We start from the raw sequence: 57,671 nt of genomic DNA on the forward strand, positions 1-57,671 counted from the left end.
TGTGGCTCCGGCCATGTGAGAGTAGGTCATCGTCAGCTCTCTATTCTAAAAGTAAAACCCCCTTCGCGAAAGCGAAGGGGGTTTTCTTTTGGCTGAAGGCTGGGGATTTTAAATAACAGGCGTTAATAAGGTATTTTATTGCTATAAAAAACACTATCTCTTATATTAAATATATTATTTTTTGTTCACCTAAAATGATTTGACTTATATCATTATAGCTGCTAATTTTAAGAGGTGTTTCAACTTTAGTTAATTAAAAGCATATATGGAGTCTATACGGAATTTGACCCTATAATCAACTTTTCAGTAAAAACTCACACCCTATCCATGGTTATCAAAAGGAATTGATAATGAAGTTAGCTCCTCTCTTTTCAATAGGTGCCTTAGCAGCTATTAGCCTTCTTGGTTGTTCTAATCAAACTTCTGATAGTACTGATGCTTCCGCAGCCACTTCTCAAGAAACAACAACATTACGTTTTTCCCATTTTTGGCCAGCAACGTCATCTATTAGCACAGAGGTCTTTGAACCTTGGGCTAAGCAAATAGAAGCGGATTCTAACGGCCGCTTAAAAGTAGAGTTATATCCTTCAGCGGGTCTTGCTAAAGCAGACGTTACTTATGAATCTGCGGCTAAAGGTACGATAGATATTGGTTCACAAGCACATGGCTATACTAGTGGGCGCTTTCCTTTAACTCAGATTACGGAACTTCCAGGCTTATCAAACTCAGCCACTCAGATGGGTTGTATGCTTCAAACTCTATATGAGGATGGTACTTTAGCTAGTGAATATGAAGATACGCATATGTTATTTATGTATGGTGCTGGACCGGGTGCATTACATACAACAAACAAATTAATTCGCACGCCTGAAGATATGAAGGGTATGCGTATTCGTCGTCCTTCTGCGGTTGCTGGTGACATTATTGAAAGTGCTGGGGCCTCACCAGTAGGATTGCCTGCCAATGATATGTATACCTCTTTACAACGCGGCGTTGTTGATGGTTTGAGTTTTCCTTGGGAAGCTGTTACTGCCTTTAAAATCGACGAAATCACTAAATACCATACCAATATTCCTTTTTATAGTTCAGCGCTTATGGTGACTATGAATAAAGAAAAATATGAGAGTTTACCGGATGATTTGAAAAAGGTACTGGATAAGAACTCAGGTATGGCGCTTGCCAATAAGATTGGTGAAGTATTTGATAAACATGATGATATGGCCATAGAAGCAGCTAGGAAAAAAGGTGATGAAATCGTTGAAATCCCTGATCCATTGAATGATCCTAACTGGAAAGGACCGCTTGAGAAAGGTACCAATAAATATCTTGCTGATGTTAAAGCCCTAGGTCTAGATGCAGATGGCGTTTATGCTAAGGCAAAAGCCGTTAGTGCAGCCTGTAAGGTCTAACCTAAAGGAGTTGTCGCATGGCGTTTTTAGTTAAACTGAGCATCCTTATCTCCAGATTATGTCAGTTCATTGGTGGTATCAGTCTGATTATTATTGTACTGACCACCATGCTGGATGTGATTGCCCGCTATGTATTCAAGCTAACTGGTGGTGAGTTTGGATTTACAGTCAAAGGCAGCGTCGAGATCGTCTCTTACTTTATGCTCTTTGCTTTACTCGGCGCTTTTGCCGCTTTTGTCGAGCGCTCACAAATCATCGTCGATGTATTCACCCAAAAGATGTCAAAAGCCCTTAAAGGTTACATGATGGGCACCTTTATGATGGGCTTCTTTATCATCGGTATTGTATTTGCTTGGGGTCTATATGAGAGTGCTTTTGATGCGATAGAGTATGGAAAAGTCACGCAAGACCTTCGAATATCTATGATGCCAATTTATGCTATCAGTGCCTTCTTAAGTGTCTTACTTGCCATTCGGTCATTGATCGAATCCATCAATATTTTTAAAACAGGCGAGTTCTTTGACGCTGAGGAGACAGGCGCATGAGTCCAGAAATTATTGGTGCCATTGGTTTGTTATGTATGATTGCGATGGTCATGCTGCGTGTCCCTGTTGCACTTGCTATGTTAGGCGTTGGTCTGGTTGGCTTTGGTGCTGTGACTGCACCGATTGGTGCTGTACAGATGCTCAAGGACTTGCCAGTTGATGTCTTAGCGAAATATGATTTTAGTGCTATTCCATTGTTCATACTTATGGGTGTCTTTGCTTCTCATTCTGGTATGGCAGGAAAGCTGTTTGACGCGACGCGAACTATCTTTGGTGGCGTAAGGGGCAGTTTAGGTATTGCTGGTATTGGTTCGTCCGGTATTTTTGCTTCCATCTCAGGGTCATCATTGGCGACTGCGTCTACCATGACTAAAGTAGCACTGCCACAAATGGAAAAGTATGGTTATCAACCAGGCTTTGCCTGCGGTATTTTAGCCGCTGGTGGTACTTTGGGCATCATGATTCCGCCTAGTATCGCGCTACTGGTCTATGCCATCTTAACCCAGCAGTCAGTCGGTGATATGTTTATCGCTGGTTTCTTGCCAGGCATGCTTGGCATGGTGATGTATTCGATTACTGTCATGATTATGGTGCGCTGGAAGCCACATTTAGCGCAACGCGGGGAGCCTACTTCTTGGAAACAAAAGCTAATCTCTTTGACAGGTCTTATTCCATTTAGCTTTATCTTCATCGTAATTATCGCGGGTATTTTCTTTGGGCTATTTACTCCAACAGAAGGCGCTGCAGTTGGAGCGTTTGTATCGTGGGCTTATGCTTTTGCCAAAGGCATGCGCATGACGGGGCTTAAGCAATCATTGATTGAGACCCTAGCTCTCTCTGCGGTGGTCTTCTTTATGCTACTTGGTGCGGAAGCATTGGGCTACTTTATCTCAGTATCGCGCTTGTCTTATAGTTTGGCAACGTGGATTGGTACATTGGCGGTCAGCCCAATGATAGTACTTATCTGCATCTTGATTATGTATTTCCTGTTAGGGCTATTTATGGATGCCCTAGCGATGTTAGTGATTACGATTCCAGTGGTCTTTCCAATTATTGTCGCGTTAGGCTATGATCCGGTTTGGTTTGGTATCATTGCAGTATTGACGGTGGAGCTTGGATTGATTACGCCGCCGATGGGTATGAATATCTTTGTGATTAAAGCGATGGCACCGCATATTAAGCTGTCCGATATGTTCAAGGGGGTGATGCCCTTTATTGTCTCTGACTTGATTCGCTTAGTGATTTTAGTAGCGTTCCCAGCAATATCTTTGGTGTTGTTAAGTTAACCACAGCATAGATAGAAAATCTAAACTAGGATTGTCTTAGTTAGAAAATAAAAATAGTAGTTTGATTTTATAGCCATATTATCATGATGATAATATGGCTTTTTTTTGTGAATTAATATTTTAAGATTGTTGTTGCAAATTATTCAAAGACTCTATTTTATTTTAAAATAATTATATGAGAGTATGCAGATAATGACGTTAACATAACGCGTCTCGTTATTAGTGGTAGCTATAGTAAAATTCATTCTATTCATTTCGATTCCTAAAAAAACATTAAGCAGAAAGACCATGGCCATTGATCTTACCAATACCTTGATAGTTGCTATATCGGCAACCGCTTTATTTGATTTGTCAGAGTCTGAGAATCATCTTATATCGCTTTTACAGCAGCGTCCCCGCGATGCCGTTAAAGAGTTCCGCAACTATATGGCTGAGCGTGAAAATGATCCGTTGACCATTGGTGCAGGTTACCCGCTGATTAAAGCGCTATTGAATTTAAATCATTATTGTCATGACTGTGATAATAAGGATAACGGTGTCGATGCGCCTTTGGTAGAAGTGGTCATTGTCTCAAAAAGCAGCCCAGATACAGGTATTCAAGTCCTTAATGCAATACGTGAACATGGGTTAAACATTTCGCGTTCAGCCTTTATATCTGGCAGCCCTATCGCACCTTATATCAAAGATTTTAATGTAGATTTGTTTTTGACGACCAATCTTGAAGATGCGCAGCAGGTTGCAGATGCTGATATCTGCGCCTGTGCGATATTAGATGCCACGCCAGTCAATACTTATGAGCTGGATACCAAGCAGTTGCGTATTGCCTTCGATGGTGATGCAGTACTATTTGATGATTCAGGCGAGCTGCTTTATAAGCAAAAAGGGTTGCAAGCTTTTCATGACCGTGAAGCCAAAATGCGTGATTTACCGATAGAAAAAGGTCCGTATGCAGAATTATTGATTAAGCTATCAAAAATGCAAGAACGTTTGCCTGCAAGCCTGCATTCTTGTCCGATGAAAATAGCCTTGGTGACGGCTCGTAATGCCCCAGCTGACTTACGAGCGATAAAAACATTGCGTGATTGGGGCGTAGATATTGATATGGCGTTTTTTTTGGGAGGGCTTGAGAAGACTTCGGTACTGAAAACATTTGCCCCTCATATTTTCTTTGACGATTCAGTTAAACATATCGATGCTGCTCGTAGCTTTGTACCAACGGCGCTAGTGCCTTATCATTCAACCTCGCTATTACACGCCAGTAGTATATTAACTGCCAATAAAGATGCGTCATCGCTATCTTTTAAACCTGTAGAAACGACGATTTTGTCTGCCAGTCATTAACACGTGTTTAATAAGATAAAAAGGATATAAGAATAGATGAAGTGGCAGCAATTGACGACGCTTGTAATCGTACGCATTAAGCAAGTATTTGGTCTATATGCTTTTGTACTGATACCAATGTGGGTGATGTTTTTTCTTAATGACACTGTGTTTTTCGGTCTATGGAATATTTTTGGTATTGTGCCGCGAGCATTGGATATTGGCAGTATGATAGGAGTGTTTGCCTCATGGACGATGCATGGTAATTTCTCACATCTAGTGGGAAACTCGCTGACATTGATACAGGTTTTATTCTTATTTGGATTATTTGAGAATAATGCCTATCGTACCGTCATTAAGCTGATTGTTGCCGCAGGACTTGTGACATGGGTGATTGGTTCACCATTATCGATACATATAGGTGCCTCTGGGCTTTGTTTTGCGATGCTCGGTTATATGATAGGTGGGGCAGTATTTGCAAGGCGCTGGGGCTATTTATTGGCTTGTATTGTGATGGGCACTGGTTATTGGCTTACTATTAAACAAGGTTTGATACCGCAGCAAGGTATCTCATTTGCGGCGCATTTTGGTGGGCTATGCGCCGGCTTACTGTTAGGCGCTAACTCTAAGCATGCTTATGCGAAAGTGAATAATCGTTATTAACCTTACTTTTCGGCAAATACATTCAAAGAGCCTGTTCAATAAGATATAGAGATATTCATAAATCAGCTTTTAGAGGTCTCAATAGCTGAGTTATTTTTTATTAATGCAAACATTGATATATAGCGGATCACTTTTTTCTAAAGGTCGCCAAGCAGTCGTTTGTTTCACATGCTCATCAATACTCAGCTTACTGCCTTTTTCTTGTAGCACATAATCTGCACGGGCAGGAGCAGCACAGTCAATCACTTGTGGTACTTGCTGCACACTTCTACGTCTTTCAAACAAATACAAATTAACCAAATAAATATCTGGGTTATCGGCGTTAGCACGAGCGTGTCCACTATCAGCTGCTATAAAGCGTAAGGTTTGAGGTTTAACGTACGACCATGGGCGAAACCACGTACCTTCTTCAACTTTTTTGACAACATGGACACCTTCAGGGAGCTGTGCAACCTGTTGACCAAACCAGCTATATTCTTGGCTTATTTGAAAGCCAAAGATACCGATGGCACCAAATAATGGAATAAGCCATCTTGGTGCTTTTTTACCGGCAAGTTTACTCAGGTGAGTTATAACCAATGCTATCCCAGCCAAACCAAACCCAGCTGCTATAGTTGCGATAAACTCAAAAAGCATAGGACTTTTCCTTAACGCCATTAGCGCATTTCATATCAATTATTAAAAACAAACCTACCATTACAAGTATTTTAAGCGCATTTATTATGTCACTTATGAATATGTTTCTCATCATTTTTACTTTTAAGAGTGATAGATAAAAAAATCACTCACAAGCAGCTGCTGCCTGTGAGTGATATATTATCGTAAAAAAACATCTATCATTTGCACTTCATTTGCTAGCTTATATCGACGATTAATGATCGATTGCAGCACCGGCGCCGCGTGGCGAACGTACACTTTCAACCAACTCTTGGATATGTGCTGGTGGTGGCGCAGTCGCATAAGAAACGGCAAAGGCGACGATAAAGTTCAATAGGGCACCAACCGCACCAAATGATAATGGTGAGATACCAAATAACCAATACTCTTCCGTATCAGGGAAGTTTGCCGTACCGGTAATGAAGAACCAACCTTTGAAGACAAAGATATAAACCAAGATACTAATTAAACCCGTGAGCATACCAGCAATGGCGCCCAAGTTATTAATACGCTTCGAGAAAATACCCATCATCAATGCAGGGAACAGTGATGCACCTGCAATACCAAAGGCTAATGCAACGACCTGTGCCGCAAATCCTGGTGGATTAATACCGAGCCATGTCGCAACCACAATCGCGATAGCCATCGTGATACGTGCTACTTTTAGCTCGCCTGCATCACTAATGTTTGGATTAAGGTTACGCTTGATCAAGTCATGACTGATCGCTGATGAGATTGCGAGTAGTAGACCAGCTGCTGTAGATAGCGCTGCTGCCAAACCACCTGCGGCGATAAGACCAATAACCCACCCTGGTAGCTGTGCGATTTCTGGATTTGCCAATACCAGGATATCAGCGTTTACGTCAAGCTCGTTACCTGCCCAACCTCTATCAACAAACACACCGTCACGCTCTAAAGCATGCTCCGCTTTTGCTTCTTCAACAGCAGCCGTTGTAGCAGCGACATCACCGCCTTCAGTTGTTGCGGCAGCTAATGCTAGCTCTGCTGCACCAAGTCCACTATCGGCATATAACTGGATGCGTCCATCGTTATTTAGATCATTGTACTTAATAAGGCCTGTATCTTCCCATGTCTTCATCCAGTCTGGACGTTGATCATATTCGATAGCAGGGGCATCAACACCTTGTGGATAAATGGTGTCGATTAGATTTAAACGTGCCATCGCACCTACTGCTGGAGCAGTAAAGTATAGTAGCGAGATAAATACCAATGTCCAACCAGCTGTCCAACGTGCGTCAGCAACTTTAGGAACGGTAAAGAAGCGAATGATAACGTGAGGTAGACCCGCGGTACCAATCATCAGTGATAACGTAAATAACACCATGTTTAGCTTGTTCGGTACGTCAGCAGTATAAGCGGTAAAGCCTAAGTCGACGACGATTTGGTCAAGCTTGGTTAGGATAGGAATGCCTGCTTCAATATGGTTTGAGAACAAACCAAGACCTGGAATCGGGTTGCCCGTCAGCTCAAGTGAGATAAATACAGCAGGAATCGTATAGGCAATCATTAGAACCACATACTGCGCAACCTGCGTGTAGGTAATCCCTTTCATACCACCAAGTACGGCGTAGAAGAATACAACAACTGCCGCAATAATCAAACCGGTTGTATTATCAACTTCTAAGAAGCGTGAGAATGCCACACCAGCACCGGTCATCTGGCCGATAACGTAAGTGGTTGATGCGATAATCAAACAAACAACGGCAATCATAGCCGCGGTTTTAGAATAAAAGCGGTCACCGATAAAATCAGGAACCGTGAATTTACCAAATTTACGTAGGTAAGGTGCTAGGAGCATGGCCAGTAGTACATAACCACCTGTCCAGCCCATCAAATATGTTGAAGCAGCATAACCACCAGTGGCAATAATACCTGCCATTGAGATAAATGACGCTGCACTCATCCAGTCAGCAGCCGTTGCCATACCATTCATTACTGGATGCACGCCGCCGCCAGCAACATAAAACTCACTAGTAGAACCTGCACGTGCCCACCATGCAATACCGAAGTATAGAGCGAAGGATAGACCTACAAAAATAATATTAATCGTAAATTGACTCATAGGGCTATTCCTCGTCTACACCATATTGTTTATCTAGTTTATTCATGCGCCATGCATAAAAGAAGATTAAGGCGATAAATACGATAAGAGCCCCTTGTTGTGCAAACCAAAAGCTTAGATCGGTACCGCCTACCTTAATACCTGACAGTAATGGACGTAGCAAGATACCAAAACCATAAGAGACTAAGGCCCAAATGACGAGGCTAACTTTAATGAGACGGAGATTGGCACGCCAATAACCTGATGAATCGTTGTGGTTCTCCATAGGACAACTCCTTTTGTCTAACATAAAAACAAGGTCACTGATTTGAGTCTGACAAGTCATTTTGCTTTAGTGTTTGTGCTACTACAAAAAGCAGTGTGACACTCAGTCCATCTTACAACCATAAAAACGGTAGACGAACGGCTAAAGCAGAATGATCAATCAGGATAAGTAACCCAAAATTATCAACATATGAGCAAATTTTTTTCAATGATAGTGATACATACACTGATGTTAAGTTGCTCGGTACTGCAGCATAAAATTTGCAGGATAAAGTCAATATTAACCGTTTAAAAATTTATTCTTTCGTTATCTATTAACAGAGATGAAGAAGTTTTTATTGAATTAAGCGGATATAAATAGGAAGGTCGGTATTGGCTGACAATCCTCTGTCTTATCATTCATATCATCTTCCCGATAATATGGCTTCAATGCTTCAAAATTATTCATTCCAGTAAGTATTGCAAGCATTTTTTATAAACTTATTAGGAATATATACAATATTGACTTAATTAACAATAAATAAATTTTATTTACTTTATGTAACTAAATATTTGTTCCATAGAAACTATAGTATAACTTATGTTAGTAAAAGTTAATAAATCTCCAGTCTTTAATGGAATAGCCTACTAACACCTTATTAACGTTAAGGATTTGTTCTTATGGCTATATTAATGGCTATAAGTTAAAAATAGCATTTATTTTAAAAATAAGAATCAAGAACTCATAAGTAAACGTTATATTGCCAAGTTTTTTTATAATAAATAAGCGTTAGATAAAGATAGTCATACTTTCATCACTATTAACCAGTCTTAAAAGTTTTTCATTATTGTTTATTTATAACAATAGATTTTTTTATTTAAAGCATTCTACTCGTCAAAAGTTTAGAGATATTAAAAGTTCTAAATAAAGGATTGAAATAGTTAAATAATCACCAGTCAGTTAAAATACGCCAACATGATATGGGTGATTTTATTGCCACTTTATCGCTTAGCTTTCTAGTACTGTTAGAGAGGTCTGGAGAGAACAAAGCGTCATAAGAGGGTAGGCAGTCACATTGATTAATAACATATGTTAAAAATATAGAAAGTCAGTCAGGGAAATATAGTATGAACGAAAGCATAGCAGGTTGGTTTAATAGCGCCGTTAATTACGGTGTTAGTATTATTTGGGGTAATAATGATTGGTTAATCGCCAGCAATCCATGGTATGGCTTGCTGATGTTTGTTTTGATTGGCGCCGGTCTTTATTTTACCGTTGCTACGCGTTTTATTCAATTTCGCCACTTCGGTCATATGTGGCAATTATTACGAGTGTCAAATCAAGGCCGTAAAGATGGGGGTATCAGCTCGTTTGAGGCATTGATGACCTCACTGGCGGCGCGCGTCGGTACGGGTAATCTGGCAGGGGTAGCCATTGCTATCTATCTTGGTGGACCAGGTGCCGTATTTTGGATGTGGATGACGGCGATAGTGGGGATGTCGACCAGTTTTATTGAGTCAACCTTAGCACAAGCTTATAAAGTGCCGCATAATGACAATGTCTACCGCGGTGGACCAGCTTATTATATTGAAAAAGGTTTGGGTAAACGCTGGCTTGCGATATTCTTCTCGCTTTGTTTGTTGGTTGCTTTTGGTTTGGCATTCAATGGCGTGCAGTCAAATACGATTGCACAAGCGACCAATGAAGCCTTTGGTATACCAACGTGGATGACAGGTTTGATATTGGTGGTGCTGGTTGCGCCAGTGGTATTTGGTGGTTTGCGTTCGGTTGCGCGTATTGCGGGTAAAATCGTGCCTGTTATGGCGATTCTTTATATCTTATTGGCGCTTTATATTATTATCACCAATTTTAGTGAGTTCCCAGCAGCGATTGCTTTGATTGTAAAATCAGCCTTTGGTTTTGAGCAAGCGGCGGGCGGTGTGATTGGTTATGGTATTGCGCAGGCAATGATTAATGGTATCAAGCGCGGTCTATTTTCTAACGAAGCAGGTATGGGCTCAGCGCCTAATGCAGCTGCGACAGCAAAAAGTCATCCTGATCATCCAGCCGTGCAAGGTTTTATGCAAATGCTGGGTGTATTTATGGATACACTAGTTATCTGTACAGCAACCGCTGCCATTATTATTCTCTCTGGCGTCGTTGACCCGAATGTCGAGCAAGAAGGTATCCAGTTAACTCAGTTAGCATTGTCGCAGTATGTGGGTGATATGGGCGTGATTTTCGTCGCGATTGCTATTTTCTTCTTCTCATTTACCTCTATCATCGCCAACTACAGTTATGGTGAGTCCAATCTTGAGTTTATCTCTGGCGAGAAAAATGCCAAGGTAATGATCATGATTTTCCGCTTTATGGTATTGGGCATGGTATTCGTCGGCGCAATTGCTAGCTTACCTGCTATTTGGAACTTCGCTGACTTATCAATGGGTCTGATGGCATTGGTCAATTTAGTGGCTATTTTAATCTTATCACCAGTTGCACTCAGAATATTGCGCGATTATGAAAAACAAATCAAAGAAGGTAAAACGGGCGATCAAATCAAGTTTGATCCTGATGATTTTGTGAAATTAAAAGATGAAGCCAATCGTGATGCGTGGACTGACTAGCCTTTATCAGTAAATTAAGAAATTGAGCCATTAAACATACAAGCATTAAAAAACCGCCCTTATCATTAAGAGCGGTTTTTTTATTGAGCTATATTTATCTCAGACATGGTTTACATGTTTGGATAGTTAGGACCACCGCCGCCTTCTGGTGTGACCCACGTGATGTTCTGTGACGGGTCTTTGATGTCGCAGGTTTTACAATGGACGCAATTTTGCGCATTAATCACAAACTTAGCACCTTCCGCATCTTTTACCACTTCATAAACGCCAGCTGGGCAATACAGACGCGCAGGCTCAGCATATAGTGGTAAGTTGACTGAAATAGGCACCGTTGGATCAGTCAATTTCAAATGCGTTGGCTGATCTTCAGCGTGGTTGGTGTTCGAGATAAATACTGACGATAATTTATCAAATATCAATTTGCCATCTGGCTTAGGATAGGTTGGCTGGTAGGCATGAGCCGCACGTTCTAGCTGATCGTAGTCAGGAAGATTGTCATGTAGAGTAAATGGCATTTTACCTTTCAACAAGTTGTGCTCAATAAAGGTAAACGCGCCGCCCATAAACAGACCCATGCGATGTATCGCAGGCGAGAAGTTACGCGACTCGTAGTTGTCTTGATATAACCAAGATTCTTTATACATGGTGCTATAAGCGACCACGTCATCATGCTCACGACCAGCTTGTAATGCTTCGAAAATTGCTTCAGCAGCTAGCATGCCTGACTTCATAGAAGTATGCGTACCTTTAATCTTGGCAGGGTTTAAGAATCCAGCATCATCACCGACCAACACGCCACCTGGGAAGGTGAATTTTGGTAATGAGTTTAAGCCGCCTTTGGTCAACGCACGTGCGCCGTAAGAAATGCGCTTACCGCCTTCTAATACGTTTTTGATGACAGGGTGGGTTTTTAAACGCTGCATCTCATCGAATGGCGACATATATGGGTTATGGTAAGACAAATCAGCGACAAGACCAAAGCTTACTTGGTTGTTTTCATCGAAATATAACCACCAACCACCAGTAGAACCTGTCTCGGTCAATGGCCAGCCAAGACCGTGCATGACCACGCCTTGCTCGTGTTTCTCAGGTGCAACTTCCCACAGCTCTTTTAAACCAATACCGTAATGCTGGGGGTCAGAGTCTTTATCAAGACCGAAACGACTGATTAAGCGTTTGCCCAAATGACCGCGGCTACCTTCAGCGAAAATAGTGTACTTTGCAAGTAGCTCATAACCAGGCTCAAAGCTAGCCTTGGCTTCGCCACTAGCAGCCACACCCATATCGCCAGTCAAGATACCACGTACTGAACCGTCATCATTATATAGAATATCAGCAGCAGGGAAACCTGGGAACATCATGACCTCAAGCTCTTCGGCCTGTACAGCCAACCAACGAACGACATTGCCTAATGAAACAATATAGTTGCCATTATTGTGCATTGGGGCTGGAATAAGAGAATCGGGAACCTTGGTTGAACGAGTGGCTGAGTTCAAGTAGTAGAAGCGATCTTCAGTTGCTGGCACATTTAATGGTGCGCCTTTTTCTTTCCAGTCTGGTATCAGCTCGTTTAAAGCACGTGGCTCGATGACAGCGCCAGATAAGGTATGCGCCCCGAACTCAGAGCCTTTTTCGACCACGCAAACCATAAACTCATCGTTACCAGCTGCTATAGCGAGCTGACGCAAACGAATGGCGGCAGACAAACCTGCTGGTCCACCACCGACGATAATGGCGTCAAATTCCATCGACTCACGTTCGATTTCAGGCTCTGCGGCGACTGGTTCTACGACAGGCTCAGGTGTTTCTTCTAACACAGGAGCGTCTACCACAGAAGCAGCAGCTTCTGTCGCTTCAACTTCAGCGGCTTCTTCAGTCGTGGCGACTTCTTTAGCTTCTACAGTTGCCGTTTCTGCTACTGGTGTATCAGTATTTACGGTATCGCTACTTACGATGTCACTATCAACGACTGGCGTTTGATTGTCTTGCTCTTGCATACCTACTCCTAAACTTGTAGTGGCTTATCTCAGGGCATCATTAGCTTAACAATTGAATAATAAGGCTTGCGGCGCTAACGTTACTCAGACATATGGCTGCCCGATAAAAACAGTCTTTGCGGCATCAATTGACGACGTTAAGATTAAAAATATCTGATATAAAAATATCAACCTACAACGTAAAATGTGTCATTAATACAACACCCACTGAATCATTTTAAATAAAAAATCGTTACTCATTATAAAAGAAAAGTCCTACAAACACGATACGCATTTCTGAATATCAATGTTAAGGTAAGATTGAATAAGTAGGGGGATAATGACGAGAGGCTTTCATCATACCCGAAACTAAAATTTATAGTAATAACAGATTTGCCAAACTTTGATTACTAAATAAAGGATTGTATGATGAATGATAATAATAAAAGTGTGGACACCCTTAATAAAAATACCCTGCAAGCCCCAAATGACATAGGTTCCGAGCTAAATAGTATGGCTGCGCTTAGCCAGTATTTTAAGTCGACAGCCGGCATACGTGAAGGACGCGCCCTACCGCCTCTTGAGAATTGGCATCCTGAGCAAGTAGAGGATATGGATTTGACTATCAAAGCCAATGGCGAATGGTGGCACGAAGGCGTGCACATGACCCGGCAGTCATTAGTCAATTTATTTGCCACTATCTTATGGAAAGAGGAAAATGCTGGCAAGTTTAAGTACTTTTTAAAGACACCGGTGCAAAAGCTGCGTATTCAAGTAGAAGATGCACCATTATTGATTAATGATGTCGGTATCGTTGATGAAGACGATAAGCGCTGGCTGGAATTTACCACCACCACGGGCGATGTGGTACGTTTAGATGATGAGCATACTATTAGTCTGCGTGCTTATATCCCTGAAGACTATAGCAGTAATATTAATGCTAGTAATGTTGATGCTAGCAGAATTTATGATAACGAAGAAAATGGGCGCTCAGAAAGCGATACTCAAGTTCGCCCTTATATGATGGTGCGAAATAACTTGCACGCGCTTATTGGGCGTAATGCCTTTTATCATTTAACGGAAATTGGAGAATTGACAGAGCGTGATGGTGAGACGATACTAACCCTGCAAAGTGGTGGTAAGTCCTATGCATTATCGATGCCATCTAGCTAAAAACAGTTATCAATTAAACGATAATGGCAGCACGTAATAATTAAGCATTAGCCTCTTTGCTGTTATCAATATCCATGCTAGTTATTGATGTACTTAACTTTGCCTTAATGAATTTTATAAAGCGTATTCACATCACAACCTATCTATGCAAACGGTATCTCTATGAAAGCGGCGGTAAAATAAAAATGAACATTGCCGTAAATGTAGCTCCTCTTAAGTTTATTAGTGAAACTACCACTAATGAGTCTGATACACGCTCCCTATCAAATAATAGCGTGATAAATGATGTGATTAAGAAAGATCGCAGCGCGCCAATCGGCTTGTTTGATTCGGGTGTTGGAGGATTGTCGGTTTATCTACACTTGGCTCAGCAATTACCGCATGAGCGTTACGTTTATTATGCCGATACCTTGCATGTACCTTATGGCAATCGTGATAGTGACGATATTAAAGCGTTGACGCTAACAGCGGTAGAATGGTTATATCAACAAGGCTGCAAGCTTATCGTTATTGCCTGTAATAGCGCCTCGGCTTATGCATTAGAGACCGCCAGACGCTGTTATCCGCAGTTGCCTATTGTTGGTTTGGTACCTGCTTTAAAACCTGCGGTCTTAGCCAGTAAAACTGGTCATGTTGCGGTATTGGCAACAAAAGCGACTTTAAATGGGGCGTTACTTAACGATGTCATTACTAACGTCGCCAGCCCCAATGCCACCAAAGTAACCAAATATTTTGACCCAGAACTGGTCCCTTGGGTCGAATCAGGCATGTCAAAAGACAGCAAAACTGCTCAGGATTTACGCCAGCAATTACAGCTGTTTACCCAAGATGGCATAGACCAGTTAGTATTAGGCTGTACCCATTATCCATTTTTTAAAGCGTTTTTACGCCAAGAAATTGCAGAGCAGCAATTAGCGATACAAATTGTCGACTCAGGGCAAGCAATTGCTGAGCGCGTTAAGCAACTGTTATTGGTAAATCAGTTGTTGGCTTTGCCTGCTGAGTTTTCGGCTGCTGAGATGCTTAATGATACGGGCACAAGGGTAGATATATCGCCGCCATTGACTTTTTATGCGACCAAATATGATGAGAAATTAGGTGTGGTGATACAGCATTTATTAGGTCAGGAAACTGATATACAGTATTATCTGTCGCCTTAAGCGGCTTTGTTTTATCCTAATAAACGTTTTTTATCTGCTCAATAACTAGGTAGCTGTTATAATTCCGCAATATATTAATGGAATTAGTAATAAACTAAACGCATCTCAGTAATATTGTGCTAGGCTAGTATTTGCCAAACAGAATATTCGGGATTACGCTGATTTCATTAGCAATTGATATGGCTATTGTTTATATGACTACCATTTATATGACTACCTAAGCTTAGAGGTGATTGTGCCAAACCGTCGCTATCATATTCACGTCATATGCGCTGACAACGACCAACTGTTGGTTTTAGACAGTGTGGCGATGTTTTTTCAAGCCCGCGCATTTTTAACTTATGACGTTTCTAGCAAATTACCGAAAGCGTCATTATATGGGCGCCAGTGTATCGATGCCTGTGATTATGCGCTGATGATTATCGGTGATAGCTATGGCACGGCGCAAAATACCGGCGTCAGTCAAATGCATTTAAGCTATCTCAATGCCAAAGCCAAGCTCAAACCCTTGTTGATATTGGTCAAGACACACCATAACGAAGCTAATATCAGTCGGCAGTTGCAAGAATTCACCAATATGGTCACTAAAAAAGCCGATAAGATTTATTATTATGAGACAGAAAACGATATCGAGCAGCTGCTTATTCAAGCCTATTATAAAATGGTTGCCAATCATGAGGTAGGGGATGGCTGGGTAAGAGTCAGTGACGAGCTGATGAAAGCAAATAAATCGGCACTTACTGAAGAGGTGTCTGCTAGCTTTTCGACCAATAGAGTGTCTAAGCACGCTCAAGAACATCCAGTTACTATCAATCATCTTGCCGCTGATAGTGTTAGTAAACCCATCATGCTGACCGAAACCTTTGAGGTTCAATATAAAGCGCAAGCCTATGAAGGGGGTAATTTAAGCGATGTGACCCGACCTATGATTTTGTCATGGCAAGAGGTGTTAGTTACCTTAATGAAAATACCCGCGACCTTTTCAAGCTATGGTTTGCAGAGCGCCATCAATCGCTTAATCGCTACTAGAGCTGAGGCAGATATTAAAAAAGACATGCCAAATGTTCACGCTGTGGCGCGTTGTCAGATTTCTCAGGATGATTTAAACCAATTGCAGCGTCAGTTGGTCGCGGCTAATTGGATACAATTAACCACTTATGGCACGCGGGTGACCCAAGAGCTATGGAAACTTACCTACCATGCAAAAAGTCTACTGGCCGATAAAAAGCCAAAAACAGACAATCAGCCGTCTCTGCCTCTAAATTAACTCTACGTATCACTCTTATTAATAAATATCTTATTCAATTTATACCTAGCTAGGCTCATCTAAAAAAGCCTTATTGATGGCTATGCCTTATGTTTAACAATTACATTTTACGCTTTGAATAGAGTTTAGGATGGTCATGGCTACGTTTTGTAATACAAAGCATACGTCGCAATGGTTGTGAAGCTAGGCAATACCCGTAATAATGAAGGTGATAAGCACATGACAATATTGAACAACTAGGGAGAATACATAATGAGCAACTCTAAAAAAGATGCATTAAACACTGAATTAACCAGCTTGGAAGAGAAAATGCATGAAGCAAATCAGTTTCATACCTTAGAAGAGCAAGTAGCCGATATGAAGCGTCGCGGTATTGATCCAACTCAAGCCTATAAAGATTTGGATAGAAAAGAAGAAGATGCGGATTGGGGTGATGCTACGTGGAAAGAAAATGGTAAATGGGAGCCAAAAACGCCTGCTGATTTAGATGATAAAGCACGCGAGAACTGGGATGGCGATAATGGTAAACCAACCCCGCCACCGATTGTTTAGTAGTAGTTATTTGTAGAGATTATTTACTAACGACTGTTTATTCCTAAAGCATTAAATATATCTTATAAAAAAAGCCACGCTAATTTGCGTGGCTTTTTCGTTAGAGGGTTAAAGCTAGTAAATAATGATCGTAACTTTAACCGTTTATTTTAATATCTAACTACGAACCTTCATCCACACGGACAAGTTTCACTGTGCCATCAGGACTGGTAACACGGCGATAGCGCGTATTGCTTGATGACGATGTTGATGGCTGTACGGAGTAAGTGTTAGAAGTGGATTTAGGGCTAGTTTGTTGTTGAATCAATTGTCCCATACGGTCGGCAGGGGCAGGATTTAAAGGACGACTGTTTGCTGGCTGTCCATATTGATTGCCAGTAGCAGCGGCACTACCAATGATTGCGCGATAAAACTTCTGTCCTGCGCGTCCATCGGCTGGGAAGATACCATGGCTCGATTGATACTGTTGAATTGCAGTGCGCGTATTATCACCGATGATACCGTCGACTTCTCCAATATCGTAGCCGGCATTTAATAACGCTTGCTGAATTGCTCTGGATTCTTGGCGACCAATACCAGGGTCATCAGTTGGCCAAGCGGTGATAAAGTCGGTTTTACTGCTATCCTCGCGAGTAATGAGATCTGATAAATGTGCAATCGCCAGTGCATAGCTTTCTGAGGCATTATACGAATAAAAGGTATCGAAGTTTTTACCAACTAAGAAAGCTGGACCGTCAGGACCTGCAGGCAATAGTAAACCGGCACTATTCAAATCAGACGGCAGCGGGCTACCGTTCGCTAATGTCAGCCCTTGATTACGCCAATGGCTGATAGATTTTTTGTCTTTACGGTTCGATGCGCCCCAAAATCCACTCGGAAGTTTGACTTCATAACCCCATGGCTCACCTGAGCGGTAGCCACGTTTATCGAGGAAATTGGCAGTAGAGGCAAGCGCATCAGGAACACTGTTGACCAAGTCGCGACGACCATCGCCATCAAAATCAACAGCCAATTCTAAAAAGGTACTTGGCATAAACTGTGTCTGTCCAAACGCGCCAGCCCAAGAACCGGTCATATCGCTGGGTGCTATATCGCCGTTTTGCACAATTTTTAGCGCATTGGCGTATTCGCCTTGGAAATAGCTCTGACGACGATCAAAACAAGACAGCGTCGCTAAAGATTCAAATAAGGGTTTTTTACCCAATGTCTGACCAAAGTTAGACTCTACACCCCAAACCCCTAATACGTGCTCGGCTTTGACACCGTAGCGCGATTCGATGCGGCGCAGTGTGTCTGCCCACTGGCGTTTGGCGCGGATACCATCTTCTACTCGTTCCGTATCGACAAGTGACGACAGATAATCCCAGACGTCCTTTTGAAATTCGGGTTGATAGTTTAATGACTGAATGACGCTAGGGTCAGGCTGACTTGGACGATAGTTATTAAAGGTAAAGCTATCGACGCCGCGGAATTTGCTAGAGTTCTTTAGACCATCTAAGCATTGTTGAAACTCGTTATTAGATAGATCTGGCGCTGGTGGTCTAGCGGCCTGAGCAGTGCTGGCAAGGCTGAGACCAACCGCGATGCTAAGCAGCGATAAAGTGGAGAATGGAGTCAAGCGCATGAGAATATCCTATAAACGTCAAAATTACCATTTAGAATTGGAGCAAGGCTAATAAAACTAGTATTGACTTAGAGTAACCAATCTCAATAGTAAAGAAAAGGTATCGAAGCACTCAGTTACTATAAATTGACGGTGGCGTGAGGTTAGGAGAGGTTTTAAGATAAATATAGTATTACACGATTTTAGAGAAATCTCTTATTTCAATGCGGATAAGCGGTTTTGACAGCCATTTGGTAAATCCTACTTTGCCAAAATCCCATCCAACTCCTCAATAAATTCATGAATACGCTCGGTATTTTTACCCAAATCGCTACCGCCAATCCGTGATTTACTGCGGATATCGACCAGGCGCTTGCTACCGTTATCAGTGATACGTACGATGACATCATCTTTAAAGCCAAACCACATCGTCCTATCTGTCGCTTCGATAATTCCTTGGTCAGCATCAATATTTACCAGCTGCCAACCTAAATGATCGACGGCTTGTTTGGTTGCCTCAACCAGTTCAGATTGCGCTCGATCATAGCTTAATGTTTGTAGTTCAGGGTAGGCGGCGCGCTGTTGGGTTGCTGCTTCTACACCTGCATACTCAACTGGGTTTGGTGCATCAGCACGTAGTGGGGCAATAGCTACAAATTCAGGCGGATTGACCAAATCGGTCGAAATATCATGAATAGGCGGCACACTTCTACCCTTATTCAGCATGCTAAGTGGTATTGCTATAGCAATAGTAGATAGTAGTAGCGCTATTATCGTACTACCAAGCGTCACTGTTTTGCGTTTAAATATGATTTGTAACACCAGCAAGATAAGAGCCGCGATGCCCGCAAATACACCAAACTTAAACCCCGTAAACGCTGTACCTAAGTTGACGACACCATACTTATAGAGCGGACCGGGTAAAGCCACCAGTAACAAAGCGCTTAAACTGACAAGGCTCACTAAGGCTTTCATCGGCTCTCTCCGTTATTATTTAGTCGCTGCTTATTTTATGCTTACTTGCTGTGCTAATTAATCTTATCTTTTACTCAATAGCCAAACATGCTCAGTTACCGATAGTTCAGATGCAGAATTAAGGATTGATGACTGGTTTTCAAGCTCAATAATTTCATAATTAGCATCATAATAGTGCTTTAGTTGTTCCTGACTAATCGAAAAAGGCGGGCCGTCTTTTTTACTTTGCTCGTAGTTCAGGGTAATTAATAGCTGTGGCGCGTTATTACTAAGCTTATATATTTGCTCACTATAATCAGGGCGCACGTCTGCTGGCAAGGCTATTAATGCCGCTCTATCATAAACAGCAGCGATATCACCAATAGCTGTAGAACTCAGCGCAAAAATATCTGCTACCCATAAGCTGATGGTTTGACCAGCAAGCTGACCTTGATAGCGCTTTAAAGTGGATTCGTCAAAATTGCTAGTAAATTCGGTAATGATAGGAGTGATATTCTGCTCATCAAAAAAAGCTTGTACGGCTGATTCGACCAGCTCAATACCTATTACGTCGTAACCTGCGCGAGCCAGCCATACCATATCAACCGATTTACCGCATAAAGGTACCAGCACTCGGCTACCGATGGGCAACGCCAATGTAGAAAAGTATTTGATGAGTTGAAGGTTGACATCGGATTGATGAAAGCCAATACGCCCTTCTTGCCAACGCTGTTGCCAAAATTTAGAATTCATACCATTATTCCTAGCCTATCAAGCTTCAAAGGTTTGACATTATCATACCGCTAAACCCAATAAAAAAGCCAAGCGTATCAACCCTTGGCTTTTATAGCGTATCAACCCTTGGCTTTTATAGCGTATAAAAATTACGGTAATCGTTTAGCTCACCATATACTGACTAAATTCTTTGCGCAGTTTGGCAAGTTTTGGTGGTATGGCAAAGTTACAGTAAGCTTGCCCCGGATTGCGATTAAAAAAATCTTGATGGGTTTCTTCGGCTTTATAAAACTCAACAGCAGGATGTACTTCTGTGACCACGTTAAGACCCATATCACGCAGTTTATTAATCGTACGGTCGACCGTTGGTTTTTGCGCCTCATCGGTATAGAAAACCACGCTGCGATATTGGCTGCCGACATCGTTGCCTTGGCGGTCCATGGTGGTAGGATCATGGGTGGCAAAAAACACATCGAGTACCACTTCTAAGGGTACAATAGACTCATCAAATTCCACTTTAATTACTTCAACGTGGCCTGTATCACCACCGCAGACCGCTTCGTAGTTGGCAGACACAGCATCACCGCCCATATAACCTGAAACGACAGATTGCACGCCTTTTACCGATAAAAATACCGATTCGGTGCACCAAAAACAGCCACCGCCTAATATAATGGTTTGCATAATTGTTCCTATTATTCTAACGATAAAATATGAGCTAAATAGTATCTTTAACAAATCGCTCTTACTTTAAAGGCATTTGATTAGCAAATTCTCTATTTATTAATATGCATTTAGCTTAGCAGGGCAGTTGCCCGCGATAAGTAACAAACAGTAATGTTATAATGGGCTTTTGCTATCTAAAAATGTCTTAAGAGCCATTAGCGCTATACTCTCTAATTACAGTTCTGTTATCAAAAACTAAAGTTACACTATCAAAAAAAGAGCCATCTCATGAGCCAAACCAAGCCAACTACCCCTACTAATGATACTGTTACTAATAATACTGTTAAAAACGACATCATTAAGCATGACACCTTATTTACCACACCACTCGATAAAGCGGCGCGTTTTTCTTTTGATGAGCAAGTGGTGGCTTGTTTTCCTGATATGATTCGCCGTAGTGTGCCTGGTTATGGTCAGGTACTAGCGATGTTGCCGATATTTGCCCGTCGCCACTGTAAGTATCGTCAACAGGACAGTAATGGGCAACGTGTCAGCCGCGTGTATGATTTGGGCTGCTCATTGGGTGCGGCAAGTATGGCGTTGGCAGGCGAGTTTGAGCCGCAAGATTTGCAGATTAAAGCGATTGATATCTCACCAGCGATGACTACGGAGGCGAGTGCTTTATTAACGGAGAATTATCCAGCACATAATATTGAAGTGATTACCGCTGATATTCGTGATGTTGAGTTTGAGCAATGCGATATGGTCATTCTTAATTTGACGCTGCAGTTTTTGCCAGCTGCCGATAGAGTGGCAGTATTAGAAAAAATTTATGCGGCATTAAGTGAAGGTGGGATTTTGGTATTGACCGAAAAGACCCATGCTTTTGATGAGCAGTATGATGCGTGGTTGGTTGAGCGTTATTACGACTTTAAACGCGCTAATGGATATACCGAAATGGAAATCAGCGGCAAACGCAATGCGCTAGAAAACGTTTTGATTACTGATACCTTGGATGAGCATCATACACGTCTGGCGCAAGTTGGTTTTGAGCGTCATCTGACGTGGTTTCAGTTTTTAAACTTTATCTCTATTGTGGCGTTTAAATAACACCTAATCAGCGCAAAGTTTTCGCCAAATCAAAATTTTTATTAGTGCTTTATCAATACGGTAGCCACCCTTTATGCTTAATGACACCATCATCCACGCTGAACGCGAATTATATTTAACTTTGCTAGTACTGGCGCAGCAGCAGCCGAGTGCTTATGAGTGGCTAACGCGGTTACCGACATGGCTCAATGACATCAAAGATAAAGCCAATTACGCTCATGCGCCCGCTTATCAAGCGTCGGTGGCACGATTACCAGAAATAATAGTCAATAATGTCGATTTAGATAATGATGTTTTGACGATTGCGGCCAATCTCAGCGACTCTGAGCGTAAACAAACGATGGCACTGCTAAAGCAGTTAATGCCGTGGCGGAAAGGCCCTTTTCAGATTGGTGGTCAGATTGGTAGTGACGAGTCCGCTATAAAAATTGATACTGAATGGCATAGCGATTGGAAATGGCAGCGAGTATTACCGCATTTAGGTAATTTAAAAGGTCGCCGCGTATTGGATGTGGGCGGTGGCTCGGGTTATCACGGTTGGCGGATGACAGGTGCAGGAGCGGAGACGGTCATTATAATTGATCCTTCTTGCCTGTTTTATCATCAGTTTATGGCGATTCGTCATTTTGTTGGTAATGCTGACAATCACCGTACCCATTATATTCCGGTACCACTTGAAGCCCTGCCGGAGCACAGTCAGCTGTTCGATACAGTATTTAGTATGGGCGTGTTGTATCATCGCCAGTCGCCATTTGAGCATTTGCAAAAGCTTAAAGGACAATTAGTCAAAGGTGGCGAGCTGGTGCTTGAAACTTTGATCATTGATGGCGATGCCAATACTGTACTGGTGCCACACGACCGCTATGCGCAGATGAATAACGTGTATTTTCTACCGTCTGTAGCGGCACTTATTGGCTGGCTAGAAAAAGCAGGATTTACCGACGTACGCTGCGTCGATGTCGCCGTTACTTCTACCAATGAGCAGCGCAAAACGGAATGGATGACTTATCATTCGTTGGCGGATTTTTTAGACCCTAATGATGCAAGCAAAACCATCGAAGGCTATCCGGCGCCAAAACGTGCGACCCTTATTGCAAAAAAATAACTATTTGCCAAGAGAGGTTTTAGGTTATGAATCTCAAACAATGCTGCCATCACTTTTAAATGTGATGTTTATAAAAATGCGTGTTATTTTGAGAAACAGCTATGGCAAATACCAATTAAATAAACCAGCGTTTAAATGCCATTTCTATCAAAACTTTGAGGATAAAACCAATAAAGCCTGCACCAAGGGCTAAGAACATCCAAAAAGTACCCGCGCGACCAGCTCCAGATTGTTTTGATAAGTCCCAAATGATGAAGAATAAGAAGGCAATAAAAATGGGCAATAAAATGTACATACCCCAACTGGTAACGGTACTGGCTGCAATAGCAAACATGGTTTTATCCTATAGATGAAAGTGTAAAGTGGCGCACGCTCTGAGGCTTTTTTTATGATTTTTATAAATGAAACGATAATGTATAGAAAAAGCAGGCGATAACTGTTTTTCATTATAACGCGGAATAGAGCCGCTATAAATATTCCCTAACGTCAGGCAACAGTAACGCTACAATCAGCCTAAACAACCCTGTATTTGCAGCCTATAATAACCATCACCTCTTAAGCTGTGCCTATCCAGTATAATAGTAATAATTTTAACGCTATTTTTGGTTCAAATAGTGCAATAGCGTCTAAAGGTTGTTATATTTATAGGTTACTTATTTTTTTTGTATTATCTTATATTTCACCAATTTTTTTGTTCATTTATCTGAGTTTATAGTCCTATGTCACAAGCCCAAATTGATACGCTCGCCTCACTATTTGATAGTGCCATTCAAGCCCTAAAAAATGACGGCGAACTACCGGCTGATTGGCAAAACAACAGCCAAATTACACGAACAAAAGATACCAGTCATGGTGATTTTGCGAGCAATATCGCGCTAACGGCCGCCAAAGCGGCGAAAGCCAATCCGCGCCAGCTTGCTGAAAAAATCGTCAATGCCTTGCCTGAAAACCAAAATATTCGCCAAGTAGAAATCGCAGGACCAGGCTTTATCAACGTGTTTTTAAATACTGAAGCTAAGTTCGCCGTGTTAGACGATATCTTTAAGCTGCAAGAACGCTTTGGTTTAAGCAAGCAGTTTAAAGGTCAAAAAATCCAAGTTGAATTTGTCTCGGCCAACCCAACGTCTAGTCTGCACGTCGGTCATGGCCGCGGTGCCGCCTTTGGCATGAGCGTGGCAAATTTGCTTGAAGCCATTGGCTATGATGTCACGCGTGAGTACTATGTCAATGATGCCGGTCGTCAGATGGATATCTTAGCGACCAGTACTTATTTGCGTTATCTAGAAACCAACGGTGAGCCAGTCACGTTCCCAGTAAACGGCTATCAAGGTGATTATGTCAGTGATATTGCTCAAACGCTAAAAACGCAGCACGCTGATAGTTACGTCCACAGTTTTGCAGAAATTGCTAAAGACGTACCAGCAGATGCACAGTTTGAGATAAATGCGGATGGCGAAAAAGTGCTGCTATCAGGCGATAAAGAAGCCCACATCGACGGACTGATTGCCAATAGCAAAGCCTTGCTTGGCGAGGGTTATGAGCTATTTTTAAATGCAGCGCTTAGCAGTATTTTGGCTGATATCAAAGACGACTTAAATGACTTTGGTGTCCGTTATGAATGCTGGTTTAGCGAAAGATCTATTGATAGCGAGATTGAGCCTGTTTTACAAATCCTAGATGAAAAAGGCTATTTGTACGAAAAAGACGGCAATATCTGGTTTAAATCGACCGATTTTGGTGATGAAAAAGACCGTGTGGTACGCCGTGCTAATGGTCAAAGCACCTATTTTGCCTCTGATATCGCTTATCATAAAAACAAGTTCGATCGCGGCTTTGATAAAGTCATTAACGTTTGGGGCGCTGACCATCATGGCTATGTCCCACGAGTAAAAGCGGCGTTAACGGCGCTTAGTATCGATGCCGATCGTCTTGATGTGGTATTGGTACAGTTTGTTGCCTTATGGCGCGGTAGTGAAAAAGTGCAAATGTCGTCGCGCTCGGGCAAATTTGTCACCTTACGTGAGCTGCGTCATGAAGTCGGTAACGATGCCGCGCGCTTCTATTACGTCGCTCGTAAGCCTGAAGTACACGTCGATTTTGACTTAGAGCTTGCCAAATCGCAAAGTAAAGACAACTTGGTTTTCTATATTCAGTATGCGCATGCACGGGTTTGCCGCGTGTTAGAAAAACTAGAAACCAGTGGTCTGCAAGTAGACGATATTACTGGCGCTGAAAAGCAAGAGTTATTGACTGCATCGAGCGAAGAAGAATTGATTAAATTACTTGGCGCTTATCCGGCAACCTTGCTACGCGCAGCGACAGGCTATGAGCCGCATATCTTAACCAATTATCTAAAAGAATTGGCGGCGTTATTTCATGGTTGGTACGATAGCAATCGTATCTTGCCTGTGAGCTTGACCTCGGGTGAGACGCCAAGCCAAGATGAAATGGATATGATGCAAGCTCGCCTACGCTTATCTAAGGCGGTCAGGCAGGTATTGAGTAACGGGCTTAGCTTATTAGGCTTGTCTGCGCCGTCTAGTATGTAGTATAAAGAGAGACGGCTGCCAGCCATCATTCGCCGACGACTATTTGGCAATAACAAATCGACAATGACAATTCAACATTGATAATTCGACATTGATAATTCGACAACGATAGATATATTCAGTAGGGAGAACGAGATCCATGTTAGCCAAAAAACCAAAAGGTGCCACTGAAAAACGCAAAACAAGTAGTGTGTCAGGCTTATTATGGATGTTTGTTGGGGCGGTATTGACGCTCATGATAGGGGTGTTTTTATACCTCTCACCATTGTTTAATTTTAGTCCTGCGGGCAGCGATAACGATAACGATCCTGACAGACAAGTGCAGCAACGAGTCGATACCGATACCGATAATGGTGATTATGAGTTTTACGATATTTTGCCCAATCAAGAGATGGCAACGATTCCTGATGAAGACTTTGGGGAAGGTGATGATAGCCAATCAGGTCAAATCACTGACTTCGAGCCAGATGTAATCGTCAATCAGCCTCAAAGTACGACTCCCGCTAATGATGCAGGTAATTTTGGTATCTCTGAAAATACCACTATTGAGCCGAATCGTGGCAACAATGCTAATAATGCCGCCAGCAGCAGTAATGATGACGATATTGTTATTGTTGAAGAAGATGCGACTTACGATGGCACACCAGCTGCCAACAATACAAGCGCGAATACAGGTGCGGCTGCGAACAAACCCAGTGCTGGTACGGCAAGTATTCAAGCAGCCAAACCTGCTACTTATATTTTGCAAATCAACAGCTTTGGTGATGCCGACGAAGCAGATCGTCGCCGTGCCCAAGTGCTGATGGCAGGTGTGGACGCTCGAGTGGTAAAAAACACCACAGGTAATGGTTTGCCTATCTATCAGGTTATCTCACGCCCGATGAATAACCGTCAAGCGGTTGCCACTGCCCAGCAGCGCCTACAAAATAATGGTATTGATTCTATCATTGTCGAACAACGTCGTTAGACCGAATTACAGTATTGATAAAAAAAGCGTCATAATGGCGCTTTTTTTATCCCTTTTTTTTGCTATGTTTTTCGGCGTTTTTTATCAAATTTAACATTAACATAAGAGCATCATGATGACTGTGACTCCTTCAGAAACTGCACCCGTCGGTATGATTCGAGCTTTTTTCCAAAAATATTTTATTGATGCCTTCACTGGGATGGCGTTAGGGCTGTTTGTTACCCTCATTGCCGGTCTTATCATCTCGCAAATCGGTGGCTGGTTAAACTTGCCAGCCTTGGTTGCGGTCGGCAAACTGGCCTCAGTGCTGATGGGTGCGGGTATTGGTGTCGGTATTGCTTATTATCTTAAAGCGCCAACGTTAGTGATGCTAAGCTGCTTGGTTGCAGGGATGCTGGGCGCTCATTCCGAAGCTTTGATGGCAGGCAACTTATTTATAGCGCAAGAGGCAGGTCCAGCAACCTTTGCTGCCGTGCCCGGTAATCCGATTGGTGCCTATTTGACCTCAGTCTTTGCTTATCGTGCTGGGACTTGGGTCGCGGGCAAAACCAAGCTCGATATTTTGCTGATACCGTTATTAGTATGTACGGTGGCACTAATCGTTTGCGCGCTGCTTAATCCTCCAGTCGTTGCTGCGGTCAATGCTATTGGTCAAGGTATTCAAGCCGCCACTGAATTGCAGCCGCTGTTAATGGGTATTGTGATAGCAGTGGTCGTTGGAATTTTATTGACACTACCGACCTCAAGCGCCGCTATTTGTATCGCTATTGGGCTTGGCGGCTTAGCGGGCGGGGCGGCGGTCGTTGGCTGTGCGGCGCATATGATAGGTTTTGCGGTGGCTAGCTTTAAAGATAACGGTGTCAGTGGCGTGATATCTCAAGGACTTGGCACCAGTATGCTACAGATTCCTAATGTGCTTAGAAAACCCATAGTTTTATTACCTGCTGTGATTGCTAGCGCCATTGTTGGTCCTATCGCAACCGTTGGGTTTGGGCTGGCTTGTACGGCAACTGGCGCTGGTATGGGTACGGCAGGATTGGTCGGGGTATTTGGTGTCATTGAAGCCTCACAAGGTATTATGAGTAGCGCTCAATTATGGACGGCGATTATCTTATTGATGTTCGTCATACCTGCGCTTATCGCTGGTGTGGTCGCTTATGCGATGCGCCGTCTTGGGTGGTTGGTTGATGGCGATATGAAACTGCCTTAAATTAAAATCAAATCAATCAAATTATCCTAAGCATTTATTCTAACTACCAATGATAAAAAAGCCCAACTACTTAAATAGCTGGGCTTTTTATTATATAACTTATGAATTTTTAAATTAACGACGGACATCTTTTGGTGCATCACCGTTTGGCCAATCTTTGTCTTTATTTGCTTTTACAGGGCGTGGCAAGTGGGTAAAGTAGGCGGCAATATCGACGGCTTCTTGGTCGCTTAGCGTATTACCTTGTCCAAATGGCATTTTACCTTTGATAAAGGCGGCGGCAGTATAAGTACGTGCCATCCCTGCGCCATCATTAAAGGATTTATCGCCAGCTACCGCAGGATAGATATAAGTACCATCGTCATTATATTGACCTTCGCCATTGTCACCGTGACAAACGCTACATTTTTCTGCAAATAGCTTTTCACCCGTTTCAGGGTTTGGCTCTAACTCTTTATTCACTTTGACAAAACCGCGACCTTCAGGAGATACGCCGACGGGCATATCTTGCGACAGCCAAGTCATATAAGAGATAATGGCGTTCATATCATCTGAGCCCAAATCAAGCGCTGTACCGTTCATTGAGCGCTCAAAACAACCATTGACACGCTCTTGCAAGGAGTTGATACGACCACCGCGCGAACGATAAATAGGGAAGATGCCCGGCAGACCATTCCATGGCGCCGCAAACGCTTCTGAGCCGTTACCTAAATGACAGCTGGTACAGTTGAGCTGGTTACCAACGTTATTTGGCATCTCTTTATAAGTATGATTGACAATCTGTAAACCTCGACGAATGGCGGCACCGCGCTCATCATCTGGGATGGTAGATTCGTCTGGCATATTAATCGCTGGTTTGCCGCCTGCTGCGCCTGCCGCATCACCGCCGCCTGCGCTAGCGCTCATATCACTGGCAGCTGGCATATTGCCTTTTAGCGTTTCAGCACGGGCTTCGAGCGCTTTAACGCGAGCCAATGCTTCTGCTTCTTCTAGACGGTCAACGGCTTTGGTCTCACTGCTATTACTACAGCCGGTCATACTGACGGCGCTAATGGCAAAGATAGTAGCTACTAACAGGGAGGAGGGCTTGGCACGTGGAAAGTTTATCATTGGAATATCCTTATGTTGAAAAATAATATGTAAATCTATATTTATATGATAGTTTGGTTGTCATGATGGCAAAACTTATTTTAAGGTTTTGGATAAATAAAAGGCTAGGATTTTAGTATTAATTAATGCCAAGATAGCTGGCGTCATATGATCCGCTTACCGCCATTGCCTACTGTTACTGATTAATCCGCTTGATTCCGCCTATCAAAATCCGACCAGTAATTAATCTGTAATTTTCTAGTAACATAATTGTATCAAATACAAATACGTAAAGTGTTTTTAAATTGAAAACAAACACTAAAGCGAAAAATGATGGCAAGAGATAATGAATGCTTTAGATAGCAACGCTTATATAGTTTTTACTAAAAAAGCGCGTAAATATGAAAATATTTACGCGCTTTTTTGATGAATATATCTCTTTAGTGATTTAACTTATCATCATCATTTATCTACCTATCTTTACATCAATGTGCAATCAACGCTTTACGGTCAGCCGTTTTTGCGCGTTTTTTGCCTTTTAATTTACGCGACAGCTTATTGACATCATTTAATACCTTGCTATAGCGTGCCGGGAATACGCGCTGGACAGCGTCTATCATTTTGGCATCATTGCCAATCAAGCAGCGTGGCTGATTGGTCGTGGCGGCCTGCAAAATAATCCAAGCGGCGGCGCTGGCATCAAATTTTAAGAACTTATTAAAACTACTGATGGCTTTGCGGCCGCTACGCATACCAAGGTCGCTGATACTGTCGTTACCACGGGCGCTATTGGCAATATTGGTTTTGATACCACCGGGGTGAATGCAGGTCGCTGAGACGCCGCAGCGCTGAATGTCGAGCTCTTGACGCAAGCTTTCGGTAAAGCCGCGTACAGCAAACTTGCTGGCGTTATAAGCAGATTGTGAAGGCTGCGCGGTCAAACCAAATAAGCTTGAAATATTAATAATATGACCATGTTCGTTAAAATGACGTGCTTTGCTATCCTTGTTAATATCTTTGTTACTACCATTAACTTCGCTTTCTTTGACGCTGTTTTTAATCAGTGGTAAAAATGCCTTGGTGCCGTAAACCACGCCCCAAAAGTTGATGTCCATCACCCATTCAAGCTCGCTAATACTGCTACCTTCTACGGTTGAATAAAGCGCCACGCCTGCATTATTAAAGATAAAGTTTACTTTACCATGCTCCGCCATCACGCTATCAGCCCATGCTTCGACGGCTTTATTGTCTGAGACATCGAGTACGGTGGTGGTGACTTTGACATCATAGCCGACCAGTAATTCTTTGGTTTGTGCCAATTGCTCAGCATTGATATCGGATAATGCCACATGGCAGCCCATTTTTGCTAAATGAATGGCAAGCTCACGTCCCATCCCAGAGCCAGCACCAGTGATAGCAGCGACATGGTTGCGGTAATAGGGCGCAATATCATGGTCTTGATGAGAGGAAAAAGGCAGATGTTGACGTAGTGAGGTGGCTATTGCAGAGACGTTTCCAGAAACAGTGTTAAGCATGATAAACAGTCCTTTGTATCATTGATTGGAGAGGTTTGGTCGTAAATAAAGATAACGTATAAAAAGTCGCTTTACCTTAGCATGATTGATGATAAGAGCTGATAGCAATTGATAAACGCGGCTGTCATTTTTAACCACCACATTAGCGGCAAGAAATAAAATGAGAAGTAAGCGGACATAAAAAAAGTGTCTAGCATAATTTACACTAGACACTTTTGCTTTAATTACAGCTTTAACAAAGCAGATAAGACCTTTTAAGCGTCTATCGCTATCTGTTCTGAGTCATCATTAGAGAAGGTAATTTCAGGGATTTTACCGTCGTTAATCACTGCTTCGTCAACGAGTACGGTCTTAGCATCCTTCATAGAAGGCAGCTCATACATTGTCTCTAACAGCGCGTTTTCAACGATAGAGCGTAGTCCACGAGCACCCGTTTTGCGTGCCATTGCTTTTTTGGCAATCGCATCAAGCGCTTCTTTGGTAAAGGTAATGTCAGCGCCTTCCATATCAAACAGATACTTGTACTGCTTAACCAAGGCGTTTTTTGGTTCCGTCAATATCTGAACCAACGCATCTTCGTCCAGCTCTGTAAGGGCAGCAAGTACAGGAAGACGACCAATCAGCTCTGGGATAAGACCAAACTTGATTAAATCTTCCGGCTCTACTTGTTGTAGTAGCTCTGAGCTACGTTTACTATCGTCTTTTGAACTAACATCAGCATTGAAGCCAATACCGGTTTTTTCAGTACGTTGCTGAATCACTTTATCAAGACCCGCAAATGCGCCACCAACGATAATCAAGATATTGCTGGTATCGACTTGGATGAGCTCTTGCTGAGGATGCTTGCGACCACCATGTGGTGGAATAGCGGCAACCGTGCCTTCGATAAGCTTAAGCAACGCTTGCTGAACACCTTCGCCTGATACGTCACGGGTGATAGATGGGTTGTCGCCTTTTTTGCTGATTTTATCAATCTCATCGATATAAATGATACCTTGCTCAGCTTTACTGACATCATAATCTGATGCTTGCAGTAGCTTTTGCACGATGTTTTCAACGTCTTCACCGACATAACCAGCTTCGGTCAAAGTCGTGGCATCTGCCATCGCAAAAGGAACATCAAGTAGACGTGCTAGGGTTTGCGCAAGTAAAGTCTTACCAGAACCTGTTGGACCAATCAGCAAAATATTACTCTTTGCCAATTCAACCATGGCATCATCAGCGCCAATTTTGGCTTTTTTACTGTCATTAGCTAAAGTTTGGCTGACTTTTAGGCGTTTATAATGGTTATAAACCGCCACCGCCAAGGCTTTTTTCGCCGCATCTTGCCCGATGACATATTCATCAAGTTTGGCACGTAGCTCTTTTGGCGTTGGCAGCTTTTTATTGACCCAAGAGGTATCAATGTCGCTATCGTCGTCACCATCTTCGGCGCTATCGGCAATCAGGTCAGTACATAGCTCAATACATTCATTACAAATATTGGCGTCGTCAGCGGCAATCAGCTGCTTTACTTCACTTTTTTCTTTGCCGCAAAACGAACACTGCGGGGTGTTATCTTCTGCCATATACAGGCACTCCTAAAATTTTATACTGATCAATATTCTGATTATGGACATCGATGCAAAAGCGCAGGGCACTTAATATATTTTCTCTCACCGTATCGCGCTTAAGCATCTGATGTTTTAAAGTTTTTTAAACGCCTGCTATTAAGGCACTTATAGAGAAGTCGGGCGACGCTCTAATACTTCATCAACCAAACCGTATTCTTTGGCTTCTTTGGCATCTAACCAATAATCACGCTCAACGTCTTTTTCAATTTTCTCAACTGGTTGACCAGTACGCTCAGCCAAAATCTCATTCAAACGAGCGCGAGTTTTTAGAATTTCACGCGCATTAATTTCGATATCAGTTGCTTGACCTTGCGCGCCGCCTGAAGGCTGGTGAATCATCACGCGAGAGTTGGCTAGGGCATAACGTTTGCCTTTTTGACCAGCAGCAAGCAAGAATGAGCCCATGCTATAAGCGCCGCCCATACAAATGGTCGAAACTTCAGGTTTGATGAAGTTCATGGTATCAAAAATAGCCAAACCAGCACTTACTGAGCCGCCTGGTGAATTGATATATAAGTGGATATCTTTATCAGGGTTTTCTGCTTCTAAGAATAATAACTGGGCGACGATAAGATTGGCCATATGGTCTTCAACTTGACCGGTCAAAAAGATAACGCGCTCACGTAATAGGCGTGAGAAAATATCAAACGAGCGTTCACCGCGTGCTGATTGCTCAACCACCATTGGAACTAATGCTGCTTGGGGCGCGCTCTGGGCGGTATTGTGCGCACTCATCAACATATCAAAATGCGGGTTAGCAGTGATGCGATCATAATCTGTCATAAAGATGTCCTGTTTATAAGTACATAAAGTAAAGAGGTATAGGCTAGCTGTTGGCTAATTTTTTATGGTGGTTATCATTGTAAACATTGCCGCCTGTTAATAAAAGCTGCCTGTTAATAAAACCTATTCGGTTCAATTAAATGTTCTAAACATCGCTAGCAAGTAGCCAATCATATTCGTGATTTAAGGCGGCGTTTAAAGGTTATTACATCTACTTGCTAGAAATAGCAGCTGTCAAAAATAGTAGCCGCTAAAAATAATTGAGCTAATGGTAACTTTTTTATCAGGGAAATAGTAACTTTTTAATGTGACAAATGATAAATGACTCCCTATTAATAAGGCGTCTGTGCCTATTTATCAAGGGCAGTAGCAATAAACATCAGATAAAAGTAGCTAATAAGGCAGTAATTTATAAGTCCCCAATAAAAATGCCCTAACAAATTGTTAGGGCATTGTGTTTAGCATTTTTGCAGTAAGAGTAGCAATTTACCATTAATGGCAAGTTGCCACGTTATCTCTTACTAAATTACATACCTTGCTGCTGTTGTTGCTGAGCAGCCAATAGGTCTTGGTAGCTAACTTCTTTGTCAGTTACTTTGCCTTGCTCGATTAGATAATCAACTACTTGATCTTCTAGAACCACAGACTCAATGTTCGCGCGTTGCTGCTTGTCATTGGTGTAGTACTCGATGACTTCGCTTGGATCTTCGTAGTTTTCAGCGGCTTCTTTGATAAAGCTTTCAACACGCTCTTGATCTACTTCTAAGCCTTTGGTGTCGATAACGCGAGCAACGATGATGCCAAGACGGGCAGCACGTAGCGCTTGCTCTTCAAATAGCTCATTTGGCAGCATGTCTTTATCGAAGCTATCAGCATTGGCACCGAACTGCTGAGAAAAACGTTGCATCATCATGTTGCGTTGACGCTCGATCTCTTGCTCTAACATGGCGTTTGGTACTTCAAACTCATTCTTTTCTAGTAGCGCATCAAACGTCGCTTGTTTTACTTGGCTACGCGCAGCATTCTTGATTTCGCGTTCCATGTTTTTGCGTACGTCTTCTTTTAATTTCTCAACGCCGCCTTCTTTAACACCGAATAGCTCTAGGAACTCTTCGTTGATTTCAGGTAGCTTAGATTTTTCAACCAATTTTACGTTGATTTTGAACTGTGCTTCTTTACCCGCTAAGTTTTCAGCTTGGTAATCTTCTGGGAAAGTCACGTCGATAACTTTTTCTTCGCCAGCTTTCATGCCTTTGATGCCATCTTCAAAGCCAGGAATCATCTGGTTGCTACCGATAACCAGTTTGAAGTCTTCAGCAGAACCGCCTTCGAATTTCTCGCCGTCGATTGAGCCTTCAAAGTCAAACGTTACTTGGTTGTCTTTGGCCGCTTTACCTTTTTTCTCAACGAATTCTTCACGTTGTTTTTGTAGGTTTTCAATCATGGTGTCAACGTCTTCGTCGCTAACCGTCGCTGTGTGACGCTCAACTTCGATTTCATCAATACCTTGCACGTCGATTTCTGGGAAGATTTCAACAGTGGCTTGATAAACCAAGAAATCATCTTCAAGTTTCACGTCATCGATGTTAGGCATGCCAACCGCGCGGATGTCTTCTGATTTGATCGCTTCAAAAACAGTATCACGGATCACATCGTTGATAACTTCTTGTTGAATGCCAGCACCGTACTGTGAACGGATATGTGACATAGGGACGTTACCTTTACGGAAACCGTCAATCTTGGCAGTTTTCGCAACTTGGCGAATACGGCCTTCAACTTTGTTTTGAATTTTTTCAACGGGTACTTTAACCGTTAGCTGAGTTTCTTTGTTAGATAGCTTGTTGGTTGTAACTTGTAAATCTGTAGCCATGTTCATTACACCTTTAGGATTTAATAGTACGTTTGATTGAACAGTACTTAGGGTTAAATAGTAATAGACAACCGTGCCTCAAAATACGGGCGGGTGTTACCGATTGCCGTTGGAATAAATAGGGGATATTGATAGCGCGCAATTTCACATTCCGTGCCCGTAGCAATCGCTGCTGACACAAAAATGTGAAACGCTTTATCTGAATAGACGCTATCTGATATCAATATTAACCATGAATAGGTCGCATAATAACGCTTTTTGCGCAATTATACAGACAAATAACGGCTTTCAACAAAATTTTAAAAGTAGAACAGTATAATCCATCTGTTTATCAAAGTAAAAATTATCTGTTTGCTGTCTATACAGGGCAGCCCTGCTATCGTCCGTTCAAATAAAATCGCTATGCTAATATTCTCATATTATCGGTATTAACATAGCAAAGCAGTAAACGCTATGGATCGACGATAAGGTAAGACTGCTTTTATTTGAATTGTTTTTATAAGACAAAATTGCTTTTATAAAGACGATAAATGCAGTTGCGCCAATAATTGCTTAATTGCCTGACCACGATGGCTAATGCTGTTTTTATCCGCAGCGCTGAGGCTTGCCGCCGTTGCTTGCAGCTCTGGTAACCAAAATAGCGGATCATAACCAAATCCACCATCACCATGTGGGGCAGCCAAAATCTCACCGTACCACAAACCTTGAGCTATAATTGGCAACGGGTCATCGGCGTGACGTACCATCGCCAATACGCAAACGAACATGCCTTTAATAGGAGCATCTGGCTGTGCTGCGCGAATAGGCTGCAAGTCAGCAACAAGTTTGGCATTATTTTTACAGTCATTGCCGTGCTCGCCTGCATAGCGGGCAGAGTAGATACCGGGTGCATTGCCCAATGCCGGTACACAAAGTCCTGAGTCATCAGCAATCGCAGGCAATCCGCTGGCTCGGCTGGCATGACGGGCTTTTATGATAGCGTTCTCAACGAAGCTTAATCCATCTTCAATCGCATCGTCGATATTGAGCTGACCTTGCGGGACAATCGTCACATCTAAATCAGCCTCAGCAAATAAGCGTTTAAACTCAGCAAGTTTGCCTTTATTGTTGCTGGCAAGCACCCATTGGTTTTGCGGCGTGGCTGGCTTTGAATCAGTTAAAGCGGTCGTTTGTGGATGAGTGCCTGTGGCGCTAATATGACTCATAGTCTCTGTCCGTAATTGAGTGGTTTACCGCTGCATATTCTAGGCTAGCATCGGCTAAATTACCAATTAGCATAATGAATCGTTGATTCATAACATTTGGTAACTGATATTTGTCGTCACTATTGCTATAATAGGCAACAAGCTACAGTGAATTATATCTTATAGCTTGTGAACTTAAAGTTAATAATAGCTTTAATCGTTAGTAAATAGTTTTAAACGCTAATAATGGCTTTTAAGTCCATATTTTGGCATTTAAAAGTTTCGGTGTTTAAAATCTTGACTATTTAACGATATAATAATTATTGAGTGCTGCTCGCTTAAGATAACTTTCAAATTTAGCGCTTTTTTAGGTTTACTGCATTATGTGTTAGCCTAGTGAGTGTTAACTTTCTCTAACAATAAACTAAGCCAATTTAGTCCAATAATTTATAGCATTGATTTAGGCTATACCTAATACTAATGGCTAAACAGCAAGGATAAAATAATATGTCAAAGATTACATTACCAGAACTACCGTATGCAAAAGACGCGCTAGAGCCACATATCAGTGCTGAAACGCTAGAATACCATCATGACAAACATCACAATGCATACGTGACTAAGCTAAATGAATTGCTACCTGGTTCTGGTCTAGAAGACAAAACTTTGTCAGAAATCATCGTAGCAACCGCTAAAGATGACAGCAAACAAGGTATGTTTAACCAAGCAGCCCAAGTATGGAACCACACGTTCTATTGGAACTGCATGACGCCAGACAATGGCGGCGGCGAACCTACTGGCGATCTAAAAGCTAAAATCGAAGAAGATTTCGGTAGCTATGACAAATTCCGTGAAGAGTTCAAAAACGCAGCATTGACTCAGTTCGGTTCAGGTTGGGCATGGTTAGTCGCTGATAAAGTCGGTGGCAAACTGTCTATCGCCAAAACAGCTAACGCTGATACACCGCTTGCACATGACCAAGTTGCTGTATTGACTTGTGACGTGTGGGAACATGCTTACTACATCGATTATCGTAACCGTCGTCCTGATTATGTTGACACGTTCCTAGACAAACTAGTGAATTGGGACTACGCAAACGCAAAATATAAAGGTCAAGACGCTGGTGTTGAAGAGTAATCTTTAACCACTAAGTATTTGATTGATAAAAAAGGACACCGCGAGGTGTCTTTTTTTTGGTTTAAATTGTATGTCACCTATATTTATTCTTTTGAATTTTTCTTTTTCAGAGACTTAAGATACGAGTTAAGATAATCTCCAACCTTCACATGATAATCAAGCACACTTTGAATCCATTCAAAGGCTTTGACCTCAATATCTACTTTGTCCTTTGTAAAATAATCTCTACCTAAGAATCTCACTGGTTGCCCAGAATCTAAAGTATCTCTAGCGTACTGTGCTGAATAATATAATGGCAGTTTTTTTATCTCGTCAGTTTCAAAGCCAACATATATTCTTTCAAGCTCTATTACAGAAGTAGAATGAATGAGGTCATTTCTAAACTGAATTAGTTCTGGAATTTGACTATTATTATCTTGGAGCTGCACTATAGTGTCTAAAACCTGACTTGATATTAGATTCGGTTTTAGTTTCTTTATTTCATGATATTGCTTATCCCGTACTTTCTTGTATTCGATTTTCGAGCTATTAATATCGTTTATAAACTGAATGAGCTTAGCGGATAAATCTAGTGAAGAACATAGTGATACAACAATAGACGTGATAGCGGATGCAACAGAATATGAGTCACTCCCTCTATAAATAATCTCGGATGTACTAAATTCATCAATTTCTCCAAATTGATGAATTAATTTGTGAGACTTAATAATGCAGTTTCGCTGAGAGTCTAAAAGCCCTACATAGTAGGTTATAGAGCGTTGTATAAGAGACATAATATCATTGCATATTCTGCTAACCTGATTAATGACTAAGAATATATTTAAGTATTCTTCGACAACAATAGAGTTTTCTGTATTACATTGTTTTAGAAAGTTGTTATGCATAAACTCTAATGTTTCTTTTGATGCGTCTGTATAGCTATTATCAATGTAGCCAATAGGAAAAGTAACTGATATTTTGTGATAATGACTCTTTTCTTCAGAGTTTAGTAGAAAGCCTAATAAAGAATCGTTAATTTGAGATATATAATACTTTTCTAGCTTATTCCAGCCAAAATCTGAGAAGTCTGGAAATTCAAAGTCGGTAAACGTACTGGCTTTGATTAGTCTTTTAATATTAGCCAAAGATGATGTAATTGCATCTAAATCTTCTTCGCTAGAATTAAAAGTTGATGAGCTATTACCGAGCACGTCTTCTATAACGTAAGTGTTATTACTGACTTCTCTAATAAAAAGTCCTTTACTAGCAAAATATTTCATTTCTATACCTCAGATATTATGGAATATTTTTATTTTTTAAGTCAAAGACTAATGATCTACGATACCTCAAACCCAAACTTACCTAACGCCTCTCTTAGCATTGCAATATTATAATAAGCATGTGCATTGACGGTGTTTTGGAAGAAGATATACAGCGTATCAAAATGCTGACGCTGATTGGCAATCGCTTGTGCCCAGTTGTTCATCTCCGCTTCACTATAGCGATAATCATGACGGTCGGCAGCGCTCATCGCATCCCACCAGTTTAGATTATTGCCATGCATCCGTAGGTAGCCAGTGCGCTTGGTAAATATCAGTCGTGATGGCGGAAGACCGCTAACCTTAGGGTAATCGACGCTACACCAAATCAAGCCTTGCTCGATAAAGCTATCGACCACTTGCGGCGTATGCCAGCCGTTATGACGAAACTCAATGGCTAATGGATACTCCTTAAACCAACTGACCAGATTGGCGAGATAAAGCCGATGCTCACGGGTACGATCAAAGCCATGTGGGAATTGCAGCAATAATGGCGCTAAAGCATCCGCTTCGATAAGCGGGGTGAGAGCAGTAAGAAACGCTTGCGCATGTTCGGCAGTGCCTTTACGTGCATGAGTAAAGTCTTGATGCAGCTTGACCGCGAACTTCAATTCACTGTCTGTTTGCACGTAGGCTTTATCAACCATACCAGCAAATGCTTTTTGCCCTATGGGCGCGTAGAAGGTGCTATTAATCTCGACCGCGCCGTATTGCTTGGCGTATTCGCGTAAGAAGTCCGTTTTTTTGGTGCCAGTGGGATACAGCGTACCGAGTAAGTCGGTATCGCTATAACCGCCCGTACCAAGATAAATACGCTGCGTAGGGGTACTGTCCATGTTGACCGCCCTTTGCTATTTTTAATTTATCATTAATAAGTTTATTTTTTACGTGCCCATAGCCATTCGATGAGTGCCAATAGTGCGTTGTTGTCTGCACTGTCTGTGCTGCTAAACTCACGACTGCTTAATTCACCATCACTTGATTCACGGCTGCTCAACTCGCGAATAATGGCTGCACGTCCGTCATTAAATAGCGATTGCGCATAACTGGTTGCCTGCTCAACGCCCATCAATTTTACATAGGTAGATTTGTCTAATTTTTCATCGCTGCCGGCAGGTTTGCCAAGGGTATCGGTAGAGGTTGTTACGTCTAGAATATCGTCTTGTACCTGAAAGGCCAGACCAATATGCTGAGCACATTCTTGCAATGCCATGCGCTGCGGAGCCGTCGCACCCGCACAGATACCGCCCATTAGCATCGCCGCTTCAATCAATGCGCCGGTTTTATCACGGTGGATGGCTTCCAAGTCACTTTGCGAGATACCGGTAGAGGCTTCAGCATTCAGGTCAAGCATTTGACCCGAAACCATACGTCTGGCACGCGGCGCAAATATCGCGATGAGCTGGCTTGCGATGGCTGAATCAAAATGTGCAAAGGTTGGCAGCTCCGCAGTCAATACTTCAAAGGCTAGCGTCTGTAATACATCACCTGCGAGCAGGGCGGTCGATTCTTCAAAGACAATATGCGCAGTCGGCTGACCACGGCGCAGCTCATCATCATCCATACATGGCAAGTCATCATGTACCAATGAATAGGTATGCAGCAGTTCCACGGCTAACGCAGCACGGCGACACATATCATAATCTGAATCGTTTTCTAATAGTGATTCTAAGTCGTGATTTTGCTTGGCTTCTTTACCAGTACTTTTATCCGCAGTTTCGTCGTCATTACCAACATTGTTATTAGCGCTTCCATTAACATTGTCATTATTATTATTATTAACGTCATCATTAGCATTGCTATGATTGACACTATCAAAGGCACTAGCAACCAATAACGGACGTACCAATTTACCTTGACCGGTCATCACATAACGGCAGGCATCAAGCAGCGGGCTTGGCAGCTCAGCATAAGCAAACAGCACCTCGATATCTTGCGACAGTTGCGCACGCACGGCGCTATGAAATTGCTCGGTGTTGTTATCAAAGCTAGCAAAGGAGACAAGTCTTGCAGGCATAAAGCTTGGTATAGAAGTAGTAGAAACAGTCATAACCCAACCATCTATCAGGTGAATAATAAAAATATCGCTAGTGTAGCATGATAGATTATATTCCTTATCGAGCGAGTATCATCAACGCAGCATTTTTGGCGGTTTAATGTTAAAAAACCTGCTTAAAAAAGCCAGAAATAATACAACAAGCCCTCGTTACGTATGGGCGATGTATCTTGTCCGTTGGATATGTTTTGATAAGGGATACAGCATATCGATAAATAAGCCGTATTTATCAGCTTTAAACAGTTGATTGTCAGTATATAATCTTAGTATACAAGCGGTCACTTAAAACACCTTTGCAGGAAGGTAAAGGGCTAGTATCGACTTAAGAGTGACTTGCGAGTATGGTATTAGCTTGTGACAGTCAGGGGCATAATCCCCTACACTAATTGGCGTGAAAATGGTCTGCTGCTTAGCAGGTGGGTTTTTACCTCCGTATCTCAGCAAATATCAGTTCAGTGTTCAGTCAGTATTTGTATGGCTGGTATTTGCACTATTAGTGTTTATCACATCAGTACCGGCAATAATCGTATATAAATAAAGCGCCATATTCACTTGTGCTAACGCAGTAACATGACACATAGAAAATGAATATATAAGCATGAGCGCTAGATAATAAAGACATCTTCACTGCTTACTCTATGCTGACTTTATAAGACAGTATATTGGCAGTGTTATTACTCGTTTTTCTAACAATAACTGGCTATGTAATTCAATTTTAAAACTTTTAATTTTAAAACGTAGCTTTCGTTATATAGCAAGGAGTTTCAAATGGTATACCAAGGAAATCGCATCACGGTGACAATGCTAGAGGATGGCATCGCCAACATGCAGTACAACGCCGAAAATGAGAGCGTGAATAAGTTTGATGCGGAAACCAATAAGCAATTTGCTGAAGTTGTTAGTGCTTTAGAAAAAGCCGACGACGTTAAGGGCTTAATTGTGACGTCAAGCAAAGGCGTCTTTATCGCTGGTGCGGACATTACAGAATTTGTGGCTTCTTTTAAACAATCAGAAGAAGAAATCAAAGATTGGGTTATTAATATCAATGACGCCTTCAATCGCTTTGAAGATTTGCCGTTCCCGAAAGTAGCTGCTATCAATGGCGCAGCGCTTGGCGGTGGTTGTGAGATGACCTTGGTTTGTGAATACCGCGTTATGAGCGACAAAGCCATCATCGGTCTACCAGAAACTCAATTGGGTATCTTCCCAGGTTTTGGTGGTACGGTTCGTAGTACGCGTGTTATTGGTATCGACAATGCACTTGAGCTGATTGCGACTGGTACACCAAAGAAAGCACTCGATGCGCTAAAACTAGGCTTGGTTGATGCGACTGTTGCTGCTGATGACTTGCAAGATGCTGCCATTGATTTGGTCAAAAAGTGTATCTCAGGTGAGCTTGATTGGAAAGCCAAGCGTGAAGAGAAGCTGGTTCCTGTAAAGCTAAATCAGCTTGAGCAAGCGATGGCGTTTAACAGTGCAAAAGGTATGATCTTTGCTAAAGCCAATCCTAAGCAATATCCTGCGCCAGCACTTGCTATCGCTGCGATCGAAAAACACGTTAACTTACCACGTGATAAAGCAATCGAAGTAGAAGCAGCAGGTTTTGCAAAAGCGGCGAAAACCCCACAAGCAGAAAGCTTGGTTGGTTTATTCTTAAGTGATCAATTGGTTAAAAAGTTAGCCAAGCAGCACAGCAAAAAAGCACATGAAATCAATGAAGCGGCAGTACTTGGCGCTGGTATCATGGGCGGCGGTATCGCTTATCAAGCAGCCAGCAAAGGCTTGCCAATCATTATGAAAGACATCAAGTCTGAGCAATTAGACCTTGGTATGGGCGAAGCCAGCAAGTTACTTGGCAAAATGGTCGAACGCGGTAAAATGACCCCAGCAAAAATGGGTGAGACTTTAAGCCGTATCCGTCCTACTTTGAATTATGGTGATTTTGCTGAGACTGATATCGTTATCGAAGCGGTCGTAGAAAATCCAAACGTGAAGCGTGCGGTACTAAAAGAAGTTGAAGGCTTGGTAAAAGACGATTGTATCTTAGCGTCAAATACTTCAACGATTTCTATTACTTTCTTAGCTGAAGCACTTGAGCGTCCAGAAAACTTCGTCGGTATGCATTTTTTCAACCCAGTAAACCGTATGCCGTTAGTAGAAGTTATCCGCGGTGAAAAGTCATCTGAAGAAGCTATTTCAACGACCGTTGCTTTGGCTACAAAAATGGGTAAAGTGCCTGTCGTCGTGAATGACTGTCCAGGTTTCTTAGTCAACCGCGTATTGTTCCCATACTTTGGTGCTTTTGATTTGCTACTTAAGCAAGGTGCTGATTTTGCTCATGTCGATAAAGTCATGGAAAAATTCGGCTGGCCGATGGGTCCTGCGTATCTAATCGACGTGGTTGGTTTAGATACTGGCGTACACGGTGCAGAAGTTATGGCAGAAGGTTTCCCTGACCGCATGAAGCCTGACTATAAAGGTGCTATCGAGCATTTATATGAAAACAAACGTTTAGGTCAGAAAAACGGCATTGGTTTCTATAAGTATGAGATGGACAAGCGCGGCAAGCCAAAGAAAGTTGCTGATGAAGCCACTTATGAGCTATTAAAAGCCACTACTGATAGCGATAAACAGACCTTTGATGATCAAGCAATTATCGACCGCACCATGCTAGCGTTCTGTAATGAAACCGTTCGTTGCCTAGAAGACAACATCGTCAGCACGCCGTCAGAAGCAGATATGGCGATGATTATGGGTGTTGGTTTCCCACCATTCCGCGGTGGCCCTTGCCGTTATATCGACCAAATGGGTCTAGATAACTACTTGGCACTGTGTGAAAAATACGCATACCTTGGCAAAGCCTATGAAGCCCCGCAAAAGATTCGCGATATGGCAGCAGCAGGCGAGACCTTTTACGCCACAGCGTAATGGGCGGTCATTACTAGGATAAAGTGCAGTACACCTGCTCGATAAGATTATTGGTAATTAATTTATTATTAGTAACCTTAACTTTCTAAATTAGATAGGCGAGCACTGCGGTACTGCCACTGACAATAAAAATTGAAAAGGAAGATAGTATGACAATTTTAAGTCCAAAAGACGTGGTCATCGTAGATGGCGTACGCTCAGCAATGGGTAAAACCAAAAACGGCATGTTCCGTCATGTCCGCGCTGATAGCATGTCTGCTGAATTGGTACGTGCATTGGTTGAGCGTAACGACTTTGACCCACGTGATGTCGAAGATGTCATCTGGGGCTGTGTCAACCAGACCCTAGAGCAAGGTTTAAACATCGGTCGTAACATCGGTCTGCTAGCGGGTATTCCAAAGACTGCTGGCGGCCAAACCGTTAACCGTCTATGTGGTTCATCTATGCAGGCGCTACACACCGCTGCTGCCCAAATCATGACCGGTCAAGGTGATGTGTTCATCATCGGTGGTGTTGAGCACATGGGTCACGTCGGCATGATGCATGGCGTTGATCTTAACCCTGAAGCATCAAAGCATTATGCAAAAGCCTCAAACATGATGGGCTTGACCGCTGAAATGCTAGGTCGTATGAATAACATCACTCGTGAAGAGCAAGATGCCTTTGGTCTTGAGTCGCATCGCCGTGCATGGGCTGCAACCATCGAAGGTCGTTTTGACAATGAAATCATCGGTATCGAAGGTCATGATGAAGCGGGTCGCTTGCAACTATGTACTGTTGATGAAGTAATTCGCCCTGATGCGACGATGGAGCAAATGCAAAAGCTACGTCCAGCCTTTGATCCAGTAGGCGGTACAGTAACTGCTGCGACCTCATCTGCATTATCTGATGGCGCATCGGCTATGCTAGTGATGAGCGCACAAAAAGCCAAAGAGTTAGGCTTGAAACCTCGTGCTCGTATTCGCAGCATGGCAGTCGCTGGTTGTGATGCCGCTATCATGGGCTACGGTCCTGTACCTGCAACGCAAAAAGCACTTAAGCGCGCTGGCATGAGCATCGATGACATGCAAACCATCGAGCTAAACGAAGCGTTTGCAGCCCAAGGCTTGTCAGTACTTAAAGCCTTGAACTTGACCGACAAGCAAGACATCGTCAACATCAACGGTGGCGCGATTGCTTTAGGTCATCCACTAGGGTGTTCTGGTGCTCGTATCACCGTTACTTTGCTTAACGCCATGGAGCAGTCAGATACTGAAATCGGTCTAGCGACTATGTGTATCGGTCTCGGTCAAGGTATCGCTACTATTATTGAGCGTGTTTAAGCCTGTAATATTGCAAACGTTTTAGAATAATTAATTGTTCTAATAAAAACCCCTAGTCATGATGACTGGGGGTTTTGCATTTATGGAGCACAGTGCTTGATAAAACTAAAATAGCATAAATTGTTATATCTCTTATCTTGATTGACGCATCCGTTAAACTATGACTAAATGAGAGAGTAATTAACAGTTATAATTTTAAGCCTGATATTCATTCTAAATAAGTTTAGAGCCGTCAGCTTCAGCCGTACAAGGAGTGTACTATGTCTACCATGATTACTGATCGTACCTACCGTATTGACCGTGAAAATACCCAAGCGATGATAATCGACGTCCAAGAACGTCTGACTCCGCATATCTATGACCATGAAAATATTCTCAAAAAAATGACGACTTTGATTAAAGGTCTGCAAGCACTTGATGTGCCAATTATGCTCAATGAGCAATATAAAAAAGGCTTAGGCGAAACCTTACCTGAAATTTGTGAGTTATTAGAAGGCGATAATGCCAAAGGCTTTGAAAAAGTGACTTTTAGTGCCTGTGACAATGACGATTCATGGAATCATCTTGCCCAGCAAAATCGCAGTATTGTTTTATTATTTGGTGTGGAGGCGCATGTTTGTGTACTCCAAACAGCCCTTGATTTACTCGATAATGGTATGCAGCCAGTCATTATTGGGGATGCAGTTGGCTCGCGCTTCCCTTATGACAAAAAGCTTGCTCTGCGCCGTATCCGCCGTGCAGGTGGTGTGATTACAACTGTAGAGACTATCTTGTTTGAGCTATGCCGGAGTAGTAAAGACCCTGCGTTTAAGATCATTAGTAGTTTGATTAAGTAACTTAATTAAGCGGATTGATTGGTTATAAAACGGTTTTTTTAATGGTTAATAAAAAAAGATAGCGCTTAAGAGTTAGGCGCTATCTTTTTTAAACACTAACTTTTTTCGCTTTGGAATAGTGCTTTTAAACAATGCCTGAGGTTGGTTTAACAATAGATTTAATCGTTGGCTTATCTCGTATTTTTAAGACTAAAAAGCTTGCTAAAGCCACCGCAATAATCAGTACCCAACCAGTCGGTATCCAACTGCCCGTCAGTCCTTTAACGCCCTGCATTAGCAATACCACAATGACGCCACCTAAATTCCCCATCATCATCAGCATAGCAACTGCTTTGGCAGCTTGTGAAGCATGTACGGTATCTTCAGCGGCGGCAATCAATAGCGGATAACCTGCCAGTAAGAAAAATCCCAGTATGAAGCTCAGCAATAATGTTATGGTTCCTGTCGTTAAATACAGTAAAGGATAGGTTGCGCTAGCGCCAACCAGCGTTGCCAATATTAAAAAAATGCGGCGTTTTTGTAGATAATCAGACAATAGCGGAATCAGTAGCGCCCCTAAAATACCACCGACTATCAGCATCGCGGTAATGATGCCTGCCGTTGCTTCATCAATACCACGCGGCGCAAGAATGGGTGCAATCCAGTTACTCAACCCATTAAAATAACCCATCGCAATAAACACTGCTAATGAGATAAACCATAGTCGCTTGTTCTTTAATAGCGATTCAATTTCTTGCAGTGAGATAGCGCTATCTTGTTGTTTGGGTTTCTCAGCAACTACTAATAAAAATCCTACTACCGCCACTGCTGTGATAATTACATTGATAAGTAACATCCCAGAGAAACCAAACGCCTCGATTAATGGAGCAGGGGCAAAAGCGCCAAGAGCCGTCGCCAAAAACATCCCACCCATAATAACACCTGTTACCGTGGCGATTTGCGACTTATCAAACCAGTCAGAGGTCACCTGATTAATGGCATTGGTGATATACGGCTGAGCGATGGCGATAAGTAATTGCCCTGCAAATACTAGCCAATAATAATCAGCGCCCAACCAGCGTATTATTGAGCCTATCAGCATAAGTAGCGCTGCTAAGCTGACGATTTTTTTATAGCCAATGTTATCGAGCACCTTGCCTGAATGGATGGCAAGCAACACAAAAATGATAGGGAACATCAAAGTTAATAAATTGGCGAAAAACTCATTAACGCCGAAATGTGCCTCGGTGCTAATCACAATGGTCGCAAAGGTCAGCCATAAAAACTGATTGACCCCAAGTAAAAGAGAGAAGCCTGCGATAATCAGCCATTTATTGGGTGGTTTTTGTTTGGAAGTTATTAAAGTCACAGTTGATGAATTAGCACGCGTTGTGGCGTCAGTGGTGGGTGGCATCGACATATCCTTGTCTGGTGCAGGTTGTTATCCATTATTTTATGCATAGCCTTGTCCATAGTCTTATGCACTGCCTGTGACCTTATTATGAGCATTAGTTGAATCTTAAACAATAAAAAATTAAGATGCTTACCATTATCGCCCGTCGAAAAAAATAGATGGTTAGCAGTATGAGCAAAATCTCCCATATAATAAGTACCTTTGTATAAACATTAGAGTTAGATAAAGCGCTAACCATTTACCAGTTAAATTAGAGAAAGCCATGCAATTAAAAACCATCTCGTCGACCAAGCAAAAACAATCAACCAATCCAAAGCTTGCCTCAAATATTGATATCGATGAAGTGACGAATTTTTTATTAGAGCTTGATGCGCTTAAAAGTGTCAATCGACGCAGCTATGTGACGGGTACGACTCGTTTAGAAAACTCTGCTGAGCATTCTTGGCATTTGGCGATGGCATGTTGGTCAATCGCTGAGTTGTTTGAGTTGGGCGTCAACCATGAGAAATTGCTCAAAATGGCACTGATACATGATTTGGGCGAGATTGATGCGGGAGATACTTTTTTATACGCCGATACGCGAATGGATGCGCACGTTGATGAGCGTGCCGGAATTACTCGCTTGCAGAGCGAGCGTGGCAATGGGATTGCTGATTTAAGTGACGTTTGGGAAGAGCAGGAAACAGGTAATAGTAAAGAAACCCAACTACTAAGAGTGGTTGATCGCTTACTACCGTTTTTGCTCAATTTAAATACCAATGGAAAAACCTGGATGGATGCTAACGTTACGCGCTCGCAAGTGGCTGGCGCGCATGAATTTATTAAAGACAGCTTCCCGAGTATTCATGATTGGCTAGCAAAACAGATTGATTATGCGACTAAGCAAGGATGGTTGATTGATGCTTAAGTAAAGCCAAAAATTATCATTCAAATGCTTAAAAGTAACCCGTTATTCTTTAAATATTTAAGCATTTATAATTAGGTCAATGAGCTGTAAAACCCATTAAAAAGCCCAATTAAGCATGATGATTTATACTTAATTGGGCTTATGTTTGCAGCATTAAACGGCGGGTTTATTTAGCGTTAGCAACGCCTAATAACTGTCCCATTTGTACCAGACTATTGGCTTGCATGCTGTCTTGCCAATCGGCTTTTGCGTCTTTTGGTAGTACTATAATCGCGGTTGAGCCTAAATAAAAGCGTCCAAGCTCATCGCCTTTTGCAAAGCTCATATTGTGCTCGGCTTCTTGGATATCATCAGTGCGGGCAATTTTGCCTGTTGCCACCGTTTCGATACCAGCGACAATCATCGCCCCAACCATCACAACCGCCGCTTTGCCATATTCTGTATCAAACAAACAAACCAATCGCTCGTTACGGGCAAACAAATCAGGGACATTTGCCGCGGTGGTATTATTAACAGAAAACAGCGTACCCGGTACATAACGGGTTTTGGTCAACGTACCAGCAAATGGCATGTGCACGCGGTGATAGTTATTAGGTGCTAGATAAACGGTCGCAAAGCTACCATCAGCAAAATAGCTGCCATCTTCGCTATTGGCTAGTAGTTGTCCAACGTCATAGTCACGGCCTTTGGCTTGAAGCAATTTATGGTCGCGAATTTGTCCGAGCTGGGAGATGACGCCATCAGCAGGACTGACAATACCGTTTGCGCTGCTATCGATGATACGCGCGTCGTCTTTTAGCTCACGGGTAAAAAAGTCGTTAAAGCTTTCATAAGCGTTAAAGCTTTGGCGCTCGTATTCATCTAAGCTCACATTATAAGCTTTGGCAAAACTGCGAATAAAGGTGCGCTTAACATAAGGATGGCGGCTGGCGGCCAAACGTCCAGCGACTTTACTCAACTGCTGCTGCGGCACAAATTGTTGAAGGGTGGCAAATAAATTCATAATGAGGCTACCAAAATAGGGTTTGATGTAATAATTAATTAGGCAAGTTAATGGCGGTATTTTATCATGGTCAGGGTATTGTTGTATGGCCATAAACTGTAAGCTATTTATAAATAAGGAAGGCCGTAAATGAGAGCACTGATACAAAGGGTGCACCGTGTGAGTGTCACTGTCGATGCGCACTGCGTTGGTGAGATTGAGCATGGCCTATTGGCCTATATTGGCTTAGGTCATGATGATAATCTGCAAAGTGCGCAGCGTATGATTGATAAAATCCTCACTTATCGCATTTTTGATAATGATGATGACCCTGCTAAGTTTGGTAAATTGGATAAAAATGTCCAGCAAGTAGGTGGTGGCTTATTATTGGTCTCACAATTTACCTTAATGGCAAAAACCGATAAGGGTCGCCGTCCTGACTTTGGCAGAGCAATGGCACCCTATGCCGCGCAAGCCTTATTTGAGCAATTGGTAAATTATGCCAAGAATCAACATCCTAATGTAGCAACTGGTGAGTTTGGCGCTGATATGCAAGTGGCAAGTATCAACGATGGACCGTTAAATTTTTTATTGGAAGTTTAGAGGTTTAACGTTTTACAAGCTTGATTTTTACAAGCTTAATATTTTAGAGGCTAAAGTTTTAGACGTTAAAGTTTTAAAAACTAAAAATTAGCTTTCAGGCTTTTGTAGCAAAGGATAGGGGTTGACCGCGCTGCCATTGATATAAATCCCGTAATGGACGTGCGGCGGCGTACCTTTGGCATTACCACTGTCGCCGACGTAACCGATGATATCGCCGGTATTGACCCAGTCGTTCGGGCTAATATCGGCATAATCCTCTAGATGCGCATAATAATGTCCTGCGCCGCCCGGTCCAATGATGAACACCACGCGACCGCCTAACGTATTTTCACCGACTTTACTGACGATGCCTTGTGTCGTTGCCTGTATCGGCGTACCTCGCTTGGCAAATATATCGATGCCTTCGTGAGAGCGACCTTGGCTACGCGCAGCGCCCCATGTATCGGTTAGGTGCTGTGCTGGTAATGGCGAGGGCAGACTGTTTTCTGTGGGTAATTCTTGTTGTAATAAACTGAGCTGTTGCCATTTTGCCATCACAAACGACTGAGTTTGTTGACTGATACTCGGTAAGAGCTTGTCAAATATAAATAACAGCATCAATAATACAGCTGCCTTGATGAATACGCTGAATACACGCCGTAAAAAGGTTGGTTTTGAATTTGAATTTGGCTGCGGGTTATTGTCATCTGCTAGCATCGATATCTCTTTATTTTTTTAAATAAACGCTGATAGATAGTATAAGAGTTAAGGTCTCTATTCTTTGTATGCCATTGTTATCTCTACTTTTTATCCCCATACATATAACGTTGTTTTTAAAATTCACGTAAAACACCAATGTTGCTAACTATGGCCAAACATCTATGATTGACACTGCGCTGATTATTGATACCGAAACCGATCAAGGTCGTGATCCGCGTCCGATTCAAGTGGCGACTATTAATGTAGCGACGGGATTTGAGTGGATGAAATACTTTAATAGTGGGCGTTCGATATCACCCGTGGTCATTAGAATTCATGGCATTACCGATGACGATGTCGCTGGTCTTGAGCGCTTTGAGTTAGATGCGTTTGAGCTACCGCAGTATTTGATTGGGCATAATGTGCGCTTTGACTGGCGCGTGATTGGCAGTCCGTCTGCTAAGCTAATATGTACGGTGCGGCTGGCACGCGTGGCTTTTCCAGAGTGGAGCGCCTATGGTCAGTCTAAATGTATCGAGCAGTTATTAGGCAAAGGGGAAGCAAGCAGAATGACGATTGCCGCTCATGATGCGCTCGGTGATGCACGCATGTGTTATCTGCTTTATCAGGCGTGCTGCGAGCGCCTAGCAATTGCACCGACGGATTTTGCGGCGGCCCACGCTATCGCCAATAAAGCCAATCCGGTGAGCAAAATGCCCTTTGGTAAACATAAGGGCATGCCGATTAAAGACATACCAATCAGCTACGTAAAATGGATGCTAGGTAACATTCATAATATGCAGCCGTCGCTTTATTCGGCCTTGACCAAGCGTGTTAAAGCAGAAGAAATCGCAAAAAATACGCAAGACTAAACAGATGTATTTACGCTTCAATAAATTAAAAAACTAGAGCTATTGCTGCTTAGCTAGCCAGTCCACTGCCATTTGCCAAAGCTGCGGGGCTTTAGCGTTGGTTTTGCTACTAAAATAGCGCATATGACCAATACTGTTTAAGCCAAACTCTTCTGGCTCAAAAAAGCGTTTTTCAACCGGCATTTTGCTAAAGACGCGAATCATATCATCTATGTTCTTGCTATTAGCAATCTCATCATCGCTAAAGCCGAGCCACAATGCAGGCATATTAATTTCATCGTAAAAATGAGTATGAATGCTTTTGCCAAAAGCGGTTTTAATATAGCCTGAGCCATTGCACCACTCACGCCATTGACGAGCGACGCCGCGTGGTAGTGGCTCGCCCATACCGATTTTATCTGCTGGGGTATAGCCGAACGTTAAATTAGTGAGTGGAATAAAGGCATCCATAAAACCCATTGCTTTGAGTTTATAAGGCATGTCCATATTTTTAATTTGCCCTGATGAGCAAGCGACATTGAATACTGAAGCAATGGCTTGGTAATTGGGCATCAAACCTATCAGCTGACCGCCAGCGCTATGACCAATCAAATGGTAAGTCGCATCGGGAAATTCGTCTTGCAAGGCGTCAAGGACAGCAGGCATATCATGGCGACCCCAGCTGATTAGAGAGGCGTCACATTTAGATAAATCAGAGTTAATCGATTCACCGATACCTTCATTATCAAAGGTTAGGACACCAAAGCCACTGGCTGCTAAATAAGTGGCAAAATTGTGATAAAACTGACGTTTGATACCGGTGGCTGGCGCGATCATGACCGCTGTTTTCACCTCATCTTTAGGGCGATAGACAGTGGCCGCCAATGCCCGATTGCGATCAGTCATGATGCTCAGGGAATAAATATCCGTTTGATTCTGCGTATTTTCCATGGATTAACCTTAATCTTTTATGAGTGTCTTATGATATTTTTTTTGGCGCAAAGTAGCTCATTCCTTGCTATGAATTATTAGTACTGTGCGATGACTGAGTGATAACCGTGTGGTAACACCGCTTATGGTAAAATAAATCTTAGGTAGGAAGGTAGGCGAAAATGACTTCTAAGTTCTATAAGCAAGTTCTATGTCCAATTCCTATGGGGCTTGTTTTGCACAATATTGACCAAAAAAATTAATCAGTAGGTATTTTTGACCAATCAACACACATCAACAAACCAACAGCTATGAATAAACGTGTTTTAATAGCAAAGAATTTGGTAGTTAGGTATTTAATAGCTATATATTTAATAAAAAGTCGATATAAAAATTAAGGAAACTCTATGCAAATGAAAATTAATAATGACACTTATGAAGTCATTACCAGTCAAGATATTACCAATATTGAAAAAGCAGTGGATAAATCAGCGCTAACGATGCCGTTGGTAGCGGTTTATTGTGGTTCGCGTTTGGGCAATGATGAAGTTTATGAGCAAGCAGCCCGTGAGCTCGGTCGTGAGCTCGCCGATAACGGCATGGGTTTGGTCTACGGCGGCGCGAGCATCGGGCTGATGGGCGCAGTAGCAGATGAAGTCATCCAAGGCGGCGCGCAAGCGGTCGGTGTGATTCCAACCTTTATGCTCAAGCACGAGATTGCCCATGAGCAGCTGACCCGCCTGCATTTGACCGATACCATGCACACCCGTAAAACGGTGATGGCAGAGTATGCGGATGCTTTTATTACCTTGCCGGGCGGGCTTGGAACGCTTGAGGAAATTATGGAAATTGCCACATGGCGTCAGTTATATCAACATGAAAAACCGATGATTATTCTGAATATCAATGGTTTTTATGACCGTATGATTGAGCATTTAAAATATACGGCTGACCAAGGCTTTATGAAGCAAGAAGACCTTGAGCGTCTGGTCGTTTGTAATAGCATTAGTGAAGCGATTGACATGCTAAAAACAGTGGTAACCATAGAAGGTGCGGTCGATACCGAAAAAATGGCAGGTAATTAAGCGAGCTAAGCGCCAATATATACTGCTTTTACATAGAAAAGGAGAGAAAGGCTTATCGTTAGCCTTTCTCTCCTTTTTTGTTTTAACTTTATTAACATTTAAATCATTTTAACTCGTCTCATGAATGCCATGATTCACGCCCGCCATTGCTAATGGGAAGCCGCGTTGTTGCGCCAAATGACGCGCAACTTTATCAATCGCTACGCTATCGTTTTGTGCCAAATACGCCCATTCATGCGCATAACGCTGACGGTTTTCTATTGCGTCGTTATCAACCAAACCAAGTTCAGTCAATTCATCGACGATTTGATCAGCAGCAATCAGCGTCGATGAGGCTTTGACGTTTTCCGCCCGCGCATAGCGAATATTGGAATACAAGCTCACATCAGCCACCCGCAAAGTATCGTCTTGACCAGGAATTTGCTGACCACCATATAGCGCATTACCGACCGTATGCGCGCTATGAAAGGTCGGCACGAACTCAGCCACATAATCAATCGCTTGCTGGCTGCGCGCTTGTAATGGTGCTTTGTCCCAACCATCTTCGATATAGTGCAGATATTGCGATGGTAATTCAGGTTGAGCGCTGTCTTTGTTAGAGGCGACCAGACCATCGTCAAACAGCGTGATAAATTTACTCATGCCATGTATTTGAAAATAGCCACCTGGGTAGGGCGTGAGCTGCGCCATGCCTTCTGGGGTACCGCGATCGCCATAGACGATAATCTCTGGTATCTGTCCGCCAGTGTCATCCCAATGGGTGATATAAGAGGATTTAAACTCGACCATACGCGTGACTTTGACGCCGACCATATCGTCGATGACACCGGTACGAAAACCGCAAGCGTTGACTAAGTAATCGACTTCGATAGATTCAGTTGCGCGTTCGGTTTCAAGTTCAATGTCAGAGCTCGCCGCTTGCTGATAGTCAATACGCCATTTAGTGACATGGTGGTCAGCGTTAGAGCAGTTCTCACAATCTACCGGCATGACTTGCTGAACTTGTGTATCGGTAAAGACATGCGCATGCTCATAGCCTTCTAAAGCCAATTGCGCAGACGCTGCTAAACGAAAGATATTCCAGCCGTATTCTTGCACGACAATTAGCGGAAATTTGACTTTATTTAAATCCAAATACTTAGCGACCGGTATCATCCATTCGTCAACCGACCGCGGCACCGTTACTTGCTCGCGCTCAGACAATGCAATCAGTTGCTCATGGCTATAGAGCTGATAGTAACTTTCAGGTTCGCCAAGTACTTTATTTCTAGCATCTTCGGCGATAAGCTCACGATAAGCGTCAGTCAAGATGTCAAGGCGCGGTAGCAAGTCTTCAGGCATGCCCTCATCGCGGGTAGGCACAGCGAATACCGTTGGGCGCACATCGATGGTATAAGGATAAAGGCGCAAAATATCGATACATTGTTTGAGCAGGGCGACGCAATCTTCGTCAGGAATTTCACGATATAAATTACCGCCAGCATGCAAATGGCACATCGGTGGGCCATCGATAAGCGAGGTGTTTTTTTCAAATAAATAGGTTTCAAGCCCTAATGCTGCAAGGCGAATCGCAATGGTTGCTCCAGCTGTACCACCGCCGAGAATACCAACCCGTTTGGTAGCAAGTGCTTGATTGTTCGTAAAAGAATGAGTCATTGTCGTTGTTATATCCTTAATCGCATTCCTATCATCAGGAGCTGCTCGGCGTATTCGTGAAATAATTTGCTTTTAGATAAAGTGTTTTTAAATACAAAGTTACTTTCAATTAACAAGTTACTTTTAATTAACAAGATGCCTTTAAATAATCGAGGTCTAAATATTTTTATTTTAAACAGCTTATGTTTTATGTAGGGTGTGGCTATCAATATGCATACAGACGATATGCGTGCATGGGCAACCAAGTTCAATACGTATCTTAAGTCGCGATGGTCATATTTGCCATTGTGCAGTCATTCCTAATTTCTATAGCGTTATTCTACGAAAATCTATTACTTATATAATGATAAATAGGTAAGTACGTGCATCAGTTTTGTCAATGAAGAACACTGGGGTGATAGGCTAAAGACTGAGCGCTGCTAAGCGTTTTTTATAGAGTTAGGTATTTAATTTTGCGTTATTTGTAAACTTTAGGCGCTTTTGTAAATTTATATGATGAGAGAAACGTGCGCTTTGATGCCTATGCTATATTAAAAACACTTGAAGTCAGCGCTAAACCATTTCATGTACTTCAATTACTTTACGTATATGATTAAAAGCAGCAGACGACAAGAAGAAATCCAATAAAAAATTTTTCACTATTAACAAGGAAGTTATTATGAAACACATACTGGTATTATCTGCTCTTAGTGGCATGCTAGCGCTTAGTGGTTGTTCTACTTTTAACAATATGATCGGCAATGACGATTCAGGCATGCATGACGTGCAAGCGACCAATAAAAACACTGCTCCTGTCACTAGTAAAAACGGCATGCTCGTTGATGCTAGTAATCATATGACCTTATATACTTTTGATAAAGATTCTATGAATAAATCAGAATGTGGCAGCGCCTGTATGCTCGTTTGGCCTGCATTTATGGCACCGAGTAATGCCAAAGCGTCAGGCCAGTTTGCCGCCTTTAAACGTGAAGATGGCAAATATCAGTGGGCGATGAATGGTAAGCCTTTGTATTTTTATGCCAATGACACAAAGGTTGGTGATAAAGATGGCGATAATAAACTTGGTGTTTGGCATATCGTAAAAACCAAGTAATGTTAAAGCTAAATGGCGTTGAGATTCATGCATACTAAAAACATAGCACATTAAAAATAATCAACGCGAAAAAGCATGTTAGTAAAACTAAAAAGGCAGCCATCATGATGGCTGCCTTTTTTGATAGGTTATTTCTTAGATTTATTAAAAGCTAAACAATAAGTCGTCCAACTAAATAGCAATTAATTAGAATTATTTTGCTTTTTTCGTGGTAGCCGCTTTTTTCTCAATCAACTCGCCGTCGATTTGTAATGGCACCTTGGTGGTGATGCCGTCAGAAAAAATCGTCATGCCATAAGCGGCGCGGTCGATGATACCCGTAGCACGGAAGCCAATGACAGGCTCTTTTGTCATCGGACTATTGGCAATTTTATTTAAAGTCACATCTAGTGTCAGCGGTTTGGTTTGTCCAAGCATGGTGAAGTCACCAGTGACTGTGGCTTGTTGTGGATTTTTGAATTTTACAGAAGTCGATTTAAAGGTCATGGTTGGGTATTTGGCGACATTAAAAAAGTCATCCTTTTTTAAATGCTCATCACGAGCTTCCCAATTGGTATCAATGCTATCGGCGGCGATAGTAAAGTTCATGCTGGTTTTATTGGGCGCCTTGATATCGTAATTTACCACCCCTTTGACATCGTTAAAATGACCCATAGTCGTTGAAAAACCTAGGTGGTCAACCGAAAATCCAACACGAGTATGTGAGTCATCTAGCTGCCACTGGGTTGGCAGTGCCGCACTGGCCATAGTAGTGATAGCAAGCGCAGAGCTGATAACAATTGCTTTAGTGGTGTTTTTTAATACAGTGTTTATCATCGTTTTATCCTTGTGTAATAGTTATTTAGCCGTCATTTTTACGGCGCTATTTTTGCTAAAGCGTTATCAATTTATCACGCTTTAGCATGAAGTCATTAAGAAGCTATTAAGTAATAAGTACGGTTTATTGTTTTTGAATATCAAGCTAAAAGACAAATAATTGGTTAGTTGACCTACATATTAGATAAATACTATATTATTTATCTAATCAGTTATTATAATAGTGTCAGTCCTTTATCTCAACGTTATTAAGGTTTCAATACTAGCTTAGGGTGTGGTCTTATCGTAGAAGCTACTTGCATCGAGGCGAAAAAACCGTTAAAATCGCGGTTTGATTTTCCCGCTGGGGAAAGGCTAAGTGAGCAGCGGTGTGGTGTTGGGTGCTGGAATAAGCCAGTGACGCAGTTGCCAGACCAGAAGATGTCCTTAGTGCCTCAGTTACGTATGTCATTGTTTGGTTGATAACTCAATCATACTGTCAATCAAGAGCCCTGTACATACATCGGACATAGAGAGTTTATTATGCGTAAAGATATCCATCCAAATTACCAAGAAGTTTTGTTCCATGACACTAACGCTGACGTGTTTTTCTTAACTCGTTCAACCGTTAAAACCAAAGCCACTCGTGAATACGAAGGCACAGAATATCCATACTACCCACTTGATATCTCAAGTGCGTCGCATCCATTCTATACTGGCGAACAACGTAAAACTTCTACTGAAGGCCGTGTTGCAAGCTTCAACAAACGCTTTGGTGCGTTTGGTGGCCGTAAGAAAGCTGCTGATACAGACGCTGCAGAGTAATTCACGCGTATTGCATGATATTATTTTGAGCATGTGTTCCCTCAAGCATGCACAGTGATAGTATTAAGAATATAAAAAACCGCTGACTATTCAGCGGTTTTTTTTTGTTTAAATTCTTAGGAGTAAGTGCTCAATGGTTTTTAGTCAGTAAACTCAGCATCGGAAGGGTTTAGTAACTGTATAATCAGCTCTGACAATTGCTGCGCCCAATATCTATACATCAGGCTGCTTGGATGAAAGCCATCACTGGCAAACATTACCTTGATATCGATTGGCGTGCCATTAGAGTGTTCGTCTATCATGCGGGCAAAGTCGGTTGCCATGTAGGTGACACCATCGTGAGCGGCACAAACTTGCTGCAAGG

Annotated in this window: 51 protein-coding genes (1 of these 51 running past the window's edge); 25 read left to right on the forward strand and 26 right to left on the reverse strand. The window is 42.4% G+C overall.

All coding sequences use genetic code 11. From position 1 onward, the window contains the following. Positions 1 to 350 precede the first annotated feature (350 nt). The 5 genes from FHS24_RS11510 to FHS24_RS11530 all read left to right on the forward strand — a co-directional run bounded on the left by FHS24_RS11510 (position 351) and on the right by FHS24_RS11530 (position 5,223). A complete protein-coding gene (locus tag FHS24_RS11510; protein ID WP_183621264.1) occupies positions 351 to 1,409 on the forward strand; it encodes a TRAP transporter substrate-binding protein in 1,059 nt (352 codons plus the stop codon). Positions 1,410 to 1,426: 17 nt separating this feature from the next. Continuing rightward, positions 1,427 to 1,954, forward strand: a complete 528-nt coding sequence (locus FHS24_RS11515; RefSeq protein ID WP_183621265.1) for a TRAP transporter small permease — start codon at positions 1,427 to 1,429, stop codon at positions 1,952 to 1,954. Continuing rightward, entirely contained in the window at positions 1,951 to 3,240 is a 1,290-nt protein-coding gene (locus FHS24_RS11520; protein WP_133104870.1) for a TRAP transporter large permease, read from the forward strand. Before FHS24_RS11515 ends, FHS24_RS11520 begins: the two co-directional genes overlap by 4 nt. Before the next feature lie 288 nt (positions 3,241 to 3,528). Further along, positions 3,529 to 4,581, forward strand: coding sequence for a 5'-nucleotidase (locus tag FHS24_RS11525; protein ID WP_183621266.1), 1,053 nt, complete (start codon positions 3,529 to 3,531; stop codon positions 4,579 to 4,581). Between the two features lie 36 nt (positions 4,582 to 4,617). Then, the gene (locus FHS24_RS11530; protein ID WP_183621267.1) at positions 4,618 to 5,223 is read left to right on the forward strand and encodes a rhomboid family intramembrane serine protease; all 606 of its coding nucleotides are present in this window, start codon (positions 4,618 to 4,620) and stop codon (positions 5,221 to 5,223) included. Between the two features lie 90 nt (positions 5,224 to 5,313). Here the strand turns inward: FHS24_RS11530 and FHS24_RS11535 are convergent, their stop codons facing one another. From FHS24_RS11535 to FHS24_RS11545, 3 genes are all read right to left on the reverse strand, one after another. Next, the gene (locus FHS24_RS11535) at positions 5,314 to 5,859 is read right to left on the reverse strand and encodes a hypothetical protein (RefSeq protein WP_183621268.1); all 546 of its coding nucleotides are present in this window, start codon (positions 5,857 to 5,859) and stop codon (positions 5,314 to 5,316) included. A gap of 235 nt (positions 5,860 to 6,094) precedes the next feature. Next, on the reverse strand, positions 6,095 to 7,963 hold the full coding sequence (locus FHS24_RS11540) for a sodium:solute symporter family protein (protein ID WP_183621269.1): 1,869 nt from the start codon (positions 7,961 to 7,963) through the stop codon (positions 6,095 to 6,097). Positions 7,964 to 7,967: 4 nt separating this feature from the next. Beyond that, positions 7,968 to 8,228, reverse strand: coding sequence for a DUF4212 domain-containing protein (locus FHS24_RS11545; protein WP_183621270.1), 261 nt, complete (start codon positions 8,226 to 8,228; stop codon positions 7,968 to 7,970). 1,106 nt (positions 8,229 to 9,334) lie between these two features. Here FHS24_RS11545 and FHS24_RS11550 point away from each other — a divergent pair. Then, positions 9,335 to 10,831 carry an alanine/glycine:cation symporter family protein gene (locus FHS24_RS11550; RefSeq protein WP_183621271.1) on the forward strand — a complete coding sequence of 499 codons (1,497 nt, stop codon included), beginning with the start codon at positions 9,335 to 9,337 and terminating at the stop codon, positions 10,829 to 10,831. A 110-nt stretch (positions 10,832 to 10,941) separates the two neighbouring features. Here FHS24_RS11550 and FHS24_RS11555 read toward each other — a convergent pair whose 3' ends face one another. Beyond that, positions 10,942 to 12,579: an electron transfer flavoprotein-ubiquinone oxidoreductase gene (locus tag FHS24_RS11555; protein ID WP_183621328.1), complete on the reverse strand. Its 1,638-nt coding sequence runs from the start codon at positions 12,577 to 12,579 to the stop codon at positions 10,942 to 10,944. Between the two features lie 657 nt (positions 12,580 to 13,236). Between FHS24_RS11555 and FHS24_RS11560 the strand changes: the two genes are divergently transcribed. The 4 genes from FHS24_RS11560 (at position 13,237) to FHS24_RS11575 (ending at position 16,959) form a co-directional block, all read left to right on the forward strand. Continuing rightward, positions 13,237 to 13,980 (forward strand): DUF1285 domain-containing protein, encoded by a 744-nt coding sequence (locus FHS24_RS11560; RefSeq protein ID WP_183621272.1) that lies wholly within the window; start codon positions 13,237 to 13,239, stop codon positions 13,978 to 13,980. A 185-nt stretch (positions 13,981 to 14,165) separates the two neighbouring features. Further along, complete coding sequence (gene murI / locus FHS24_RS11565) at positions 14,166 to 15,140, forward strand: glutamate racemase (RefSeq protein WP_183621273.1); 975 nt, start codon at positions 14,166 to 14,168, stop codon at positions 15,138 to 15,140. Between the two features lie 235 nt (positions 15,141 to 15,375). After that, positions 15,376 to 16,407, forward strand: coding sequence for a DUF4062 domain-containing protein (locus FHS24_RS11570; RefSeq protein WP_227671808.1), 1,032 nt, complete (start codon positions 15,376 to 15,378; stop codon positions 16,405 to 16,407). A 252-nt stretch (positions 16,408 to 16,659) separates the two neighbouring features. Continuing rightward, complete coding sequence (locus FHS24_RS11575; protein ID WP_183621275.1) at positions 16,660 to 16,959, forward strand: hypothetical protein; 300 nt, start codon at positions 16,660 to 16,662, stop codon at positions 16,957 to 16,959. 160 nt (positions 16,960 to 17,119) lie between these two features. Here the strand turns inward: FHS24_RS11575 and FHS24_RS11580 are convergent, their stop codons facing one another. From FHS24_RS11580 to msrA, 4 genes are all read right to left on the reverse strand, one after another. Next, positions 17,120 to 18,583: a lytic murein transglycosylase gene (locus FHS24_RS11580; RefSeq protein ID WP_183621276.1), complete on the reverse strand. Its 1,464-nt coding sequence runs from the start codon at positions 18,581 to 18,583 to the stop codon at positions 17,120 to 17,122. 240 nt (positions 18,584 to 18,823) lie between these two features. Next, positions 18,824 to 19,537, reverse strand: coding sequence for a DUF1499 domain-containing protein (locus FHS24_RS11585; protein ID WP_183621277.1), 714 nt, complete (start codon positions 19,535 to 19,537; stop codon positions 18,824 to 18,826). A gap of 63 nt (positions 19,538 to 19,600) precedes the next feature. Further along, positions 19,601 to 20,269 (reverse strand): thiopurine S-methyltransferase, encoded by a 669-nt coding sequence (tmpT, locus tag FHS24_RS11590; protein ID WP_183621278.1) that lies wholly within the window; start codon positions 20,267 to 20,269, stop codon positions 19,601 to 19,603. A gap of 144 nt (positions 20,270 to 20,413) precedes the next feature. Then, on the reverse strand, positions 20,414 to 20,935 hold the full coding sequence (gene msrA, locus FHS24_RS11595; RefSeq protein WP_183621279.1) for a peptide-methionine (S)-S-oxide reductase MsrA: 522 nt from the start codon (positions 20,933 to 20,935) through the stop codon (positions 20,414 to 20,416). 270 nt (positions 20,936 to 21,205) lie between these two features. On the opposite strand from msrA, the gene cmoA reads away from it, so the two are divergent. After that, positions 21,206 to 22,027, forward strand: coding sequence for a carboxy-S-adenosyl-L-methionine synthase CmoA (gene cmoA / locus FHS24_RS11600; protein ID WP_233449125.1), 822 nt, complete (start codon positions 21,206 to 21,208; stop codon positions 22,025 to 22,027). Positions 22,028 to 22,100: 73 nt separating this feature from the next. Then, positions 22,101 to 23,132, forward strand: coding sequence for a tRNA 5-methoxyuridine(34)/uridine 5-oxyacetic acid(34) synthase CmoB (gene cmoB, locus FHS24_RS11605; protein ID WP_183621280.1), 1,032 nt, complete (start codon positions 22,101 to 22,103; stop codon positions 23,130 to 23,132). Between the two features lie 115 nt (positions 23,133 to 23,247). On the opposite strand, the gene FHS24_RS11610 is transcribed toward cmoB, so the two are convergent. Further along, positions 23,248 to 23,466, reverse strand: a complete 219-nt coding sequence (locus tag FHS24_RS11610) for a DUF2788 domain-containing protein (RefSeq protein WP_183621281.1) — start codon at positions 23,464 to 23,466, stop codon at positions 23,248 to 23,250. Positions 23,467 to 23,851: 385 nt separating this feature from the next. Here FHS24_RS11610 and argS point away from each other — a divergent pair, with 385 nt between their 5' ends. From argS to FHS24_RS11625, 3 genes are all read left to right on the forward strand, one after another. Then, positions 23,852 to 25,681 carry an arginine--tRNA ligase gene (gene argS, locus FHS24_RS11615; protein WP_183621282.1) on the forward strand — a complete coding sequence of 610 codons (1,830 nt, stop codon included), beginning with the start codon at positions 23,852 to 23,854 and terminating at the stop codon, positions 25,679 to 25,681. A gap of 139 nt (positions 25,682 to 25,820) precedes the next feature. After that, the gene (locus FHS24_RS11620; RefSeq protein WP_183621283.1) at positions 25,821 to 26,648 is read left to right on the forward strand and encodes an SPOR domain-containing protein; all 828 of its coding nucleotides are present in this window, start codon (positions 25,821 to 25,823) and stop codon (positions 26,646 to 26,648) included. 112 nt (positions 26,649 to 26,760) lie between these two features. Further along, positions 26,761 to 27,858: a PTS transporter subunit IIC gene (locus FHS24_RS11625; RefSeq protein WP_233449127.1), complete on the forward strand. Its 1,098-nt coding sequence runs from the start codon at positions 26,761 to 26,763 to the stop codon at positions 27,856 to 27,858. 114 nt (positions 27,859 to 27,972) lie between these two features. Here the strand turns inward: FHS24_RS11625 and FHS24_RS11630 are convergent, their stop codons facing one another. From FHS24_RS11630 to rdgB, 7 genes are all read right to left on the reverse strand, one after another. Beyond that, on the reverse strand, positions 27,973 to 28,968 hold the full coding sequence (locus FHS24_RS11630) for a c-type cytochrome (protein ID WP_183621284.1): 996 nt from the start codon (positions 28,966 to 28,968) through the stop codon (positions 27,973 to 27,975). 464 nt (positions 28,969 to 29,432) lie between these two features. Next, complete coding sequence (locus FHS24_RS11635) at positions 29,433 to 30,482, reverse strand: SDR family NAD(P)-dependent oxidoreductase (RefSeq protein ID WP_183621285.1); 1,050 nt, start codon at positions 30,480 to 30,482, stop codon at positions 29,433 to 29,435. Between the two features lie 254 nt (positions 30,483 to 30,736). Continuing rightward, positions 30,737 to 32,050, reverse strand: coding sequence for an ATP-dependent protease ATP-binding subunit ClpX (clpX, locus tag FHS24_RS11640; protein ID WP_183621286.1), 1,314 nt, complete (start codon positions 32,048 to 32,050; stop codon positions 30,737 to 30,739). Positions 32,051 to 32,200: 150 nt separating this feature from the next. Next, positions 32,201 to 32,830, reverse strand: coding sequence for an ATP-dependent Clp endopeptidase proteolytic subunit ClpP (gene clpP, locus FHS24_RS11645; RefSeq protein WP_183621331.1), 630 nt, complete (start codon positions 32,828 to 32,830; stop codon positions 32,201 to 32,203). A gap of 574 nt (positions 32,831 to 33,404) precedes the next feature. After that, positions 33,405 to 34,748 (reverse strand): trigger factor, encoded by a 1,344-nt coding sequence (gene tig, locus FHS24_RS11650; RefSeq protein ID WP_183621287.1) that lies wholly within the window; start codon positions 34,746 to 34,748, stop codon positions 33,405 to 33,407. Positions 34,749 to 34,801: 53 nt separating this feature from the next. After that, the gene (locus FHS24_RS12535) at positions 34,802 to 34,927 is read right to left on the reverse strand and encodes a hypothetical protein (protein ID WP_265088167.1); all 126 of its coding nucleotides are present in this window, start codon (positions 34,925 to 34,927) and stop codon (positions 34,802 to 34,804) included. Positions 34,928 to 35,263: 336 nt separating this feature from the next. Beyond that, a complete protein-coding gene (gene rdgB / locus FHS24_RS11655) occupies positions 35,264 to 35,953 on the reverse strand; it encodes an RdgB/HAM1 family non-canonical purine NTP pyrophosphatase (protein WP_221185066.1) in 690 nt (229 codons plus the stop codon). A 486-nt stretch (positions 35,954 to 36,439) separates the two neighbouring features. Between rdgB and FHS24_RS11660 the strand changes: the two genes are divergently transcribed. After that, entirely contained in the window at positions 36,440 to 37,069 is a 630-nt protein-coding gene (locus tag FHS24_RS11660; RefSeq protein ID WP_183621288.1) for a superoxide dismutase, read from the forward strand. A gap of 83 nt (positions 37,070 to 37,152) precedes the next feature. Here the strand turns inward: FHS24_RS11660 and FHS24_RS11665 are convergent, their stop codons facing one another. From FHS24_RS11665 to FHS24_RS11675, 3 genes are read right to left on the reverse strand one after another with little or no spacing between them, the layout of a single operon-like run. After that, a complete protein-coding gene (locus FHS24_RS11665) occupies positions 37,153 to 38,328 on the reverse strand; it encodes a hypothetical protein (RefSeq protein WP_183621289.1) in 1,176 nt (391 codons plus the stop codon). Between the two features lie 56 nt (positions 38,329 to 38,384). Next, positions 38,385 to 39,203: a DUF72 domain-containing protein gene (locus tag FHS24_RS11670; RefSeq protein WP_183621290.1), complete on the reverse strand. Its 819-nt coding sequence runs from the start codon at positions 39,201 to 39,203 to the stop codon at positions 38,385 to 38,387. A 41-nt stretch (positions 39,204 to 39,244) separates the two neighbouring features. Then, positions 39,245 to 40,417, reverse strand: a complete 1,173-nt coding sequence (locus tag FHS24_RS11675; protein ID WP_183621291.1) for a polyprenyl synthetase family protein — start codon at positions 40,415 to 40,417, stop codon at positions 39,245 to 39,247. A 774-nt stretch (positions 40,418 to 41,191) separates the two neighbouring features. Here FHS24_RS11675 and fadB point away from each other — a divergent pair. The 3 genes from fadB (at position 41,192) to FHS24_RS11690 (ending at position 45,509) form a co-directional block, all read left to right on the forward strand. Continuing rightward, on the forward strand, positions 41,192 to 43,351 hold the full coding sequence (fadB, locus tag FHS24_RS11680) for a fatty acid oxidation complex subunit alpha FadB (RefSeq protein WP_183621292.1): 2,160 nt from the start codon (positions 41,192 to 41,194) through the stop codon (positions 43,349 to 43,351). A 149-nt stretch (positions 43,352 to 43,500) separates the two neighbouring features. After that, positions 43,501 to 44,673 carry an acetyl-CoA C-acyltransferase FadA gene (gene fadA / locus FHS24_RS11685; RefSeq protein WP_183621293.1) on the forward strand — a complete coding sequence of 391 codons (1,173 nt, stop codon included), beginning with the start codon at positions 43,501 to 43,503 and terminating at the stop codon, positions 44,671 to 44,673. A 260-nt stretch (positions 44,674 to 44,933) separates the two neighbouring features. Next, a complete protein-coding gene (locus FHS24_RS11690) occupies positions 44,934 to 45,509 on the forward strand; it encodes an isochorismatase family protein (RefSeq protein ID WP_183621294.1) in 576 nt (191 codons plus the stop codon). 124 nt (positions 45,510 to 45,633) lie between these two features. Here the strand turns inward: FHS24_RS11690 and FHS24_RS11695 are convergent, their stop codons facing one another. Continuing rightward, positions 45,634 to 46,902: an MFS transporter gene (locus tag FHS24_RS11695; RefSeq protein WP_183621295.1), complete on the reverse strand. Its 1,269-nt coding sequence runs from the start codon at positions 46,900 to 46,902 to the stop codon at positions 45,634 to 45,636. A 262-nt stretch (positions 46,903 to 47,164) separates the two neighbouring features. Here FHS24_RS11695 and FHS24_RS11700 point away from each other — a divergent pair, with 262 nt between their 5' ends. Then, a complete protein-coding gene (locus FHS24_RS11700) occupies positions 47,165 to 47,809 on the forward strand; it encodes an HD domain-containing protein (RefSeq protein WP_183621296.1) in 645 nt (214 codons plus the stop codon). 166 nt (positions 47,810 to 47,975) lie between these two features. Here the strand turns inward: FHS24_RS11700 and asd are convergent, their stop codons facing one another. Beyond that, entirely contained in the window at positions 47,976 to 48,812 is an 837-nt protein-coding gene (gene asd / locus FHS24_RS11705) for an archaetidylserine decarboxylase (protein WP_183621297.1), read from the reverse strand. 129 nt (positions 48,813 to 48,941) lie between these two features. Between asd and dtd the strand changes: the two genes are divergently transcribed. Next, entirely contained in the window at positions 48,942 to 49,394 is a 453-nt protein-coding gene (gene dtd, locus FHS24_RS11710; RefSeq protein ID WP_183621298.1) for a D-aminoacyl-tRNA deacylase, read from the forward strand. Between the two features lie 87 nt (positions 49,395 to 49,481). Here dtd and FHS24_RS11715 read toward each other — a convergent pair whose 3' ends face one another. Next, the gene (locus FHS24_RS11715; RefSeq protein WP_183621299.1) at positions 49,482 to 50,090 is read right to left on the reverse strand and encodes a M23 family metallopeptidase; all 609 of its coding nucleotides are present in this window, start codon (positions 50,088 to 50,090) and stop codon (positions 49,482 to 49,484) included. A 164-nt stretch (positions 50,091 to 50,254) separates the two neighbouring features. Here FHS24_RS11715 and FHS24_RS11720 point away from each other — a divergent pair, with 164 nt between their 5' ends. Beyond that, positions 50,255 to 50,944, forward strand: a complete 690-nt coding sequence (locus tag FHS24_RS11720; RefSeq protein WP_183621300.1) for a putative quorum-sensing-regulated virulence factor — start codon at positions 50,255 to 50,257, stop codon at positions 50,942 to 50,944. 39 nt (positions 50,945 to 50,983) lie between these two features. Here the strand turns inward: FHS24_RS11720 and FHS24_RS11725 are convergent, their stop codons facing one another. Next, positions 50,984 to 51,874, reverse strand: a complete 891-nt coding sequence (locus tag FHS24_RS11725; protein WP_183621301.1) for an alpha/beta hydrolase family protein — start codon at positions 51,872 to 51,874, stop codon at positions 50,984 to 50,986. 386 nt (positions 51,875 to 52,260) lie between these two features. On the opposite strand from FHS24_RS11725, the gene FHS24_RS11730 reads away from it, so the two are divergent. Further along, entirely contained in the window at positions 52,261 to 52,938 is a 678-nt protein-coding gene (locus FHS24_RS11730; RefSeq protein WP_183621302.1) for an LOG family protein, read from the forward strand. Between the two features lie 108 nt (positions 52,939 to 53,046). On the opposite strand, the gene FHS24_RS11735 is transcribed toward FHS24_RS11730, so the two are convergent. After that, the gene (locus tag FHS24_RS11735) at positions 53,047 to 54,594 is read right to left on the reverse strand and encodes an FAD-dependent oxidoreductase (RefSeq protein ID WP_183621303.1); all 1,548 of its coding nucleotides are present in this window, start codon (positions 54,592 to 54,594) and stop codon (positions 53,047 to 53,049) included. A 658-nt stretch (positions 54,595 to 55,252) separates the two neighbouring features. Here FHS24_RS11735 and FHS24_RS11740 point away from each other — a divergent pair. Then, positions 55,253 to 55,687, forward strand: a complete 435-nt coding sequence (locus FHS24_RS11740) for a COG4315 family predicted lipoprotein (protein ID WP_183621304.1) — start codon at positions 55,253 to 55,255, stop codon at positions 55,685 to 55,687. 192 nt (positions 55,688 to 55,879) lie between these two features. On the opposite strand, the gene FHS24_RS11745 is transcribed toward FHS24_RS11740, so the two are convergent. Further along, the gene (locus tag FHS24_RS11745; RefSeq protein WP_183621305.1) at positions 55,880 to 56,503 is read right to left on the reverse strand and encodes a YceI family protein; all 624 of its coding nucleotides are present in this window, start codon (positions 56,501 to 56,503) and stop codon (positions 55,880 to 55,882) included. 522 nt (positions 56,504 to 57,025) lie between these two features. On the opposite strand from FHS24_RS11745, the gene FHS24_RS11750 reads away from it, so the two are divergent. Continuing rightward, the gene (locus tag FHS24_RS11750; RefSeq protein WP_149491046.1) at positions 57,026 to 57,307 is read left to right on the forward strand and encodes a type B 50S ribosomal protein L31; all 282 of its coding nucleotides are present in this window, start codon (positions 57,026 to 57,028) and stop codon (positions 57,305 to 57,307) included. A gap of 140 nt (positions 57,308 to 57,447) precedes the next feature. Here the strand turns inward: FHS24_RS11750 and FHS24_RS11755 are convergent, their stop codons facing one another. Then, positions 57,448 to 57,671, reverse strand: the 3' end of a protein-coding gene (locus tag FHS24_RS11755; protein WP_183621306.1) for an SGNH/GDSL hydrolase family protein. It continues 643 nt past the right edge of the window; the window shows 224 of its 867 coding nt (coding positions 644-867); the start codon falls outside the window, past its right edge — the gene reads right to left on this strand; the stop codon is at positions 57,448 to 57,450.

The organism is Psychrobacter luti (assembly GCF_014192115.1).
Lineage (GTDB): Bacteria > Pseudomonadota > Gammaproteobacteria > Pseudomonadales > Moraxellaceae > Psychrobacter > Psychrobacter luti.

Coding starts and splice junctions, on each gene's coding strand:
- FHS24_RS11510 (WP_183621264.1), top strand. CDS start 351: ATGAAGTTAGCTCCTCTCTTTTCAATAGGTGCCTTAGCAGCTATTAGC.
- FHS24_RS11515 (WP_183621265.1), top strand. CDS start 1,427: ATGGCGTTTTTAGTTAAACTGAGCATCCTTATCTCCAGATTATGTCAG.
- FHS24_RS11520 (WP_133104870.1), top strand. CDS start 1,951: ATGAGTCCAGAAATTATTGGTGCCATTGGTTTGTTATGTATGATTGCG.
- FHS24_RS11525 (WP_183621266.1), top strand. CDS start 3,529: ATGGCCATTGATCTTACCAATACCTTGATAGTTGCTATATCGGCAACC.
- FHS24_RS11530 (WP_183621267.1), top strand. CDS start 4,618: ATGAAGTGGCAGCAATTGACGACGCTTGTAATCGTACGCATTAAGCAA.
- FHS24_RS11535 (WP_183621268.1), bottom strand. CDS start 5,859: ATGCTTTTTGAGTTTATCGCAACTATAGCAGCTGGGTTTGGTTTGGCT.
- FHS24_RS11540 (WP_183621269.1), bottom strand. CDS start 7,963: ATGAGTCAATTTACGATTAATATTATTTTTGTAGGTCTATCCTTCGCT.
- FHS24_RS11545 (WP_183621270.1), bottom strand. CDS start 8,228: ATGGAGAACCACAACGATTCATCAGGTTATTGGCGTGCCAATCTCCGT.
- FHS24_RS11550 (WP_183621271.1), top strand. CDS start 9,335: ATGAACGAAAGCATAGCAGGTTGGTTTAATAGCGCCGTTAATTACGGT.
- FHS24_RS11555 (WP_183621328.1), bottom strand. CDS start 12,579: ATGGAATTTGACGCCATTATCGTCGGTGGTGGACCAGCAGGTTTGTCT.
- FHS24_RS11560 (WP_183621272.1), top strand. CDS start 13,237: ATGAATGATAATAATAAAAGTGTGGACACCCTTAATAAAAATACCCTG.
- murI (WP_183621273.1), top strand. CDS start 14,166: ATGAACATTGCCGTAAATGTAGCTCCTCTTAAGTTTATTAGTGAAACT.
- FHS24_RS11575 (WP_183621275.1), top strand. CDS start 16,660: ATGAGCAACTCTAAAAAAGATGCATTAAACACTGAATTAACCAGCTTG.
- FHS24_RS11580 (WP_183621276.1), bottom strand. CDS start 18,583: ATGCGCTTGACTCCATTCTCCACTTTATCGCTGCTTAGCATCGCGGTT.
- FHS24_RS11585 (WP_183621277.1), bottom strand. CDS start 19,537: ATGAAAGCCTTAGTGAGCCTTGTCAGTTTAAGCGCTTTGTTACTGGTG.
- tmpT (WP_183621278.1), bottom strand. CDS start 20,269: ATGAATTCTAAATTTTGGCAACAGCGTTGGCAAGAAGGGCGTATTGGC.
- msrA (WP_183621279.1), bottom strand. CDS start 20,935: ATGCAAACCATTATATTAGGCGGTGGCTGTTTTTGGTGCACCGAATCG.
- cmoA (WP_233449125.1), top strand. CDS start 21,206: ATGAGCCAAACCAAGCCAACTACCCCTACTAATGATACTGTTACTAAT.
- cmoB (WP_183621280.1), top strand. CDS start 22,101: ATGCTTAATGACACCATCATCCACGCTGAACGCGAATTATATTTAACT.
- FHS24_RS11610 (WP_183621281.1), bottom strand. CDS start 23,466: ATGTTTGCTATTGCAGCCAGTACCGTTACCAGTTGGGGTATGTACATT.
- argS (WP_183621282.1), top strand. CDS start 23,852: ATGTCACAAGCCCAAATTGATACGCTCGCCTCACTATTTGATAGTGCC.
- FHS24_RS11620 (WP_183621283.1), top strand. CDS start 25,821: ATGTTAGCCAAAAAACCAAAAGGTGCCACTGAAAAACGCAAAACAAGT.
- FHS24_RS11625 (WP_233449127.1), top strand. CDS start 26,761: ATGATGACTGTGACTCCTTCAGAAACTGCACCCGTCGGTATGATTCGA.
- FHS24_RS11630 (WP_183621284.1), bottom strand. CDS start 28,968: ATGATAAACTTTCCACGTGCCAAGCCCTCCTCCCTGTTAGTAGCTACT.
- FHS24_RS11635 (WP_183621285.1), bottom strand. CDS start 30,482: ATGCTTAACACTGTTTCTGGAAACGTCTCTGCAATAGCCACCTCACTA.
- clpX (WP_183621286.1), bottom strand. CDS start 32,050: ATGGCAGAAGATAACACCCCGCAGTGTTCGTTTTGCGGCAAAGAAAAA.
- clpP (WP_183621331.1), bottom strand. CDS start 32,830: ATGAGTGCGCACAATACCGCCCAGAGCGCGCCCCAAGCAGCATTAGTT.
- tig (WP_183621287.1), bottom strand. CDS start 34,748: ATGGCTACAGATTTACAAGTTACAACCAACAAGCTATCTAACAAAGAA.
- rdgB (WP_221185066.1), bottom strand. CDS start 35,953: ATGAGTCATATTAGCGCCACAGGCACTCATCCACAAACGACCGCTTTA.
- FHS24_RS11660 (WP_183621288.1), top strand. CDS start 36,440: ATGTCAAAGATTACATTACCAGAACTACCGTATGCAAAAGACGCGCTA.
- FHS24_RS11665 (WP_183621289.1), bottom strand. CDS start 38,328: ATGAAATATTTTGCTAGTAAAGGACTTTTTATTAGAGAAGTCAGTAAT.
- FHS24_RS11670 (WP_183621290.1), bottom strand. CDS start 39,203: ATGGACAGTACCCCTACGCAGCGTATTTATCTTGGTACGGGCGGTTAT.
- FHS24_RS11675 (WP_183621291.1), bottom strand. CDS start 40,417: ATGACTGTTTCTACTACTTCTATACCAAGCTTTATGCCTGCAAGACTT.
- fadB (WP_183621292.1), top strand. CDS start 41,192: ATGGTATACCAAGGAAATCGCATCACGGTGACAATGCTAGAGGATGGC.
- fadA (WP_183621293.1), top strand. CDS start 43,501: ATGACAATTTTAAGTCCAAAAGACGTGGTCATCGTAGATGGCGTACGC.
- FHS24_RS11690 (WP_183621294.1), top strand. CDS start 44,934: ATGTCTACCATGATTACTGATCGTACCTACCGTATTGACCGTGAAAAT.
- FHS24_RS11695 (WP_183621295.1), bottom strand. CDS start 46,902: ATGCCACCCACCACTGACGCCACAACGCGTGCTAATTCATCAACTGTG.
- FHS24_RS11700 (WP_183621296.1), top strand. CDS start 47,165: ATGCAATTAAAAACCATCTCGTCGACCAAGCAAAAACAATCAACCAAT.
- asd (WP_183621297.1), bottom strand. CDS start 48,812: ATGAATTTATTTGCCACCCTTCAACAATTTGTGCCGCAGCAGCAGTTG.
- dtd (WP_183621298.1), top strand. CDS start 48,942: ATGAGAGCACTGATACAAAGGGTGCACCGTGTGAGTGTCACTGTCGAT.
- FHS24_RS11715 (WP_183621299.1), bottom strand. CDS start 50,090: ATGCTAGCAGATGACAATAACCCGCAGCCAAATTCAAATTCAAAACCA.
- FHS24_RS11720 (WP_183621300.1), top strand. CDS start 50,255: ATGATTGACACTGCGCTGATTATTGATACCGAAACCGATCAAGGTCGT.
- FHS24_RS11725 (WP_183621301.1), bottom strand. CDS start 51,874: ATGGAAAATACGCAGAATCAAACGGATATTTATTCCCTGAGCATCATG.
- FHS24_RS11730 (WP_183621302.1), top strand. CDS start 52,261: ATGCAAATGAAAATTAATAATGACACTTATGAAGTCATTACCAGTCAA.
- FHS24_RS11735 (WP_183621303.1), bottom strand. CDS start 54,594: ATGACTCATTCTTTTACGAACAATCAAGCACTTGCTACCAAACGGGTT.
- FHS24_RS11740 (WP_183621304.1), top strand. CDS start 55,253: ATGAAACACATACTGGTATTATCTGCTCTTAGTGGCATGCTAGCGCTT.
- FHS24_RS11745 (WP_183621305.1), bottom strand. CDS start 56,503: ATGATAAACACTGTATTAAAAAACACCACTAAAGCAATTGTTATCAGC.
- FHS24_RS11750 (WP_149491046.1), top strand. CDS start 57,026: ATGCGTAAAGATATCCATCCAAATTACCAAGAAGTTTTGTTCCATGAC.